The organism is Deltaproteobacteria bacterium, assembly GCA_020845895.1.
Classification (GTDB): Bacteria; Lernaellota; Lernaellaia; order JACKCT01; family JACKCT01; genus JADLEX01.
The window spans coordinates 1-57671 of sequence record JADLEX010000122.1; the positions used below are offsets into that span (position 1 = coordinate 1).

Here is a 57671-nt window from a genome sequence, read left to right on the forward strand (position 1 = left end):
CTCGCGTATGTCGGCGCACTTGCCTTCGACGACCATCTTTTCAACATGGCGATCACGACGTTTGCCGTCGCACTGCTCGTCGCCTCACACGGAATGCGTCGATGGCCGCTTGCGATGGCGGCGGGCGCGGCCTGCGGCATCACGTTCCGCTACGCCTTCGTGCCCTCGAACGGCCTGCTCGCGCTCGGCACGGCGCTCGGCGCGTCGTCCGGTTTCGCACTTCAGACGCTCGCCGAGCATCAATGGCGACCTCTTCACGCGTGGCGGCGCGTCCGTTTGCGCTGGACGACGCCCGAGGCCGTCGCGACGCGGCGGGGCGCGGTCGCGTGGCTCGCGGCACTTGGCGCGAGCGCGTTTGCCTTCACGCGCTACAACTTCGTCGATCTCCACTATTACACGTCGGAAATCGAGCACGGACCGGCGGCGACGCTCTCCGACTGGTTCACGCAGATTCCGGCCTACGCCGCGATCCTCGTCGCGCATTTGCTCGGACCCGTAGTGGCGCTCGCCGTCGCGCTCGGGTTTTGGCGGCTCTTTCGCGACCGCCACGATTCGCGCTGGGTGATGGCGGCATGGTTCGCCGTTCCGCTCGTCGTGCTCTCGCTCGTCGTGAAGAAAAACGCGTACTACATTTATTATGCGGCGGTCGCGGCTGTTCCCGTGGCGGGTTACGGCCTCGCGCGGTTCGGAAACGGGCGCTGGGCATCGGGAGCGCGCGCGGCGGTCGCGTTGCTGCTCGTCGCGTCGATCGGGCGTGCGTTACTGGCCGACGCGCCCCGGCCCGGCGAGGGGATCTGGGCGAACGTGTTTCAGGAGGCGAGCGCGCACGTGCTGCAAAGCCCCAGATCATTCGATGCCCGCGAGTCGCACCTGCCCGTGCCGGGACTCGTGCGGGCGATGCGCCGCGCTCACCCCGAACTTTCGCATCCCACGTTGCTCGTCCTGGGTTCGGCCGATCTGATGGAGCGGATGCGTTACGGGATCCTCGCCGAAGACCCGCGCGTGGCCGTGCGCAATCCGATGCTCACGCCCGAGCCGGTGGAACTCGCTTCGGTGGCCGCGATCATGACGCCGTGCGGACTCGGTGAACTCGGCAGTCTCGCGTCGGCGCTCGCGGCGCTTCCCCGCGAGAACGATCTGGCGTCCATCGATGAAACGCGCGGCGCGGCTTATCGCGCGATGGTCGACGGGCTGCGCCCTTTCGCCGACCGATTCGCACCGTTCGCCCGCTCGGGCTACGGGTGTTTTCATGTCCGAACGCCCGACTGAGCCCGCCGGCGAATCGCGTCGCGCCCACATGATCGCGGCGGCGGTCACGATCGCGTCCATCTTCGTCGCAGCCGGGGGCGTGACGTGGTGGAACGCGCAAACGCAGCCCGTCTTCGCCGCGCGCCCGCACTCGGTGCTCGGTTTCGTCGCGCAAAACGCGACGTGGCCCGACTACGCCACGCAGCAACACGCGCCGCGCAACGCGCCCATCATGCGCGCAGCCGCGCGTGGCGCTCGCGCGTTCGGCGGTTCGTATGCGGCGCAGATGCTGCCGCAGACCGCGCTGCTCGCGGTCCTCATCGCCGTTTGCGCATGGATCGCGGCCCGCGTCGCAGGGCCATTTGCGGCAGGCCTCGCCGCGATCGTCTGCGCCGTCACGCCCGCCAATCTGCTCGCCGCGCTCGCGTTCGACGACCAGCTCTTCAACATGACGGCGACGGCGATCGTCGTCGCGCTCCTCGTCGAGGCGACGCGCACCGGTCGCGCGTGGATCGCACTGGTCGCCGGCGGCATCGGCGCGATCGTGTGGCGATTCGCGTTCGTGCCGTCGAACGGCGTGCTCGCGCTGGGGTGCGTCGCGTGCGCGTGCACGGGGATGTTCGCGGATCTCGCGGTCGCGCGGCGCGCGGGCGCGGCGTCGGCTTCGACGAAGGCGCGGCTGGCGCGTCCGTGGGTCGTCGCGATGGCCGCGTTTGTCGCCGCGCTCGCGGGCGGGATCGCGCTCGGCGAATTCGCGCGCGAATTGCCGCTCGACTACTACTCGCGCGAAGCGATCAACGTGCCCGCCGCGGCGAGCGGAGCGGCGGATACGGCGCGGGGTCTTGCGCTCTACGCCGCGCGGATGTGGCGCACCGATCTCGGCCCCGTGCTTTGCGCGGCGCTCGTGCTCGGCGCGATCGGTCTCGCGCGCTCCGGATCGCCGCACCGATTCGGATTGCTGGCATGGCTCGTCGTGCCGCTGGTCGTGCTCTCCGCGATTCCAAAAAAGAATGCGTACTACATTCTACCCGCGCTGGCGGCGGTCCCGATCGTCATCGGCGCGGGAATCGCGGCCTGGCCACGTGTGCTTCGCATCCTCGCGGGTGCGGCGTGCGTGCTGGGCGCGGGCGCGCTTTCCGTCGCGTGGTTCACGGGACTCGTCGCGAACGAGCCGCTTTCGGGCGAGTGGACGCGGCACTTTCAGGAAGCGCCGAATTTTTCGCCCGGGCCGCCGCAGATCGGCGCCGCTCCCGAGGCGAAGACGGCGCGCGCGCTGGTGGACGACATCCGCCGCGCTCGGCCCGACGACTGCCCGCGCCTCGTGATCGTCGCGCCCGGCAATCAGACGCGGCATTTCATGAACGCACTCACCTGGTTCGTGCTCGATGCCGATCCGCGCATCGCGCTCGCGGAGATCGGGCACGTGCGCCGCGTGCCGTTCGAGGACGGCGCGCCGCTCCTCGTCGCCTTCGGTCGCGACGAGATGACGGTTCCGCCGATCGGGGAATTGAACGAGTACGCGCTCGATCAGTCGCGCGGCGAATCGCCCTTCGGACGCAGCGGCGCGGCGCAGTATCTGACGGGGGTGCTTTCGTCCGGCGCGCCGCGCGAGGTCGCGCGAACGGAGCGCTACACGCTGTGGTCGCTCGGCGCGGCGGCAGTCGCGACCTGCCCGAGCGTGGTTCCGTGACGCACGCACACGATCCCTTGCGTGCGGCGCGAAACGATCGGCAAGATGCCGCCATGAATTTCCACGGCGCAAACGCACCCCGGCCCGAGCCGAGGCGCGCCCTCGCGGCGCTCGCCGTAGTGTTCTTTGCCGCGGGTTGCGCGGCATCGGTCGCGGTGTGGAACGCGCGCACGCAGCCGGTCTTCGCGCACCGCCCGCACCCCGTCACGGCGCAGGCGGTGATGTTTGCGAATCCCGGCGCGGACGACGACCTGCTCGCGGCGATTCCCGCCGCGTGCCCGCTTTTCGTGATCAGCAAACTCGCGCTCGCGGGGAGCGAGGTGACGTATCCCCGCGTCGCGGCGGGTCAACCGGTGCTGCTGGCGTTGCTCGTGATCGTGCTCGCGGGAGTCGCGTGGCGCATCGGCGGTGCGCGCGCGGCGGTCGCGGCGGCGGCGATCGCGGCGGCGACACCCGTCGTCTTTCTCGCGGCCATCGGATTCGACGACCACCTCACGCTCATGTTGGCGGCGGCGACCGGGCTGCTCTTCCTCGCGGGTGACCGCCCCTTCGCGCGACTCTGGCCCGCCATCGGCGCGGGGTTCGCGATCTGCGCGGCGCTGCGTTTTGCGTTCGTATCCAGCAGCGGACTCGTCGCCGCGTCGGTCGTCGGCGCGTGCGCGGGAGCGCGATTCGTTCACGAGGTGTTTGCAACGCCGTCGGCACGGCGTGGGGCGACGCTGACGCACGCGGTCGTCGGCGTTGCCCTCATGGCGGCGGTCGTCTTCGTGGTCGCGCGTCGCGACGGCGGATTCGCGTATCTCGCGCCGTCGTATCTCGGCGCCGAAGCCGGGCACGCGCCGCCGGGGCTCGCACGCAACCTGCTCGCCTATCCGTACTTGATGGGGCGATACCACCTGGGACCGATCGTCACCGCACTCGCTCTGGTAGGCATGTGGCGGGCTGTGGATCTGTGGCGGGCTGCGCGCGAGCGCGACGCCCGGGCGATCGCCGTGGCCGTCGCATGTCTCGCGCCGCTCGCGGTGCTCGTCGCGATCCCGAAGAAAAACCCCTACTACCTCTTCGCGCTGCTCACCGCGGCGCCGGTGCTGGGCGGATTCGCGTGGTCGCGGATGGCGAATTCGCTCGCGCGCACGGTCGCAGGCGTCTTCATCGCCCTCGGCATCGGGCTCGTGCAATGGGGTCTGTGGCGCGGCGATCCCGAGGCGCGACCCGCGCCGGGATTCGAGGACTACATCCACGAGCCCTCGTCGTTCGCGCTGCATCGACCCGACGACCGCGAACACCCGGACCGCGCCGAGGCGCTGCGCATCACCGAGGCGTTCGCCGCGATCGGCGTGAAGCCACCGGCGACGATCCTCGTCCCCGGCAGCGTCGCCGTGTTCGACGAGCTTCGATATTTCCTGCTTGCCGTCGATCCGCGCTGGCGCCTTTACGTGGCGCTGCCCGCGGCGAGCCCGCCGATGCGCGAACCCGTCGCCGTTCTGCGCGAGGCGGGTGAGCGCGCCGACGCCCCGGTCGGCGATGCGATCGAAGCCACCGCGCGGATGATCGAGGAAGACGAACGCGTCGGCACGGACCACGGCGGCCGACCCGCGTTTCTTCGGCGGCTCGCGCATGACGTTCCCGAATGGCGGCGCATCCACCGCTCGGAGCGGTACGTCGTGGATGTGCCCGAGTTCGTGGCGGCAGCGGCCGCGACGGCGGGACCATGACGGCGACGACGTCGTCCCCGGAATCCGGCGTGCGCAGCAAGCGCATCGCGACGTTCGCCGCACTGGCCGTCTTTGTGCTCGCGCTCGCGGCGGCGCTTGCGTGGATCGAGCGCTGGAACGCGTGGACGAATCCGATCTTCGCCGCGCGCCCGCACCCCGCGCTGCCGCACGCGTTGCTGCACCATCACATGCAGCCCGAGTCCGATCTGCTCTACGCGCTCCCCTGGGAGTCGCCGCTCTTCGCCGTCACCGACGCGGTGATCGATCGCTTCGGCCGCACGTATTCGGCGATCATGCGTGCGCAATATCTGTTCTACGCGCTCGCCGCGCTCGGTCTCGCCGCGGCGGCCTGGGCGCGTGCCGGTGCGCGCATGGGCGCGTTCGCGGGGCTGCTCGCGCTCGCCGCGCCGGTGCCGATCGCCGCCGCGCTCGGCATGGACGACCACGCCCTCATCCTTGCATTGGCGGCCTGGAGCCTGTGCGCGATGGTCGTCTCCGAACGGATGACACGACCCGCTCCCGCCCTCGTCGCCGGTCTGCTCGCCGGGCTCGCGATGCGCTGGGCATTTGTGCCGAGCAGCGGTTTGCTCGCGGTCGCGACGATCGCCTGCGCGGCGGGGTGCGACGCGCTCGCCGGTGCGGTGGATCGCTACGGAGGCGTGCGCGCGTGGTGGCGGATGCGAAGGCGGCCCGAGGCGTGGCGAGCGGTCATCGGCCTCGGCGCGATGATGGCGGCATTCGCCGTCGCCGCGTGGTGGCGCTCGCCCAACCCCCCGCTGCAACTCGGTTACTACTCCGCCGAGGCGGGCGAATCGGCCGCCTTCGGCGCGGGTGCGTGGCTTGCCGGCGTCCCCGCGTACGCGCTGCTCGCCGCGCGGTTCCAGCTCGGCCCCGTGCTCGCGGCCACGACGTGCGTCGCGCTGGTCGTGCTGTGGCGAACGCGCCACGACGACCGCGCGCTCGTGACGGGGTGGATCCTCGTGCCGATCCTCGCGCTCTCGCTCGTTCCCAAGCGAAACGCGTACTACGGCTGGTGCGCGCTCCTGGCCGCGCCGTTCGCGATTTCGCTGCTGGTCGCGACGATCGAAAAAACATGGGCGCGGGTCGGTCTCGCGGTGGCAATCGCCCTTGGCGCGATGTCATGGTCCGTCGCGCGGATGCTCGCGCCCGAGCCGAACGTGCCCGGATCGGCGACATTCCGCCACTTCGAACAAAGCTCCATGTACGTGCTCACGCGGCCCGACTTCACCATCGAGGGCGCGCGCGCCCCCGAGCGCGCCATGCTCGATGCGCTGCGCGAACGCCTCGGCGCGGACGAGCGCGTGCTCGTCGTGCTCCTCGGCACGCAGGAGCCTTTCGAGCAACTGCGCTATCATCTGCTGATGCGGGATGCCGACGCGCAGCTCCACATCCTCGCGCTTGCGGGGCGCAATCCACCGGACGACGCGCGGCCGTTTTTCGCCGAGGTCGCGCCGTCGCGCGGCGTTGCGCGGCCCTTCGCGGATGTCGTGAGTGACGCGATGGAGCGCCTGCGTCGCCAGTTCGGTTCCGAAACGCCGATCTCGCACCCGACGATGGGGTACCTGCAACGGCTGGCGGAGCACGCGGGCGAGGTTGAACCGGCGTACATCGGCGAGCGAATCGTGGTGTACGACCGGGCCGGGGGCGCGCCGTGACGGACGAAACGCGGGAGCGCCCAATGCGCGAGGCGGCGCTATGCGCCGTCGCGGTTGCGGTCGTCATCGTCGTCGCGCTCGTGACGTACGACGCGTGGAATCGTCGCACGCAGCCGATCTTCGCCGTGCGTCCGCACCCCATGCTCCCCGCCGCCATGCAGGAATTCATCCGGCCCGGTTACGGCGAATATTCGGCGGTGGTGCCGCGCGACAAGGCGTTGCTCGTATGGACGTCGTTCGCCCTGCGGCATTTCGGCGGCGACTACGTCGCGCTCATGCGGGCGCAACTTGCGGTGCTTGCGCTGCTCATCGCCCTCGCGGCCGTCGCCGCGTGGCCGGGCGGCGGGGCCGCCGCCGCGATCGCCGCCGGAGCGTTCGTCGCGTTCGCACCGCTCACCGCCGAACTCACCCTCGCCTTCGACGATCACCTCTTCAATGCGGCGGGCGTCTTCGTCGCGCTCGCGCTGCTCGCGTGGTCCGACGGCGGCCGGCGCCGGCTGGTCATGCTGGCGGCGGGGCTCGCGGCCGGGGCGGTGCTGCGCGGCGCGTTCATCCCGTCGAACGGCCTGATCGCGCTCGCGACGGTTGTCTTCGGCGCACTGGGTCTCGCGGCCGAGCACCTCGTGCGCGAACGAAAGTCCATCACTCACGTGGTCGCAACGCGCCACGCCGATTCGATGCGCGACCTCATCGCGCGACCCGCCCTCGGCGCGCTCGCGATGCCGGCGGGCTTCGCGCTCGTCGCCGCGTCGATCTGGGCGTCGGGCCGCATTCAGCCGGGCTACTACGCGGGCGAATGGTCCCGCGCGTTTCTGCCCGACGAACTCATCCCGCACACGCCCGGCGCGGTCTGGGCGTATCCATGGCTCGTGTTCCACGAGCAACTCGGACCGGTCGGCACGGCGTTCGTGCTGACGGGGCTCGCAGCGGTCGTCGCGTTTCGCCCGCGCGGAATGGGCCTGTGGATCGGCGCGTCGCTTGTCCCGTTCGCGCTCGTCGTCGCCATCGCGAAGAAGAATCCGTACTACGACGTGTATGCCGTGCTCGCGATGTTGGGGCTGGGCGGGCTCGGCCTCGCGGCGATCCCCCGTCGCGCGGTGCGCGCGGTCCTGATCATCGTCTTCGTCCTCGCGGGCGCGGCGTTCACCGGGCACCGGCTCTTCACGGGGCGGACGATCGAGGGCACGCCGCTCGTGATGTATCACTTTCAGGAGCAACCGGGTTTCTGGCTGAACACGCCGCGCACCGAGCCCTGGCCCGAGGACGACGCGGCAACGCGCATCGCCGCCGCGATTCGCGAGATCCGGCCGGCCGGCGACGCGCTCGTCCTCGTCGTGGATGAGACCGTGGTCATCGAACGCGTCGAGCGTCTGCGGTATTTTCTCGCGACGCGCGATGCGCACCTCACGCTCCTCGTCACGCAGACCGCGCAGGCGCTCCCGTGGCGCGACCCCGCGCCGCTCGTGCTGCACATCCGCGTCGGAGACGCCGACGCACCGACGCCGCGAGCGTTGCTCACGAAGGGCGCCGATTATCACCGCAATCCGCGCAGTGCGTTCGCCGACGCGGGCGGGCTCGCGTATCTCGACGATCTCGCACTCCGGGCCGACGTGATGACGACGCTCGACGAAGGGGACTTCTGGGTACTGTACGGATTCGCGCCATGACGGAAGCGCGCGCGGATCGCACGCCCGCCTCCGGCCCGCCGATGTGGGCCGTGCTCGTCATCGTCGCGGCCATCGTCGCCGCCGCCGCCCTGTTCGCATCCTGGTGGAACGCGGCTACGCAACCCGTGTTCGCGGCGCGCGCGCACCCCGTTCTGCACCGCGCGCTGCTGCACGAAAATTCGGCCGCGCCTTACGAGCTGTCGAGCATGGTGCCGGACAATCGCCCACCGGTCCTGGAACTCGCGCGCGTCATGACGTCGCGATTCGGACGCTCGTACCGCGCGATCATGGCCGCGCAAACGACGTGGCTGGCGCTGTGGATCATGCTCGCCGCCGCGCTCGGTTTCGTGCTCGCCGGGCGCGGGGCGGCGATCGTCGCGTCGGCGCTCGCGGCGGCGACGCCGATGGCCTGGGTGTGCGCGCTGGGCTTCGACGATCACCTCTTCAACCTCGTGCTCACCATGGCCGCCGTGCTCGCGCTCGCGCTTTCCGATCGGCTGACACGCCCCGTCGCGGCGCTCGCCGCCGGAGCGCTCGCCGGCCTCGCGATCCGTTACGCGTTCATCGCGTCGAACGGGATTCTGACGGCGGGCGCGGTGCTGTGCGCGGCGGGCGGATTGGTCGCGGAGGATCTCGCCGCGCGTCGCCGCCATCTCGCGGCGAGCCTGCGCGGAGGCGTCGGACGAATTCCCCGCGAACTCCGGCCGCAACTCGTGGGCACGGCGTTCCTGCTGGTCGGCCTCGTCGCGGGGCTGTGGCGCGCGGATCTCGCGTCGCAGGCGGCATTCGGCTACTACGCGGGCGAGGTCGGCAACTCACCCGCGCGCGGCGCGCTCGACTGGCTCATCGCCCTGCCGATCTATCTCGACATCAGCGCGCGGCATCTGCTCGGCCCCGCGATGTTCATCGCGACCGTCGTCGGTCTCGTCGCGCTCGTGCGATCCGCCGCGCCGGGGCGCGGGCTGCTCGTGGCGTGGTTCGCCGTGCCGGTTGTCGCGCTCTCAGTCTTTCCAAAGAAGAATCCGTATTACATCTACGCCGCGCTCGCCGCCGCACCGGTCATCGTCGCGGCGGTGCTCGCGCGCGTTCGGCCCGATGCCCGTCGGCGCGTCGTCACCGCGGTAGTGATCGCCGCGTGCTCCGCGTGGACGGCGTGGCATGCGACGCGCGGCGGCGATGCCGAAATGCCGAAACTCTTTGCGGCGTACACCTTTGAGCAGGGCGCATACGTGCTTCGCGCGCCGGTCACGAAACCGAGCCTGGAGCGGGCCGAGGCGGATGCGATCCATTCCGCCGCGCGGGCGCGCCGTGCGCCGGGCGATGCGCTGCTCTTCATCGTGCCCGGCGCGGTGGGGCCGATGGAGGAGCTTCGCTACTTTTTGCAGGAGCACGACGCGGCGGCGCGCGTGTTCGCCATCGCCCTCGCCGAGATCACGCCGCCGACGGACGTGTCGCCGTTCCTGCTCGTGCCGCGCGGCGCGTGGGACGCGGCGGGCGAGCGCGGCGCGGCGGGCGTGATCGACGACTCGGTCGCGTACGTCCTGCGCAAGGTGGAGAAGACGCACGACGCGATGGGGCAGATCGAGACCGCGGGGGATCCCGTCGCGCGGGCCGAGTATCTGCGCGCGCTCGCGGGCGCAGCTTGGGCGGTCGTGTACGAGTCGGATCGCTACGTGCTGCTCGATGGAGGCGTTTCGTGACCGCGCCGCTCTCCCGACGTAAGCGCGAACGCGTATTTGCGTGGCTCGGCGCGGCGCTCGCGCTCGCGGCGGCGATTGCGGCGATGCACGCGTTCAATTTGCGCACGCAGCCGGTTTTTGCGCAGCGCGCGCATCCCATCCTGCATCAGGCGGCGCTCCACGCGCATCCCGAAATCCCGCGCGAGCTTTCGAGCATGGTGCCGGACAACGAGCCGCCGCTCTTTCGCCTCTCGAACCTCACGTCCGCGTGGCTCGGCGACAACTACGCCGCGTATATGGCGGCGCAGCTCGTTCTCTTCGCCGCGTTCGTCGGCGCGTGCGCGGCGATCGGATTTCGCGTGCGCGGCCGTCGCGGCGCGGCGTGGACGGCCGCATTCGCCGCGTGGCTGCCGGCGGCGCACTTCGCGGCGCTCGGCTACGACGACCACCTGTTCAACATGACGCTCACAGCCCTCGCCGTCGCGTGCGTGATCGGTGCGCGGGGAGCGCGGCTCGTCGCGGGTGCGTTTCTCGCGGGCGCGTTCGCGGGGATCGCCCTGCGTTACGCTTTCATCGGCTCCAACGGTCTGCTGGTCGCGGCGGCAGTGGCGAGCGCGATCGTCGGCGCTGCGGTCGATGCGTTCGGCACGCAGGACGCGGCGCCCGAACCCCGCGCGCGCACGCTGGCATTCGGCACGGGAGCGCTTGCGGTGTTCGGCATCGCGGCGGCGATCTTCGCGGCGCGCGGCGGATCGCTCGAATACCTGAGTCCCGGCTATTACGGCGGCGAGGTCGGCAACGCACCCTTCTCGGGATTCGTCCCGTGGCTGCGGTCGCTCGCCGCGTATCCGCTGTTGCTCATGCGCTTTCACTGGGGGGTGCCGCTCACGGCGTGTGTGCTCGTGGCTCTGTGGACGCACTTCGAGCGACGGCTGCCGGGTCGATTCGCGCTCGCGGCATGGCTCCTGATGGAAATCGTCGCGCTCTCGGCGATTCCCAAAAAGCATCAGTGGTACATCGACTACGCGCTCATCGCCGCCGCGCCCATCGCGGGAGTCGCGTCGGCGTATTGGCGGGAATTGGGACGCGAGTCGCGCGCCGGGCGCGTCGCCGTGCCCACGCTGCTGGCGGCTTGCGTGGCGTGGGCGGCGTGGGGGCTTGCGCGGCCGAGCCCCGCGTGGATGCAGGCCGCGTTCATGGACATCGTGATGGACGAGCGGGGTCGATCTCTGATGATGCCGATCACCGTGACGAGCGATGCGGCGGACGAGGCGGGTGCGCTTTCGGCGCTCACGCGCTCGCGACGCGGAGCCGACGAGCCGCGCGTGCTGGTCGTGCTCGACTGGGTCGGCCCGCTGGAGGAATTCCGCTACGAGTTCGCGCTGCGCGACCGTGCGCTGCGACTCTACGTCGTCGGCGCGGCCGTCTTGCCGCCGCCCTCCGGAAAGCCGTTTCTCGTGTATCCGCGCCGCCACGGCGAAGACGCGCCGCCGCCGCTGCCGGAACTCGTCGAGCGCACCATAGGCTACGTCGAGGCGCGTATCGCCGAGGGCGCGGCGCCCGTCGATCGTCTACCGCACCTGTACGACCTGCGTGCGAGGGCCGGCGAGTTCCGCGTCGTCCACGAGGGACCCGACCTCGTCGTGTACGACACGCCGTGACCGCTCCGCACGAGAAAAAACGCCCGACGCGTTGCCGTCGGGACGACAGACGCACGAGAAAAAACGCCCGACGCGTTGCCGTCGGGCGTCAAGGAGGGAGGGATCGTTGCGTGGCGGGTCTTGGGGCTTCGGGATAGGCAACCGGCCCCGCCTGCCGGTCTGGACTCGGTTTCGCCTTGGGGCTACGCCGCGCCGGCCAGCGACTGGAGCGCGGCCACGTCGATCACCATCGACTTGCGCGGGAACTGCCGGATCAGACCGTCCGTCTTGAATTTCGAGATCGTGCGGATGCAGGTCTCGACGGTGACGCCGGCCATGTCGGCGATCTCCTGTCGCGTGAGGCCGATGGGGATCTGCCCCGGCGTCTCGCCCGGCCAGCGCTCGGCCAGCGACACGAGCAGCGACGCGATGCGCTCCTGCGCGCGCCCCACCGACAGATGCTCGACGCTCCCCAGCACGCCCGCGAAGGTGTGGCCGAGGTCCTCGCCCACCGCGAACGCGAGCGCCGGGTGGCGCATGGCCAGTTCGCGCAGAGCGCGGAACGGGATCTTGGCCGTGACGACCTTGCCGCGGGCGACGGCGGTCACGAGATAGGGCGAGCCGGTCAGCACCTCGGCCGCGCCGATGGTGTCGCCCTCGCCGAAGATTCCGATCACGCGATCGCGGCCCGACGGGTCCTGCTTCACCAGGCGCACGCTGCCCTTTTTCACGACGTGAATGGAGCGGGACTCGTCGCCCTCGGAAAACAGCACTTCGCTCCGGCGGTACACGCGCGAACGCACGATGCCGAGGTAAACCTCGTGTCCGATCGCCATCAGGGTCTTGAGGATTTTCGATTCGGGCTGCGTCGATGTCTTCATGGTTGTCTCCCGTGTTGGGCGGTTCGACTGACCGGAAATACGCGGGATTCTCCAGTCCCGTTACACCAATATAATCATTTCCGACCGGTTGGTACGATTAAACGGCGCGATGATGATCTGGATCAGGAAAAACGGGACTAATTTCGTCCGAATTCACTCGCGGCGGTAGTTTTTCGTGAGATGACTAACCAAACAAGAACCGCCGAAGGGACCAACACCGCGCCGTGCTGAATCGTCAGATGCCAGAATCCCTGATCGGCGCAGTGGTAGTGCAACGCGATCACGGCGGTTCCGGCGACCAGTGCGCTCGTCAGCCAGAGCGCGGCGGGGCTTTGCCTCAGGTAGTCGCGCACGATCCACAAAAAGCCGGTCATGGCGACGGCATGGACGAAGCCGCCCTCGAAACACGCCCATCCTCCGCGCGGCATTTCGGCCAGCGGCTGCGGGGAAGATGTGGCGACGAGGAAAGCGACGATCGCGGCGAGATCGACGGCGGCCATGACCGCGAGGGTGCCGCGACGCACGAGCGGCGCGCCGAAAACGAGGGCGGTTGTCGCCGCCAGCGCGAGCGCCAGCACGACGCCGAGCGCAACGAGAAACGCGGCCGACCAGGAGTCGGGCCATCCGCGCCGCGCAAGCCCCGACCACAGCGGCGCGTGCGCGGCGACGAGGGCGAATGCGGCGGTGGCGATCGCTCCGACGCGCCGGCCGCGACGCTCGTGACGCAGTCGCTCCACAATGATCGAGCGCGCGTCGACATACGACTTCGCGTCGCGCTGGGCCGTCGCCGTCATGTCATCGGCCCTCCATCAGCGCGCCGAGCTTTTCGCGCAGCGACGCCCACGCGCGATGTTTGCGCACGCGCACGGTCGTGGGTTCGAGGCCCAGTCGCTCGGCCACCTCGTGCAGGTCGAGTCCCTCGAAGACGTGCATCACGACGACAACGCGCTGGTACTCGGGCAGCGTCTCGATGGCGGCGCGCACCGCTTCGGAGAGAAAGGGATCGACGTGCGCATCCCACGCGCCGGGATCGGGGAGTTCGTCGGAGGGCCGCGCGGGATCGCGCCCGCGTTTGCGAAAGGCATCGATGAGCAGCCGGTCGGCGATGGTGAAGACCCAGGGCAGAACGGCGGTGCCGGTGCGATAATTCGCGCGGTGCGCGTGGAGCTTCAGAAACGTCGCCTGCACGATGTCCTCGGCCAATTCGACGCCGGCCTTGCGCATCAGGCGGCCGGCGATCACGGGCCGCAGCTCGGCGTAGAGCGCCGCGAAGGCCGCCTCGTCGCCGTCGGCGTAGCGCTCCATCAGCTCTTCGAGCCGGGAATCGAATTTCGAGGCGCCGTCCCGGGGCGTCATCACAATCAGCACGATGAGCATCGGGGTTGCCGTTCGCGAGCCCGGGATCGTCGCCGGGCGGATGGAATTGGGAAGGCATAAGTGTGTGGGGAGGGTGATCGAAAATCAAGACGCTCGTCTCCGCGGACGTCTTCCATACGCCGAGGGTGCCCCGGGCGTTCCCCGCGCGGCGCGAGCCCGATCATTCTTGTCATCAATCGCGAAATCGGGTAAGCGCTAGCCCTCGATAAACGCCTCCCGATGCCGGGACGAGTCCGCCGGCCGGAGTGATCATGAAGAGTTGGTTGTGCAAGGTGTGCGGCTACCTGTACGAGCCGGAGAAGGGCGACCCCGAGGGCGGTATCGCACCGGGCACGCCGTTCGCGGACATTCCCGACGACTGGGCCTGCCCGCTGTGCGGCGTCGGCAAGGAAATGTTCGAGGAGTACGACGACTGATCGCGCCACGCGAACGTGCGCATCGCTGACTCCCGCCGACCGGTCCTTGCCGTCATTCCCGATATTCGAACCTCGCCACAGCTGCCGCGTCCCGCGCAAGGTCGCCGTGTGCGCATGCACATTTTTTGATCGAGGACAAGGGGGTACGCGCGTGGACACGCTCGATTTCGGCGGGAATATTTTTGGTCGATCTTCGTTGACAACGCGAAAATCGGTCGATTAAATGACCCCTTGGGGATGCCGTCGCGCTTCGTGACGAGCACATCAACAACGCGTTTTGATGAACATGAGCAAGGGCAATTCCACGAATCGAACGGCGGCCATTTCGGTCGAGCAGTCTCAAGCGCTTCTCGCGGAGCTCGAGGAAGTCGCCGTGCGTCGCGGCGTGACGGTCCGCTACGAAAAGCTCGCGCACGGTCCCGTCCGCGTCACGCACGGAACCTGCCGGGTGCACGAGCAGGACCTGATCATCATCGACTCGCGCATGGGGCCCGCGGAGCGCGTTTCGGTGCTGTCGCGCGAGCTGCGCCGTTTCGATCTGGAAAACGTTTTCGTGCCGCCGGCAGTGCGTTCGCTGCTCGACGCGGCGCCGCGAGATGAGGGGGGCGTGACATGATTTCAAAGGACGAGATCGAACAGATCCGCGAAAGACTGCTCGCGGATCGGGTACGACTGCTCGAGAGCGCGAAGGGGACGCTGAGCACGATGAACGAGCCCAACCCCGACGACCTCAACGACGAGGTCGACCACGCGACGCTCGAGCAGCACGAAACGGTGGACCTGCGCCTGCGCGACCGCGAGGCGGGCCTGCTCACGAAGATCGACGAAACGCTCCGGCGCATCGACGCGGATTCGGACGAGTTCGGATTCTGCGGAAACTGCGGCGGAGAAATCGGCTTCAAGCGCCTGCTCGCGCGGCCGGTCGCCACGCTGTGCATCCGATGCAAGGAAGAGCAGGAGGGCCTGGAGCGCGGTTACGCCGACGCGTGACGTCGCGCCCGAATCATGAATCCCGCCGAAGCCAGGCCCCGCCCGCTCCTTCATCTCATCCTGTTTGTCCTCACGATCGCGTCCGTGTACGCGTCCACGCGTCCCGGCAATCCGCTCGCCGTCTTCATCCACCCCAGCGCCCTCGACAGTTTCGTCTTCGCCCTCGCCGTCATGGCGATCCTGCTCGCGCACGAGCTCGGCCACTACTTCGCGGGACTCGCGCACCGCGTGGCGCTGACGCTGCCGTATTTCATTCCCGCCCCGTTCGCCTTCGGTACGATGGGCGCGATCATTCGCTCGAAACGCATCGCGCGGCGCGCGCACCTGCTCGACATGGGCGTGGGCGGCCCGCTGGCCGGCGCGGCGCTGGCGGTGCCGTTCGCGGTGATCGGCATTTCCCTGTCGCACGTCGAAGCCCTTCCCGCGGACGGCTTCGCGATTCTGCTCGGCGACAGCCTGCTCTTTCGCGCGATCGTCTTTTGGACGCACGGCCCCATCGCCCCCGGCGCGGACATCTACCTGCACCCGCTCGCGCTGGCGGCGTGGTTCGGCCTGCTGGTCACGGCGCTCAACCTGATGCCCGCGGGCCAGCTCGACGGCGGACACATCGTCAAGGCGCTCGCCGGGCGCGCGCACGCCACCGTGTCGCGGCTCGTGTTTCTCGGGCTGTGTTTTTGGGGAGCTTTCGGCGACGCACTGGTCGTCGATCCGCGTCTCGGCGTCTCCGGCGCGATCTACGCCGCGGCTTGCACCTACGTCGCGTTGACAAAAACGCCTCCGCCCCACGCGCGAAAAATCCTGCTCGCGCTGTTTCTCGCGCACATGACGGTCGTCTCGTGGATCGAGGTCGAGGCCGTCAGCGCACCCTGGCTCGTGTGGACGCTCATGCTCTACGTGTTTCGGCTCGACCACCCCGACGTGGAAGACCCGGCCGCGCCGCTCGATTCGGCCCGCATCGCCGCGGGTTGGCTGAGCCTCGCGCTGTTCGTCGTGACCTTCGTGCCGGTGCCCATCCGGGTGCTGGCCGGTTCGTGAGCGCCCGAGATATTTTCGAGAGGAGGAGGCCGACATGCCCGGAGCGAAACGCGACATCGTCATCAACGCGAACGCGCGGAAGTGCTACGAGGTCATCGCCGACTTCGAGCGCTATCCCGACTTCGTCGAGGAGATGAAGAAGGTGCGGGTGCTCTCGCACACCGGGGATCGCTGGCGCGTCGAGTACACCATCCACATCGTCAAGGACATCGTCTACACGCTCGATCTCACCGGCGTGCCGGGCAAGAGCCTGACGTGGACGCTGCACTCGGGCTGGTTCAAGCGCAACGACGGCGGGTGGACCCTCGAGGAACTCGGACCGGGCAAAACGCGCGCCACCTACACGGTCGATATCGACGTGGGTCCGCTCGTCCCCAAGAAGATCCTCGACATGGCGGTGGGGCAGAATTTCCCGGCGATGCTCGAGCGCTTCAAGAAGCGCATCGAGACGGGCGTCTAGCGTCACTTCACGATCGTGTCGGGCCCTTTGCCGGCGGTCTTCTTGTACGTGCCGTCGCGCTCGCGCTTGTACTGCGTGAAGCCGTGTTTCGCGATGTTGTCCGCCGAGAGCACCGCCGAGTCCGGGCGCGTGTTGATCGCGGGCGCGCTGACGAGGCGGCGGCACGCCTGTCCGCAGCGCGGGCAGTGCGTGAGCTTGTCGTCCGAGAGTTTCTGAAACACCTCGAATCGGCCTTTGCACTCGGCGCACTCGCCCGAAACCGGCGCGTATTCGTAAACGGGCATCGCGTTCTCCACGGTCCGAACAACGCCCAATGTAGGCGCGCCCGCGCATGGCGTAAACCGACCCCGATTGTGCGACGTCCGGGCGGCGCGCAGGCAACGATTTCGTGGACGGCGCAAGCGGCTTGACGAAGCGCACCGCGCGGCGCGAAGAGGGGCCGACCCCTCCGCGAGGTGCCCCATGTCCCGCATCACCCGGCCGCTCGTCATCGCGCTTCTTCTCGCCGCCGCATCGTTCGCCGTCGCGGACCAGCTTCCGCGCGGTCGAACGGGCCAGGGCGTCATCCGCCCAGAAAATGCGAAGCCCGTGGACGAAACGCAGCTCGTGCTCGTCGCGGAGCCCGAGGTGGAGGTTGACGGGCTGAAGGCAAACATCCGCTTTCGCACCGCCGCTCCCGCGCCCGCCGCGACGGTGTACTTCGGCACCTTCGAGCCCGACCAGCAATGGACCATCCCGCGATACCGCCGCGCGGCAAAGGAAATTCGCGCCGACATGGGGACGGAGCACGTCGTCGAGCTGAAGCTGGGTTCGCTGATGGCGCCGGAGGTCGATCTCGTCGGCGCGGCGAAGGCGGGCGGCGCGGTGGTGCCGTATCGAATCGAAGTGTACGACGCGAAATCGGCGCGCACGGTGTTTTTCGACCGCGTCTTCGCGTTTCAGGATGGGAAACGCGCGCCCACGATCGCCGAAGGTCCATTCGTCGATCTGGTGGACGCGAGTTCCGCCGTAATCTCGTGGGAAACCGACCTGCCCACGCGCGGCGAGGTGATCGCGGCCGGGAAGCGGTTTTCCGCTCCGGGCACATCGACGCACTTCGAGATCCCGATCACGGGGCTCAAATCGGGCGCGCAAACGCCGTATCGCGTGCGGATCGAATCGGGCGACTTCGCGTTCGAGAGCCGGGAGTTCGCGTTCAAGACCGACGACCCGTCGTCCGGCGAACTGGTCTTCGCGTCGTTCGGCGACAGCCGCGAGGGCGTGGGCGGCGGCGAATCGCAGTTCGGCGGCACGAACTACCGCACGCTCGCCCGGTTTTTCACGGCGGCGGCCGAGTCGGGCGCGGAGTTCATCATCCACTCGGGCGACCTGGTGAACGGCTACACGACGAGCAGCACCGACTTTGCGATGCAGCTCGCGGCCTTCAAACGCGCGTCGGGCATCGTGGGCCACTCGGTGCCGGTTTACGAGGCGATGGGCAACCACGAGATCGTGATGGACAGCTTCGACGTGGACGGCGTCGGCGTCGTGTCGTTCGACAAAACGGGCGAGGACTCGAGCGAGGCGGCGTTCGCGCGGGCGTTCGTCAATCCGCGCAACGGACCGAAAGCCGACGCGCCCGGCGCGCCGACGTACGACGAAAACGTTTACACCTTCGATCGCGGGCGTTGCCGCTTCGTCGTCTTCAACAACAACTATTGGTGGTCGAGCCACGCCGAGACGTATGGCGGCAACCTCGAAGGCTACGTGATGGACGACCAGTTCGCGTGGATGGTGCGCGTGTTCAACGAGGCGAAGAACGACTCGCGCATCGATCACGTCTTTCTCGTTGCGCAGGAAGCGATGTACCCCAACGGCGGCCATGTCGCGGATGCGATGTGGTACCACGGCGGCGACCCGGCGAAAAACGACGGCGTCGACCGTCGCTACGTAGTGGCGCGGCGCGACGAGATCTGGCGCGCGTTCGTCGGCACGGGCAAGGCGGCGGCCGCGATCTTCGGCGATGAACACAACTACAACCGCACATGGATCGGCGACGAGCTCGATCCGTCCTACGGCGGCGGCGCGTGGCAGATCATCTCGGGTGGAGCCGGCGCGCCCTACTACGCGCGCGAAACGAACGTGCCCTGGGCGAAGTTCGTGAAGACATTCAGCGCGCGCGAAAACTGGGCGCTCTTTCGCGTGAAGGGTTCGCGCGTCGAGATCGAGGTTCGGTCGTTCGCCGGCGAACTCATCGACCGAGCGGTTCTGAAAGACTAACGCCCGTCAGGCGCGGCCAAACCGAAACGAGGCGAAACGAAGTCGTAGCGCGGCGTCGTGTCGATCGTGATCCACCCCGCGCCGGGAGCATTGATGCGCGTGCCGGTCGGCGTCGCGATCGCGCTGACGCCGCCGCCGGAGCCCGTCACCGTGCCGCCGCGATTCCACGTAAGCGCGCCACCCGCGTCGCCGAATCGGAACGTCCAGCGCGCGCCGTTCCACTCGGCGAAGACGCGCCCGCCATCGGTCGTGAACTGGTGCGCGCCCAGCGTCATCACCGTTTTCGCGTCGATGTAAACCCCGCCGCTTTTCGCACCCGGCGCGACCTGCATAAACGCGAAGCGCCCGTTCGTGGCGAGCGCGAGCGATCCCGTCTGCGTCTTGGTGAACGAGCGCTGAACCGAGCCGGGCTGCGCGAGGGCAAAGACCGCCGTGTCGCCGGTCACGCGCACCGCCGCCGCGCCGTCCACGGGAATCTGCGTGAAGCCGCGTGGGTCCTCGACGCCGGGAACGTAGGGCAGTCCCGCGCTGACGAAGGCCGCGACGTTGGCGGCGTAAGGCGCGCGCACGTCGAGGGTGCGGTGCGTTTGCGTCTGGCTCCACGTCCAGCCGTGTTCGTTTTCGCGGTCCGTCACGACGAGCGATCCCTTGTCGCCCGCCACGCGCACCTCGACCCCCGCGTCGTCCGGCTCCCATTGCGCGCCGTTCGCGAGCAGGGTGTAGGCGTCGCCCGTGTCGCCGCCGCCCACGCCGTTCCACAGTACGCCGAAGGTGCGCGGCAGGTGGTGGCGCATGTGGTCGAGCACGATCACGTAATCGTCCTCGGCGAAGAACGTCATGCGCTCGAACTGCGCGCCGTACCACGAGCTGGCGCCGCGAGCGAACGCGACCGCGCCGTCCGTCTGCGCGTCGGTGATGAAGGCGTCGGTGCCGCCGAGGATCATCCAGATCGGCGACGGCGGGCCCTCGGCGTTCACCGTCGGGACGTTGTGGTGATTGCCCTTGGCCACGCCCCACCGGCTGCTCCACTCGATGTAGCCGGGATCGATGAGCAGGTAACGCCCGCGGTTGTAGAGCGTGACTGACAGGTTGTCGCCCTGCTCGTGGCCGAGGCCGCCGAGGCGCGCGCCGCCATGTTCGGCGAGCATCATCGCCCACGCGTCGCCCGCGTCCCAGCCCGTGCGAAACACCGCGTATCCGCGCTCCGGTTCCACCACGTGCGTGAAGTCGGGCGGCGTGGGGTCGAGCGCGTCGTCGAAGAACGCGATGAACTCCGGCGAAAGTTCGTTGATGTAGTTGGAATAAAGCGGGAAGCGGTCATTTTCGAGCCAGTCCCACGCGAGCACGCCGTCGCCCAGCGCCGCGGCAACCAGACCGTTGAAGTAGCCGTACTGGTTCGCGTCGTCCACCGGGGCGTACGCGCCGTCGGGCATGCGGATGTCGACATACCAGCGGCTCATCTCGTGCAGCAGCGGGTTGTCGAGCGGGTTGGCGACCTCGACCTCGCTCCACGTGCAGTCGGGCCCGAGCAGGCACCAATCACGCTGAAAGACCGTCTCGGTTTCGCCGACGAGGCGGTCGTATGCGAGGATGAAGGGCAGGTGCTGCAATGCGCTGTAGGTGCCGTATCCCGGGCCCTCGCCGTACGCGCCGTCGCCCGCGAGCATCACGTCGTAGAGCCGGTGCATGCCCTCGGTCACCGCGAAACTGACCCACTTCAGGGAATCGTCGCGCTCGTTGAGCACCATGCCCGCCATGCCGAGCGCGCCGTCGATCTTGATGTGGTGATTGGAGAGCGAAAACTCGCCCCACCATGCGAGCTGGTCGCAGTAATCCGCGTAGAGGTTCGCCACCATCGTGCCGAGCCGCGCGGCAATGGCGTCGAGACGTGTGTCGTCGATATAGCCGGACCCCGCGAGGAAATCGAACGCCGCGACGTAGCCGTGCATCGCCTCGGCAATGTGGATGTCGTCGTCGATCAGCTCGTAGCTCCACGCGCCGAAATCCGTCGCCAGCACTTCGAGAATGTCCGCGGCCTTGTCGGCCATCGCGGCGTTTTCGTCGATGATCGCGGTGAACGCGGCGCATTTCGCCACGTCGCCGTTGGCGTTTTCGCGATTCACGTCGTAGGTGTCGGGGACCGTCGGGCTCCAGCCGCCCGCGGCCCGGGAACGCACCCGATTCATGAGCGTCGTGTAAGGCTCGCGGTCCACGCGATCGCGCAGGTCGTCCACGTCGCCGGGCTCGAAGAACAGGCGTGGGTACTCACTGATCTCGGAGTGCCACGGGCCCGTCGGCTCGGGCAAGGCGTGCGAGACGTTCGCGAGCGAGAGGAGCGCGAGGACAGACAGGGCGACAACGCTTCGACGCGACATATCCGACTCCAGGCGAATTCAAACCGAATGCGAACGCCCGGAAATCATAACGCAGGCTCCGTCAATTGTCGCGCGGGACTTCGCCGCACGAGCCGAATTGATGCCCGCGCCTCGGTGTGCCATTTTGCACGCATGTCGGCATCCGCCTGGTCCCCGCGCATCGATGTTCGGATTTTCGCCGCGCCCGCGATCGTCGCGCTCGCGTGGGCGGCGGGGCTCGCGGCGTCCGTGCTGGTCGTCCCGGCCGACGTGCGGGGCTTCGTCGCATCGGCACTCCGGGACGCCGTGCCCGCGACGACGATCCTCCTCGCCGCCCTGTGGCACGCGGCCCTCCTCGTGCTCGCACGCCCGCTCGAACTTCCGCGCACGTCGGCGCATGTGTCCGCCGCTTATGTGTATGTGGTCGCCGCGGCGTGGGGCGACGGCGTCGCCATGGCGGTCGCCGCCGCCATCGGTCTCGCCGATCTCGTCCTCGCGTCGAAGCGGGCGCGTCGCATTTCGCCATGGCTTTTCGGCGGGTTGGCGGTCGCGCTTTTCCTGCCGCTCGCGATCGTCACCATGCGGGCGGGCATCCCTCCGGCGAATGCGTTCGGTTCGGCGCTGGTCGTCGCGCTGGTCGCGGTCGCGGTGCGTCGCGAGCCGCTCGGCGAGATCCTTCGCGATGAACTCGCCGTGCTCGCGGCGTCGGCGCTCGCGGGGTTTGCGGCGCTCGCGGCGATGCAGTTTGCGGTACACGACTTCGTCTTCGCGCCCGTCGCGGCGCTCGTCGCGTGGGGCGCTCATCACGCGCGCGGCCTGCAGCGGCGGCAAACGAATGTGCGCGCCTTTCACGCGGCGATGATCTTCACGGTGATGGCGGGCTTCGCGTCGGTCGATCTCGCGCTCGCGCCAATGAAGATCCTGCTGCCCGAGGCGGTGCCCAACCCCGCCGCGCGCGTGGCGGACCGCCCCGAGGGCGAGCGCGTGGTGCCGCCCGGATTCTTCAACAACGACGGCGACCCCGCCGGATGGTGGATCCAGACCGGCTTTTTCCGTTCCGGACCGCCGAGTCCGGACAAAGAGCTTGGCACGATCCGCGTCGTCGTGCAGGGTTCGTCCACCACCGCGTGCATGAACCTCGACCATATCGAGGAGGTCTGGACGCACGTGATGGAACGGAGCCTCAATGCGACGAATCCGGGGCGGCCTGTCGAGGTCGTCAACGCGGGGATTCCGGGCACCACGACGCTCGCAATGCTTCTCAACCTGCGCGCGGCGATCCTGCCGCTCGGCCCTGATTTCATCGTGCTCTACGCGGGCGCGAACGACGCGGCTTACGGCCACGGCCCGCTCACGCAGCGCCAGATCTACGACCTCGCCCGCGCGGGAGCATTCGAGCGCGACGCCCAGGAGGACGTGCGCGTTTTCGGACGGGCGGATGATGCGCCCTCCGCAATGCGTGTCGCCGTCGCACGGCATCTGATGCGCTCGACGCTCTACCGGCTTCTCGCCGCGCGAATCTTCGCCGTGCGCGCGGCACAGCCTGCGCTCGCATCGCTCGTCCCCGCCGTGCCGGCCGTGCCGCTGGCCGACTTCGCGCGCAACCTGAACGAGTTCGCCGACGAATGCGCGCGCGCGGGCGTTCGGCTCATCTTCGTCGGCGAAGGGGTGCGCATCGACATCGACGATTACAAGGCGGTGATGAAAGACCTGGCCGCCGCGCGCGGCATCCCATACATCGACGCGCAGCCGATCTTCTCCGCATGCCCCGGCCCGCTGGAAACCTTGATCTTCGACACGGTCCACCTCACTCCGGAAGGCTCGCGCTGCCTCGGCGAGGGGCTCGCCGTTGAATTGCGGACACGCGGACTGCTCGCGGGGGACACACCGTGAAACTGTTCGGCCCCTGCCCGCGCGGATTGTTGGTGGCCGCCGCCTGCGGATTCGCGCTCGCCGCCATCACGGCGCTTCGCGCGAGCCCGGCCTTCGCACCGACCTCGCGGCTCGTCTCCATGTGCGCGCAAATGGGCGGAGAGGACCGCGACGCCTGCCTGATTCACGCGTATCGCCGTTCCGGCGACGCGGACCTGCGCGAGACGCGCACCCTGTGGCCGCTCGCCGTCGGGGCGTTGCTGCGTCAGGGACGCCCGGACGACGCCCTGCGTATCGCGGGCGAACGGCTCGGTACCTCGCCGGAGCCGGCCACCATTGCCGCATACGCCGCGACGTGGGTGGATGACGCGATGCGCGCCGATCGCGAAGACGCCGCGCGCGCCGTAGCCGCATGGGTGCGCGATCGCGGCTTGAACGCGCAGGCGCTCGCTCGGCTGGACGAATCGGTCGCGTGGATCGCTCACCGGCTCGCGCTGGCGCGCGCGCTCGACCGGCGTGAATACGCGGTGCGTTATCACGAGGACGCCGACGCGCCGTTACGGGAGGTGATCGATCTCCTGCGGCGCCCGCCCGCCGTTTCGGAAGACGTGCTCCGCGATTTGACGATCCGCTTCCGCGACGTGGACGACCGTGTGTTCACCGATCTGCTCGAACTCACCCGCGAGCGACCGGGGTTTCTGGGCGAGGCGGGCGCGGAACTCGCGTCGTTCGTCGCGCGGCGCATGGAACGCAAGGCGGCGCTCGACCTGCGTCAAACGGTCGATGCGATCGGAAACGATGCGACGCGGACGGACGAGGTGCGGGACTTCCGCGCGCGCGCCCGGCTCGAAAAGGTGCCCGACAATGACGGAGTAACCGCCGGTGGAAATGGCTCGCCGGTCGTGATAGACGAGGCGGATTCAAATGCGATTGGGATAGTGCCATGACCGCAAAACGCAGCCTGTACCAGAACGTCGTCGATCAATTCGACCGCACCGCCGACCTGATCCGCCTCGACCCCGACATCCGAAAAATCCTGCGCTGCACGACGAACGAAATCGTCGTGAACTTTCCCGTGAAAATGGACGACGGGCACGTGGAGATGTTCACGGGTTATCGCGTGCAGCACAACAACGCGCTGGGCCCGTACAAGGGGGGACTGCGTTACCACCCCTCGGTGTCGATCGACGAGGTTCGCGCGCTGGCGGCGTGGATGACGTGGAAGTCGGCGATCGCCAACATCCCGTTCGGCGGGGCCAAGGGCGGTATCCAGTTCGATCCGTCCGGCTTTTCCCGCCGCGAGATCGAGCACATCACGCGCCGTTTCGCGTTTTCGCTCGGCAACGACATCGGTCCCGATTACGACATCCCCGCGCCCGACATGAACACCAATGCGCAGATCATGGCGTGGATCATGGATACGTATCTGTCGTCGCTGCCGCCGCACGAGCGCCAGCGTTCGATCCACGTGGTGACGGGCAAACCGATCCGCTCGGGCGGGAGCCTGGGGCGCGACAAGGCGACGGGGCAGGGCGTGGTGTACGTGCTCGAGGCGTGGGCAAAGGACCACGGCGTCGATCTGTCGAAGTCGACGTTTTTCGTTCAGGGCTTCGGCAATGTGGGGTCGTGGGCGTCGCGGATTCTGTGCGCGCTCGGGGCGACGCTCGTCGGCGTCGAGGACGCGACGGGCGCGATCTGGCGGCGCGAGGGGCTCGATCCCGAGGCGCTCGCCGTTTACGTGGCCGAGCGGCGCGGGGTCGCCGGGTTTCCGGGCTCGACGCCGCTGGGTCACGACGATTTTCTCGCGATCGACGCCGAAATCTTCATCCCCGCCGCGATGGAGAATCAGGTCACCGCGGACAACGCCGACGCGCTGCGCGCGCGCATCGTGATCGAGGGCGCGAACGGTCCCATCGATCCCGACGCTGACCGCATGCTCGCCGCGCGCGGGGTGACCGTGATCCCGGACGTGCTCGCCAACGCGGGCGGCGTCACCGTGAGCTACTTCGAGTGGCTTCAGAATAAGCGTCTCGAGTTTTGGGATCTCGAGGAGGTCGATCACAAGCTGCACAAGATCGTCACGTCGTCGTACGCGCGCGTGTTCGCGCGGCGGCGAGAATACGACTGTGATTGGCGCACGGCCTCCTACGTCGAGGCGCTCACGCACCTCGAAACCGTTTACAAGGAACGCGGCATCTTTCCGTAAATCCAGCGGTGGTCATGTGGCACAGCCGCCCCCGGCTGTGCACTCTTCCCGCACAGCCGGGGGCGGCTGTGCCACACGTCCCATTTTTTCCCTACGCGTTCACAAACGGCGGCAGCGGGCACGCCAGCGACGACGCGACGACGCGCAGCAGATCGGACTCGTTGACCGTGACGTGCCGGTCGGCGAACGCGGTGTGCGCGGCGGCGTCGATGAACGCACCGCGAATCTCGAACGACGCCTGTGCCAGCCGGTCGAGCGCGCGCCCCACGCGGTCCCACGCGGGACGCTCGGCATGCTCGTATTTCGGTTTCGTCGCGGCGAGTTCGGCGATGCGCGCCACACCGGCCTCGAAGGCGGTTCGCGCATCATTCGCATCCGCCGGGTTGCCCGCCCGGGCGATCTGCGCGAGCAGCGCCGCCATGTCGGGGATGAGCGGTTTGACGGATTCGAACGCGACGCGCGTCGCGCGTCCCGTCTGGCGGCGGGCGCGTTTCGCGATCAACCATTGCAGGCACCACTCGAAGAGCGTGACCTGGCCGTCCGCGGCGACGAGCGCCTCGATGGTCGGACCGAGCGCGGCGATCCGCTCGGGCGCAAGCGTGCGCAGGGCCGGCGCGGCGAGGTCGACGAGCGGCAGCCGCGCGCGCGGGTCGAGACCCTGAACCGGCTCGAAGAGCCGGGCCGCATTGGCGGCGACGGCGTCGTCGAAGCGGCGGGCAAGCGTGATCTGCTCGGCCCGCATCGAGGGTTCCACCGCGAACAACAGAGCGAAGACGACCGCGCACGCGCCGTCGCCGGTCCGGGCCGCGTCGCGCAGTTCCTCGGGAATCGAGCGATGGATCGCCTCGCCGACGCCCGCGCTCGCCGCGTCGAGCGAGCCCACGCGCGTGACGATGGTTCCCGGATCCTCCGAGACAATTTCGGCCACGGGCAGCGTGAACGCCGATCCCGCGAGCCCCGAGACGAGTCCCGATCCGCCGTGCGCCGCTTCTGCGACGTCGAACGCGCCGGGCAACTCGGGATTGAACGAGGGATCGACGCGCTGAATTCGCTCGACGATCGGCGGATGCGTCGAAAGCAGACCCGACAGCATCGAAAACCGGATGCCCTGCCCGAAAAACAGGTGGCTCGCCTCTTCGGCCTTGGGCGAGGCGATGAGCGAACCGCCCTCGAGGCCTGCGATTTTCTTGAGCGCGCCGGCGAGACCGTACGGATTGCGCGTGAACTGCACGGCGGACGCATCGGCCAGATATTCGCGCTGGCGCGACACCGCGGACTTGATGATGCGCCCGATGAACGCGCCGAGATACCCGATGATGAGCAGGGCGAGCCCGGCGAGGAGAAACACGGGTGTGCCCTTGCTGCGCGACGAGCGCCCGCCCGATCCGGCGCGAATGAGAATACGGCCGATCACGGTGAGCGCGAGGATGCCGAACAGCACCCCCATGAGCCGGATGTTGATGCGCATATCGCCGTTCAGGATGTGCGAGAACTCGTGCGCCATCACGCCTTGGAGTTCGTCGCGGGACAGCCGTTCCAGCGTGCCGCGCGTGACGGCGATCGCCGCGTTGTCGGGTGCGTATCCCGCGGCGAAGGCGTTGATCGCGCTCTCGTCGTCCATCACGAAGACGTCGGGCATGGGGACACCGGACGCGATGGCCATTTCCTCGATCACGTTCATGAGACGGCGTTCGTTGGGGTCGCGCGTCGCGGGGTCGATGCTGCGTCCGCCGAGCATGGCGGCGATCGACGAGCCGCCGCCGCGCAATTGCACCACGCGGATCAGGCTGGCGAGACCGATCAGGAGCACGAGCCCCGCGAAAACGGCGCCGAAGATCACGGGGTCGAACAGCAGTTCATCGAGCGACGGCAGGCGCGCGTTCTTGGAAGCGGTTTCCGCCTGCACTGAATACACCACGCCGACCACCACCGCGTGAACGGCGACCGCCATGCCCAGCACCGCCACGACAAACAGCAGGATCAGGCGACCGGTTTTTTTCCGGGCCCGATCCTGATGCTCGAAAAAGTTCATCACGCGCGCGTCAGCCATCATTCGCCTCCGGGTATTTCAACAGGCCCTTTGCGAACATTTCGAGCAACGGTCGCTGCTCCCGAGGGTATTTCCGCAAATTGCTCATCGACTCGTCGGTCGCAATTTCGACCACCCGTTCGACGACGAGCTTCACCCACGGCACCTTTGTCCGATTCGCGACATCTCGCAAACCGGCCGCGACGGCACTGTGCAAGTGGGTTCGATTTCGTCCGAACTGAAGGATGTGAAAAATCCGAATGAGTTCGATTTGGGTTTTGCCTCCGCACGAACCGGACGGAATCAGCTGGTCGATAAATGGACGAAAATCGGCGGAACCGGAAATCCTGTATCGGGCTTCCAATTCCTGAAACGTTTTGTACGTGCTCAGGAATTTTACGAAGAGGGTGATGGGCTTGCCAAGATTCGCCTTGATCTCGAAGCAGATGCGAAACAAAGGCTCCGTGAGGTCGTAGAGCGACTCGCGTCCGACTTTCTCGGAGCGGACGATGCGCTTGTTCGCGAGAAGGCCGAGTTGTTTTGAAACGGTCTGCTCAGTCTGAAAACAGTTGCGCGCAATCTCTTTGACCGGGACTGACGCGCCGCCGCATTTGCACAGGTACTCGACGATGCCCTGCTGCGAGCCCGTGAGCGACCCCATGCGCTCCTGATAATAGGCCGTGAGTTCCTCGACCATGGTGAGGAAAACCCGCTCGATGTCGCCGATCGTGTCGAGGTCGATGACCTGATAGAACGTCACCATGAGGCGCGGGTTGCCCTCGGTGTACGCGTGGATGGCCCGGACGCGGCCGATGCCTTCCGGTGTTCCGAGCTCTTCGCAAAGCTGAGTGCGTCCGTCCCACGCCGCGAGCGCGCGGACGAGGCCGAGCGACTCGTCTTCGGTGAGCGGATCGAGGTGGCGCGTCCGGAAAAATCCGTAGAACGGGGCTTTCTCGATCGACACGGCGGGGAAGAGTTCCTGCGTCGTCGCCACGACGAGCCAGTTTTGCGTCCGCTGAATCAAATCGCGAAACTTTTTTTGGCCCTCTGCTCCCAGCCCGGAAAAGACGTCGTCGAGATTTTCCGTGAGCAGGACGAGCATGCGCCCGCCGACGTATTCGACGAGCATCCGCTCGGCTGCGCTTTCCGCGTCGTCCAGACGCATGGTCGTGAGTTCGTCGATCTTCGCGGCGAGCGTTTGCCCGTCGGATTCGCGTCGCTCGAAGGCGCGCAGGATCTGAACGATCCAGACGAGGTACGACGAAACCCCGCGCTCTTCCTCCTTCATGTAGGCGATCGCCAGCCTCCGACGTAGAGCGCTTTTCGCGATGACCCGGTTGTAGATGACGGCCATAAGATGCGATTTTCCGCTGCCGCGCGGCCCGACGAGAAGCCATTGGTGCCCCGATCGGTTTTTCGCGCCGTCGGCGATGTCGCGCTGAATCTGATCGACCAGTTTGCCGTGCTTGACGAGCACGCGTTCCAGCAACTCGGGATCGGAGTTGCCCGGCGTGAAGCGGCTCAGAAATGGAAGTCGGTTCGTCGCCATGTCAGCCCCGATTCACGCGCCACCACCGGCGGATCAAGCCGTACTTGAACGCATAGCGGCGCGGCGAGTCTTCGGCGAGCACGAGGTAGTGATCCGTAACCAGCATCTCGACGCACTTTCGGAACTCGGCCTCGGTTCCGGGGCGCACGCGCGCCGAAACGTCGTCGTGGAGATCGCCCTCGGAGACCGGCTTTTCGGCACGGGCGACCGTGTTCAGAATCTCCGTCGCGACGACCGACGCGTCGGGATGGAACGTGTAGCACTGCTCGATCCGATCCGAGTAGTGCCGGAACGAGACGTTGTCGTCCGCGTCGCGGATCAGACGGTCGACCGCGCCGCGCGCATCGCCCACCCGGACGGCGCCCTCGATGTCGCAGAGCTTCACCGCCGCATGGCTCATGTAAAACGGCAGGCCGTCGGCTTCGTCCGCCAGCGCGCCCGCGACCTCGTCGATGGGGTCGCCGAGTTTGATGTCTTTTCCGTCGACCAGTCCTTCCAGATCCAGTCGCGCGTGGCGGATCGCGTCGTCGCGGTCGAGTCCGCCGAGCGAAAACGCGTACATGTCGTTTTGCGACGGATTTTTGTGGCCCTTCGCGCGAAGCGCCGCTTCGACGAGGTGCAGGCCGATCGAGCCGGTGAAGAGCATCCGCACGCGCCCCTTGGGGTCCTCGTGGCGGAAGTCGCGCAGCAGGTCGAGAAGTTGCATCGCCTTCGGCGCGCCGTGGTCCGCGGCGATGTTCTCGACCATGATCGGAAACTCGTCCCAGATCAGAAGCAGGCGTTCGGCGGAGTTGTCGCGCAGATCCCGCAGGAGCGTCATGAGCAGGTTCTGCCAGTGGTCGCGGAATTCCGGCAACTGGAAATTCAGAACGGACTTCCCGCCAAGCCGGCCATGGAGATCTTTCAGATTGGCGAAAATGTATTCCTTGACCGACGCGAGCGCGGACAATTCGGCGACGAGCCGGGACGCGAACTCGGCGGGTGAGCGGACACCCTCGATGACGAAATAGACAGGATGCCAACCGTCGCGCGGTGCCGCTTCCATTTTCCGGACCACGCACGTTTTACCGATGCGGCGCTCGGCCACCAGGATCGCGCTTTGGCTCTCCAGCGTGTTCCACATCCGCCGGATGATGTCGTCGCGTCCGATGATCCGGCCGGGCGGAACGGCTCCTCCGGTGATGGGTCGCGGCATGGGTCCTCCAGACACGCGTCGAATTCGACGTACGTCAAAATCAACGTACGTCAAATTCTTCGTATGTCAAACCGGCCCGCGCGTCAAGCCCCTCGCGGGTCGGCGGGCGATCAGGAGAACGATACCTTCGGCGCCTGGCGCTCCTGCGGCGACTCGATCGACTCCAGCAGATCGGCCTGCGAGAAATTGAACATGCCCGCCACGATGTTCGCCGGGAATTTTTCGCGGGCGATATTGTACGAGGCGACCGCATCGTTGAACGCCTGGCGCGAGAACGCGATCTTGTTCTCGGTCGAGGTCAGTTCCTCGGTCAGTTGCATCATGTTCTGATTGGCCTTGAGGTCGGGGTACGACTCGGCCAGCGCGAACATCTTGCCGAGCGCGCCCGTGAGCACGCCCTCGGCCTGCATCAATCCGGCCATGGCGGACGGGTCGCCCGGGTTCGCCGCCGCGGCCTTGCCCGCACTCACTGCGCCGCTGCGCGCGGCGATGACGGCCTCGAGCGTCTCGCGTTCGTGCTTCAGGTAACCCTTCGCCGTCTCGACGAGATTCGGGATCAGGTCGTAACGACGCTTGAGCTGCACGTCGATCTGGGCGAACGCGTTTTTGAACAGGTTCTTTTTCGTGACGAGGCCGTTGTAGATGCCGACAAAGAAAATCACCACCACGGCGATAATGCCGAGGAGCACGAGCATCGGGATCATGGGAACCTCCCTCTATCGGCACGAAAGGGAGCCGATCGCGCCGCGTTGTTCTGTCCGATTGACGCGCTCATCATACGAACGCCTCGTGGGGCGAACAAGCATCAATGCGCCTCTCGTTTATGCACCCGCGCGCCGCGTTCGTTTCCGCCAATTGCGCCAATGATCGGCGATGACGCGCACGGCCCGCGCGGAAAGCTCCGGCGGCCAGCCCGCGATTTCGCGCTGCTCGCGCTCCGGGCGACGCGCGATGTCGGCGGTCGCGCGCGGGATGTGGAGAAAGCCGAACGGAATTCTTCGATCAGCACGGGCCAGATGGTGCGCCGCGGCGTACATCACCGCGTTGCACACGAAGGTCCCCGCCGAAACGGACAGCACGGCGGGGAGATTCGCGGCGTGCAATCGGTCGAGCAAATTGCGATCGCCGCGAAACGCGCTCCAATATGCCGCCGGTCCCCCGCGCACGATTTCCACGCCGTTCGCCACGCGCCCCGCGTTGTCGGGCCGCCCGGGCGCGTCGATCCAGTTGATCGCGATCTGCTCCAGACGCACGCACGGCGTGGGTGCGACACCCAGGCAGAGGGCCATGTCCGGTCGCGCGTTTCGCAACAGCGCCGCGATGCGCTTCGTGGCCGAGGCGTACTGCGTCGGCAGAATCTCGGTGTGGAGATCGAATTGCCCGTCCGCGAACAACCCGGGCAATAACCGCACGACCTCGGCGGAGGCATTGGGCGAAACATCGCCGAAGTCGTCGAATCCGGTGACCAGGAGCCGCGGCGCTGTCATCGTTTCCCTCCGATCGAGGCAAAGACCTTTACGAGCGTGCGCCCGGAACCCTACAATGCGCCTTCAGCCGAATGCCGGGGCGTGCGTGGCCTTCATCAATTACAAGACGCGGGATCTGAACGCCAAGGTGGTGTACGTCGGGCCGCCGGGGTCCGGCAAGTCCACCAATCTGCGGTGCATCGGCGAGCGGACGGCCAAACAGCACGTCGGCGACCTCGTCAGCCTGAACCGCGACGCCGAGCGAACGGCTTATTTCGATTTCCTTCCGCTGTTTCTCGGGCGCATCCATGGGTTCCGTTCGCGGCTGCACCTCTACACCCTGCCCGGGCACATCCCGTTCGAGTCGTCCAAGCGGATGATCCTGTCCGGCATCGACGCCATGGTCTTCGTGGCCGACTCCGGTCCGGACCGCGTTCAGGACAATCTGGACAGTTGGAAGCAGATCCGAGCCACGCTCGGCGACTACGGCATCGACTGGAAGGCCCTGCCCCGGGCCGTGCAGTTCAACAAGCGGGATATCGACGGCGCGCTGGCCGAGGACGAACTGCGTCGGCTGCTGGACGTCGAGGGGGCCGGGGTTTTCGGGTGCGTCGCCCTCACCGGCCAGGGCGTCTTCGACACGCTCAAGTACGTCAGCCGCGAGATTCTTCGCCGCATGCTGCAATCGGGACGGGCCTGAGCGGACTCCCCGGCGCGGACTCGACGCGGACCCGACCAGGATGTGTACGGGCGGTTCCGACGGCCCGCGGGGGATTCGACCGGCGGTCAGTTTTCGCTTGCGAAAAGCGCCCCCAGTGGTCCGACGCAAAAAGGTCTTCCGTTTGCGTCGATTTTGTGGCATATGGACGGCAATGAAGAGGGACGGCGATCGAAGTTCGAGACGATCGCGGCCCCATAACCCCTTGGAACCCGGACTTTATGGGAGGGTGACATATGACCAAACTTCTCGGCAATCGGTTCTTCCTGGTGGCGCTCGTGCTGAGCATGGTGTTCGGCATGACCGCGTTCATGGCCTGCGCCAGCGGTGACGACGACGACGACGATGACGACGATGCGGCGGACGACGACATCTTCAACGATGACGACGCCACCGACGACGACAGCGCCGATGACGACGCGGCCGACGACGACGCGACTGACGACGACGCGACCGACGACGACACCGGCGACGATGACGGCTCCGGCATCCCGCCCGTCCTTGGCGGCGGCATTTGGGATCCGGATCCGGCGGCGGACGACGGCACCGGCGCGATCGTCAGCACGCTCATCTGGACTGTGTGCGACGAAGACGACGACTTGGCCGGCGGACAGATTTTCGTGTGGCTGACCGGCACCCAGACCCCGGCCCTCGATGGCGACATCTTCTGGGATGACTTCTCCAGCGGCGCGCCCAGCGCTCCGGATTGCGGCGAGCCCATGGACGTGGGTATCGGCGTCGACTTCTCCCTCGCCGTTCCTTACGGCGCCGACCTTTGCGTCGATGTCGAGGCGACGGACGGCGAAGGCAACCTGAGCAACCTGCTCGAAAACATCTGCGTGTTCGTGCCCTGACGCACTGAATCGTGGAATCGCAAACCCCGGAGTCTTCGGACTCCGGGGTTTGTTTTTTGGGTCGGCCGCATTCGCGGCGCGCCTTGACGGTCGTTCGACACGGGTGCTAGCGTTCCCCATGGTTTTTTCTCCGGAGGGAACGTGATGAGGCTCGCAGCTTTCTGGTTGATGGCCCTGCTCGCACTCGGCTCAATCGCTTTGGCGTGCGCGGGCGACGATGACGACGATTCGGCGGACGACGATGACGACGATGACGATTCCGACGACGATGACGACGCCGACGACGACATGGACGACGATCTGGCGGACGATGACGTCGCCGACGACGACGCGGCCGACGATGATACCGGTGATGACGACACCGACGCCTGCCCGCCGCAGGAAGACGACGGGTCGTTCACGCACTACTACGAAAACATGACCGGCCAGACGCTGGTGGCGCTCGGCACCGTCGAGGGCTTCGATCTGCTCGCGGTTCAGACCATTCTCGCCCTGTCCGGCGGCAAGGTCGATTCGGCACAGTGGCAGTCCCCGGCCGACATCGCGGTCGGCGAATACGTTTGGGATGTGCCCGAAGGCGATGACCTGGGCGAGCAGGAGACTGCGGCGATCCTTGTCTACGGACTCAACCTCATCACGCAGGACTACGACAGCGCCTACGCCGCCGTGCGCGGATGCGCGTCGATCGACGCGACCGGCGGGGTCGGGGACCTGTACGAAGGTCAGATCACCAACACCGAACTGCGTCCCGTCAACATCGACACCCTCGAAGTCGACTGGGACAGCGGCGACAAGGCTTACATCGGCAACTGGATGGTGAGTTCGACGATCATCGCGCTGCCGTCCAAGTAGCGGGATCCCGAGCGTTGCGAGGCGCCCCGGCATCGCTGCCGGGGCGTTTTTTCGCGGAGCGCATCGCAACGCCCGCGTCTCCCCCAATTCCGCGAATAACTTTTCAAATCGAGCGACAATCCGGCGAATTTGCTATAGGAGTTCCGCATTTCGTCGAAAAACCCAACGATAGGCCGAATTGGCGGAGGTGGGTGAGATTTGACGATCCGCGCGAAGACCGCGGTGGCCGTGCTGTCCGCACTGTTGTGCTCGGCGCTGGTCGCATTTTTCATTTCGGGGATGGTCGTCTCCCGCGCGGCCGAGGAGGTCGCCCGACGCGACGCCGAGGACGCGGGTCGCCTGTTGATCCGCATCCTGAATCACGACCAGGCGGAACTGACCCGGATCGGCGAGGACTGGGCTCAATGGGATGACATGTTTGAGTATATCGCCACTCGAAATCCCGAATACATCGACAAGAATCTCGACGACGAAACACTGGCGCGAAACCGGTTCGACCTGTTCGCCCTCGTCGATCCCGACCGCCATCTCGTTTTTTCCCTCGGCTTTTCGCGTCGCGATCGCAAGCGGATCGACCTTCCGGTGGACCTCTCCCGGCTCGCAATGACGATTCCCGCTTCCATTTTCGAGTCCGTCGAAGGGGGATTCACGGGTTTTTGGACCGCCGGTGACAACCGGTATCTGATCGGTGTCGAGCCCGTCACACCCAGCCTGTACGACAAAGCGCCCAATGGCGCGCTCATCATCGGTAGGGAGGTCGACGACCAACTTCTACACGAATGGGAGCATCTGACCGGCCTCTCGATGCGGGCGGCGAACGCGTCCGAATTCTCGTCGCCCCAATTGCCCGAGTTCGATCGACCGCGGGTCGAGGCTGTGGAATCGGCGGAAGGCATTGTCGGAATGACCGTCATCCCGGGGGTCCTGAATACCGGACCTGTCGGATTCGCCGTCGGGTCCGGAAAAGCTTCGTCCTCCCGGTCCCGCCTCGACGTGTTGATGGTCCTCGGTCTTCTCGTGGGATCGGGGCTGCTCATCTCGCTCGTGGCCACGACCTCGATCGGGCGAATCCTCGTCCACCGGTTGGAAAACCTGCATCGATTCATCGCCGAAGTCCGAAGGACCGGCAGCTTCGATCGGCGGATCGCCCTGTCCGGCGAGGACGAGATCTCCGAGCTGGCCGCGGCGTTCAACGCGTTTCTCGACCGTATCGGCGCCGACCTGCTGCGCGTTCAGTCCGGGGCGGACGCGCTGCGCGACAGCCTGAGGATGATCGACGACATCATCCAAAACATGCCGGTCGGCATCATCCAGTTTCGACATCCTCGCGAAACCGGGCTTCTGGCGCTCATCGACGCGAACCCCGTGGCCGAGAAATTGATCGGACTGCGTGCGAACGAGCGGGCCGGCGACGAGTTCGACGGCCTGTTCCCCGCGGCGGCGTCCGTCGGGGTGAAGGACATGTTCCTCGATGTGATGCGCGGAGGCGCACCCATCGACGTCGACGAATTTTCGTTTCCCGACTGCCCCGACGACCGCGTCTTTCACATCTACGCCTTCGCGCTGCCGCAGGACCGCCTGTGCGTGGCGATCGAGGACATCACGCACCGCCGCGACACCGAGCACGAGCGCGCAAAGCTGGAAGAGCAGCTGCGTCAGTCTCAGAAGATGGAAGCGGTCGGGCGGCTGGCCGGCGGTATCGCGCACGACTTCAACAACATCCTGACGACGATCCGCGGATATTCGGAACTCCTGCTGGAATCGACGGAAGAGAAGAACCCGGCCCGCGAAGACCTGATGGAAATCCGAACGGCGGCGGATCGGGCCGCCCAGCTCATCGCCCAGCTTCTGGCGTTTTCGCGGCGGCAGATCTATTCGCCGCGCGACGTCGAGATCAACGATCTGTTGCTGCGTTCGTCGAAGATGCTCAGACGACTCATCGGAGAGGATATCGAGCTGTTCACGCAGGTCGCGGGAACCGATCTTCACCTGCGCGCCGATCCCACACAGATCGAGCAGATTCTGGTGAACCTCGCGGTCAACGCCCGCGACGCCATTTCGACCACCGGAAAAATCCGGATTCGGGTCGAAGCCCGGCGCGTGGACGAAGAATTCGCGGGAAAACATGCCGACGCGAAGGACGGCGACTACGTCATGATTTCCGTTTCGGACAACGGAACGGGCATGACCGCCGACGTGCAGGCGCAGATCTTCGAGCCCTTTTTCACCACCAAGGAGCGAGGCAAGGGCACCGGCCTCGGCCTGTCCACCGTGTACGGCATCGTGCGGCAGAACGGCGGATTCCTGGTTGTCACCTCGGCAGCCGGCGAAGGCTCGACGTTCGACGTCTTTCTCCCCCGGATCGTGGACCCACAATAGAAAACGGAGCGGGACGAAGCCGACGATTGAGCATGGCGGCAACGTTCTGCTAACCTGAACCTCATACCTCGTCGGCGACGACAGCCGGCGCGCGTCGGGGCCATCTTGGAAAAAGTCGAATCGACCAAATCGGCGGGAAAGCGCGAACGCCTGCGCGTGCTCGTCGCCGACGATGATGAGCTCGTCATCAGCGAGGCCCTCGGGGCGCTCACGGCGCCGGTTCCGCCCGGCGAGGCGCGCGGTGCGCGGGGAGAGACGCGGTCGGAGCCGGGCGTCGATTTCGACGTCGCCATCTGCCGTCGCGGCGAGGAAGCGATCCGCACGATCCGCGACGCCGCCGGGGGCAACGATCCCTTCGCGGTGGCCTTTCTCGATTATCACATGCCTCCGGGCATCAGCGGACTGACCGCGGCGGAGGAGATCCGCGTTCACGATGCCGACGTGGAATTCGTCATCGTCGGCGCGCCCGAGGATCTTTCCACAAAGGACCTGGGGCGCACCGCGGGACCTCTGCATCGAATTCTCTTCGTCCCCGCGCCGACCCGCGCGCTGGAATGGCGGCAAACGGCGCTCGTGCTCGGCCACAAGTGGCGGGCGCAGCGCGCGCATCAGACGCAGGCGCGCAAGTGGAACACGATGCTGCGCGAGCGGGAAACCGAGCTGCGGGCCTATCGCTCGGGCCTGACCGCCGAGATCGCGAAGCACGCGCGCACCAATCTCGAACTGCGCGACACGCAGGAGCACTACAATCGCCTGACGCAGGTCACGCGCGAGGGCGTGATCGTCTATCACCAGGGCAAGATCGTGGACGCCAACGCCGTGGCCGAATCCCTGTACGGTTTTCGAAGCGGCGAGATGATCGGACGCGAATTTTTCGACCTGTGGCCGCTCGACGCCCACTCGCCGATTCAACAACGGATGGAGTCGGAAAACACCGCCGCGCATCCCGAGATCGGCGTGCGCAAGGACGGCTCGCGCTTCAACGCCGAGCTCGTCATCACCGCGTTCATGTACCGAAACCGATCGATGTATCTGGCGGTCGTCCAGGACGTGACCGAACGCGAAACCGCGCAGCAGGCGGTGCGCGAGACCGAGGAACGCTATCAGGGCGTGTTCGAGGCCGCCGGCGAAGGCATCGGCATTCTCGACCTCAAGGGGATTCTGCAGGACGCCAACGCGGCCTACGCCGAGATGCTCGGGTTTGCCCGGGCCGACCTCGTCGGCAAACCCATGTCGGCCTTCGTGCGCCCGGGCGACGAACCGTTCACTCCGGCGTTTCTGGCCGAAATCCGCACGTCGAAAACGCGCACCCCGGTCCGGCTCGAGGCCGTGTTCATGCGCAAAAACGGCGACCCGGTCGACGTCGAGGTCGCCCTCATGCCCCTGACGTTCGCGAAGCGCTCCGCGCTGATCGGCATCTTCCGCGACGTGACCGAACGCAAGAATGCCGAGCGCGCGCTGCGCGAAAGCGAAATGCGTTACCGCATGCTCGCCGACAACGCGACCGACATCATCTGGACGATGGACATGGAGCTGCGTTTCACGCACGTGAGCCCGGCGGTCACGCGCGTGTTCGGGTACTCGGTCGCCGAGGCGCTCGATCTGCCGATGGCGAACCTGATGCGCCCCGAGGACGTGGAGAATGCGCGCAGCATTCTGCGCAATGCGGTGCAGACATCGCAGGACGGCGTCCCGACGTCGGCGCCCGCGATTCTGGAACTGCGCAACATCCACAAGGACGGGCACACGATCTGGACCGAGACGACGATCGACTACATCCGCGACGAGGCGGGCAACCCGACCGGCATCATCGGCGCGACGCGCGACATCACCCGGCGCAAGGAGGCCGACGCCGAAAAAGAAACGCTGCAGGCGCAGCTCCGCCAGGCGCTCAAGATGGAGGCGATCGGGCGGCTCGCCGGCGGCGTGGCGCACGACTTCAACAACATGCTGACGGGCATCCTCGTCAACGCGCAGATCATGATCGGCGCGCTCGACGTGGGGCACCCGCTGCGCCTGGAGGCGCAGGAGATCAAGCGCGCGGCCGAGCGCGCGGCCGACCTGACGAAGCAGCTCCTCGCCTTCGGCCGAAAGCAGATCATCTCGCCCAAGGCGCTCAACCTCAACGAGATCGTCCAGATGTCGCAGAAGATGATCGGTCGCATCATCGGCGAGGACATCGAGCGCATCTACGACCTGGGCGAGTCGCTCTGGTCCATTCACGCCGATCCGGTGCAGATGGATCAGATTCTGGTCAATCTCTCGGTCAACGCGCGCGACGCCATGCCGCAGGGCGGCACGCTGCGTTTCGTGACGCGCAACTGCCATCTCGACCGAATGTTCTGCCGGGCGCACCCCGGCTGCACCCCGGGCGAATACGTGCTGTTGCAAGTGTCCGACAACGGCCACGGCATGGACGAGGAGACGCAGAAGCTCATCTTCGAGCCGTTTTTCACGACGAAGGAAAAAGGCCAGGGAACGGGCCTCGGCCTCGCGACCGTCTTCGGCGTCGTGAAGCAAAACGAAGGATTTATTTACGTCGACTCCACGCCGGGCCAGGGCGCGACGTTCCGTATCTATTTTCCGCGCCTCGCGGCCGCCGCGGAAACGGCCGCCGCCGCGGAATCCGCCCCCATCCGGGGCGGGCGCGAGCGCGTGCTGGTGGTGGACGACGACGAGATGATCCGCGACGTCACCGCGCGCGTGCTGCGGACGAGCGGTTACGCGGTCGAGTCGGCGACGAGCGGCGCGGCGGCGATCCGGCTGTGCCGCGAGGGCGACGGCGTGCCGGAACTGCTCATCACGGACATCGTGATGCCGGGAATGAGCGGGCGGGAACTCTACGACCGGCTGCGGGAGATTGTGCCCTCGCTGCGCGTTCTGTTCATTTCGGGATATCCCGAAGACGCCATCGCGGGACGCGGCCTGCTCGATATCCGCACGAACTACCTTCAGAAACCGTTTTCGATCGAGCGCCTCTCGCAGCTCGTCCGCGAGATCCTCGACGCGCCCGCCGCCCCGGCGCCGCCCGGCTGATTCGCGAAAAAACTCAGTGCGCGGCGGCGAGTCGCCCGATCACGTCCGTCGCGATCGCCTTCGCGTCGCGGTCCGCGTCGATCCACGTCACACGGCCGGGCGTCGCGGGATGATTGGCCGGCGCGGCGACGAACAGCGGCACATCGCCCAGATCGAATGCGTCGAGCGCCGCGCGCACCGCCGCGATCCCGTCCGCGTCCCACGCCGAATCGGGCCAGACGACGAGGGCGTCGGCGTCTTCCTGCAACGCCGCCCCCGCGATCCCCTCCGGCGCGCGACTCTCGCCCAGGTGAATGATTTCCGCGCCCGCGTCCCGCAACGCCCTCGCCACGGCCCTGTGCGCGCCGTCCGCCGACGGCGCGAGCGCGATCAGAATCCGAATCCGCCTGTCCATGTCGTCCCCGAGACTTCGCCGTCGCGAGTTGTTCGCGTCGCCGCGTTTTACCGCGATGCGGCGCGCTTTCGAACCGTCGGCGACGCGCCGATCGCGAGTTCGCCGGCTTGGACAATTCCCCGGCGCGGTGGTAAAGCACGCGCACGAACGTCACGCGACCGGTGAAACATGGGGACAAGACGATGACCGAAGCCGCCGAGGACCCGGCGCCGGAACTCATGGGCGAGGACGGCTGGACGGCGCTGCCGATGCCGAAAAGAATCGGACGCGGGCGTTCGTTCGTATCCGGCGACATCGACGGCGACCGGTTGCGCGTTCGGTATTTCCGGCGCGAGTCCGACGGCGCGATGGTGGGGCGCGTGTGGTTCGGACCGGGCGCCGAAGGCCCGCCGTTGCACGTCCACGGCGGCAGCATGGCCGCGGTGCTCGACGAGGTCATGGGCGGCGCGGCGTGGATGGCCGGGCACACGGTGGTCGCGGCGCAGATCACCGTCAAATTCCGCCGCATGATTCCGCTTCTGCGCGTGATGACCCTGGAGGCGTGGGTGACGAAAATAGAAGGCCGGCGCGTAGCCACCGCCGGGCGCCTGATGGGAGACGACGGCGAGGTCTACACCGAGAGCGAGGGGCTCTTCATCGAACTCGCCGCCGACCAGTTCGCCGACCTGGCCGATCGGGCGCGCAAGGCGTGGGTCACGGCGCAGACCGTGCACCCCGCCTCCGACGAGGCGACCGGCTGATTCCGCCGAATTTCCCGCAATTTCGCGCGCCTGGCGTTTGTTGACAGTCCTTTTCCCGCCTCCCTATACTCCGGCGTCTTTTTCGGGGAGTGCGTTGAACTTCTGTCGGAAATTTCCGCTCGCGGCCTTGGCCGCCTGTGTCGCGGCGTTCGCGGCGGCGTGCGGTTCACCGCCCGCGGAGTTCTCCGGCCAGGGCGGCGTCTTCGACTCCCCCGTCGGCGTGACGGTGAACGGCGACTACGCCTACATCATGAACGCCAACTTCGATCTCTCCGACGAAAAAGAAGGCGCGATCACCGTCGTCGATATTCCGAAAAGCCTCGTCAATCGCAAGGACGGCATCGTCACCCGCGTCGTGACACCCCCCTTCATCGGCCAGATGGTCCTTTCCGCGGACCGTTCGACGGGTTATCTCGCCAACCGGCGTAAGAACTCGGTGATGCTGGTCGATCTGACCGACCCCGCGCTGCCGAAGATTCTCGATCTCGATCCCGACCGCGACGGCGATCAGGGCATCAAGGTCGGTCGCGAGCCCTACGCGCTGACGCTTTCCCCCGACGACGAGACGCTCTACGTGGCCAACCTCGGGTCGGGCGACCTGTCGATCGTCGATATCCCGAGCCAAAAACTCGTGAAGAACGAGCAGCTCCAGTGGGGCATCAACGAGATTCGCATTCCGCCGGGCGGGCGCTACGCTTACATCACCAACCGCGGACTGCAATCGGTCGTGCTCTTCGACACGGTGACGAACCGCATCAATACGGCGCTCGAAACCGGCAGCCGACGCACCGGCATCGGCGTCGATACGCGCGGCATCGACTTCACGCCCGACGGGCGCTGGGCGTTCATCGCCGCGCGCCAGCCCGAGGCGCTGCTCGTCGTCGAGACCGCAAAGCTGCCCACGCACCCCGAGGACGCCATCGTCGATCTACTGCCCCTCGACCTGAAACCCACGGCCGTGCGCGTCACGCCCGACGGCGGCGAGGTGTGGGTCAGCAACTTCAGCGCGAACAACATCTACATTTTCGATACGCGCTCGCGCGCGATCCTCGACGTCATCACCGTCGGCGGCGGCCCGTCGGATATCGCGTTCACCGAAGAGAACCCGCGCGACCCGGGCCACTACTACGCGCTCGTGACGAACTTCTACACGCACAACGTCAGCCTGATCGACGCCCGCAGCAAGGAGTACATATGGGTCATTCCGTAAAGGGAATGACGCTCCGGCTGTGCGTGGCGGTGCTGGCCGCGGCGACCGCGTGGCTGGCGGCGTGCGGCGGCGGCGGGCGCGGCGTCGTCGACGAGCAGAACCGGTTCGCCGGGCCGACGACCATGGCCGTCGCGCCGAATTTTCTCGATCCCTACGGGCATTACCTGTTCGTCGCCAACAGCCAGGGCGGCACGATCAGCGTCATCAACGCGCACAGCTATCAGGTGCTCTCGGCGCACACCGACGACGTGAACGATTACGACGTGATCCGCGTGGGGCGCGCCCCGCACCGCATCGCGCTCACCCCCGCGGGCGATCGGCTCTTCGTCACCGACGCGTGGGAAGACACCGTGCGCATCGTCTCGGGCTGGGCCGGGCGGCGGCCGGATATCTTCGACGTGAAGGTGGTCTTCGACGAGGTCGGGAACAAGTTTCTGCGTTACGAGATCGCGGTGACGGAGCTGGACACCGTCGTGCGCGCGGGCGAAATCGCCATGCCGAGCTTCCCCGATTCGGCCGGGTCCATCGTGCCGGTATTCGTCACCGACCCGGACAACGATCGCGTCGTCGTGCTCGACTCCGAAACCGGCGCGGCGATCGACGAGATCCCCCTGCCCGAAAGCCCCACGAACATCGCCGTCACCCCCACGGGCAACCTCGTATTCGTCACCGGCGACGAAGGGCGGCTCTACATCATCGACGGCGACGACTTCACCCTGCTCGTCGACCTGACACTCGATCTGGGCGGCACGCTCGGGCGCATCGTGACGAGCGACGACGGCGACGAGCTCTACGTGCTCAACAACGATCCCCCGCGATTGCAGGTGATCGGCCTGAATCCCGTCCGCCTCATCACGGACGACGTGCGTCTACAGGCGTCCACGAACGGCATCGCGCGGTCCGGGCGCGGCGACTGGATCTACATCGCCGGCGACGACGGCTACGTCTACGTCTTCGATCCCACCACGCGGCGCATCTGCAATTCGTGGGGCGGTCGGGTGTTTCTCGACGACGAGTGGCCGACCTCGAACACGCGGCTCGAACGCATCGACGTCAAGGACTGCCGCGTGCTGACCGAGCAGTGGGAAGTGGTCTTCCAGCAGTTCGAGGGCGACTGGACGGTGCGGGGTTCGCGCTCGGGATTGCAGATCGGGCGGGCGCAAAGCAACCAGTACTACGTCACCGACGACGGCGCGCTCGGATTTTTCATCCGCGACGACGATCAGCGCGCCTCGGACGAGGACACGTTCTATTTCGAGACCAATGTCGGCATCGAGCCGATCCGCGTGGGCCTCGTGCCCGACGACATCATCGCCACGCCCTACTTCCTCGATCCCGAATTCGACGTCGTGTACGTGTCGAACGCGGGCACCGACAACCTGTCGATCTTCTTCAACGAGGAAAATCAGCGCCTCGGCGCGGTCAACTGACGGCGAAACGGCCCGGCGTCGTTTCCAATTCATTCATCAATTTCGACTCCGAAGCGCGTGTCGCCTGATTCGGTTTCATCCCTGATTCCGACTCCAAAAACGTCCCAAGCTGTCGAATGTCATTTTCGCGATAACTTTATTCAGATACGGCTATAAGCGGGACAATGACACAAGAGTGAGATTTTATCGCGCACGTTCGACGGCGAAACCTGTAGCCTAGGGAGCAATGACGTTGCGGACGACGTTGTTTGACGCGAAACCGCCAATGGTCCAGCTGCTCGGTCTGTTCGAGGAACCCGCCGTCGCTTCCGACGCCACCGGGCGCATTCTGGCCTGGAACGACCCATTCGTCCGCGCCTTCGAAGATCAAGCCGTCTTTGCGCGGATGGAACACCGGTTCACGACCCGCGAACCCGATTCGACCTGGGACGCCGTCTGGCGGGCCATCGTCGACAAGGGTGAATGGTCCGGCGCGTTATGCCGGATTCCGCCCAGGCTCAACGGGAGTTGGAAGGCGCATGCGAGACTGATCGCGGGCGAGCGCCCGGACGTCGCCGTCGTTCTCTGGCGGATACACCGACTCCGCGACGACGCTCACGGGCATTACCGCGAAGCGTTCGCGTCGAGCCCAACCGCGATCCTGTTCGCCGATCTCGACGGGCGCGTGATCGAGGTCAACCGGGCGTTTTGCGGCTTGTGGCGGATCTCCGAGGCGCACCCGCGTCTGGCCGATTTGTCGTCCGACCTGTGGGACAACGCACCGAGCGTGGGCGAGATCGCCAAATGCGCTGCGCAGGGCAAAAGCTGGTCGGGCGAGGTCCGCGGGCGTCGCGCGGATGGCAGCGGTTTCCCCGCCCATGTCTTCGCGGCCGCGGTTCCCGGCGCCGCCGGCGAGCCCTCGATGGTCACGATGACGGTCTTCGATCTCACGCAGTCCCGCGCAACGACCGACGAACTGCGCGCAAGCCGCGAACGCCTGCAACTGGTGGTCAATGCCGCCCCCGTGGTCCTTTGGGCCATCGATCGGGACGGCGTGTTCACGCTCTCCGAAGGACGGGAACTGAGTTCGATCGGACTCGCGCCGGGTCAGGTCGTCGGAAGTTCCCTCTTCGAGTTGTACGCCGACGTCCCGGACACGATTCGCGAAGCGCGGTGCTGCCTGGCGGGGGAGTCGTTCTCCTCGGTGGGAACGTACGGCCCATACGCCTACGAGAGCCGTCACGAGCCGCTGCGCGATGCCGAAGGCCACGTGATCGGCGCGATGGGCGTGGCGGTCAATATCACCGAGCGTAAACGCGCCGAGGCGGCGCTCGCCCGCGTGAAGGAAAGCCTCGACAACGCGCAGCGCATCGCGAAGCTCGGAAACTGGGATTGGAATCCCGATTCGGATCTCGTCTGGTGGTCTGACGAGATCTATCGCCTGCTCGACCTGGACATCGGCGCCGTCACGCCGGGCCTGCGGCCCTTCATGCGCTTCGTGCCCGACGAGGATCGCGAATCGCTGAAAAAAATGATCGGCGTGGCGCTCGCCTCGGAAAAGTCGTGGCACATGGAACATCGCCTCGTCACGGCGACGGGCCGCGACATCGTCGTCCGCCATTGGACCGAGGTCGTTCGCGACGAACGCGGCAAACCGCTGCGCCTTCGCGGCGTCATCCAGGACATCACCGAAATCCGAAAGCTGGAGCAGGAGCAGGGAGAACTGCGCGCCCTGTATGCCCAGTCCCAGAAACTCGACTCCGTCGGACGTCTCGCGGGCGGCGTCGCGCACGACTTCAACAACCTCATCACCACGGTCCGCGGTTACACCGACCTGTTGTTGCGCGACGACGGCCTGTCCGACGACGTGCGGACCTACGTGGATGAGATTCGGCGAACGGCGGACCGGGCGGCCTCGCTGTCGCGACGGCTTCTCACGTTCAGCCGGCGCGAAGAGGCGAATCCCCGCGTGGTCGAGATCGACACCGCCATCGAGGACGCATCGCGGATGGTGCGCCGGCTCATCGGCGAGAACATTCAGCTCGAGCTCGGCCTTGGCGCGGGTGACTCGGGGGTCCTCATCGATCCCGTGCATCTGGATCAGATCGTCATCAATCTCGCGGTGAACGCCCGCGACGCCATGTCGCGCGGCGGCCAGATCCGTTTCGAGACCGGACGGGTGCGCCTCGACGCACCGGTCGGCGTCGTGATGCCCCATTTCGTTCCGGGCGATTATGTCCGGCTTCGCGTGGCCGACTCCGGCTCCGGCATCGCGCCCGAGCACCTCGACAAAATCTTCGAACCGTTTTTCACGACCAAGGTCGCGGGTGAAGGCACGGGGCTCGGGCTCGCGACGGTGTACGGACTGGTGACGCAGAGCCGGGGCATGATCGACGTGACCTCTCGCGTCGGTGTGGGCACCACCTTCGTGATCCATTGGCCCGTCGCGACGCATCGGGAGATCGCGGAACCCGAACCCGTCGCGGAAGCGATCCGCCCCGGCGGACGAATCCTGCTCGTCGAGGACGAGGACGGCGTCCGCCGATTGACCTCGCTGATGCTCAAGTCGCTGGGATTCTCGGTGACGGAGGCGGCGTCGGGCGTCGAGGTCCTCCATCTCGGGCCGGGCGACCTGCGGACCATCGACCTGCTGATGACGGACATCGTGTTGCCGTACATGAACGGGCGGGAGCTCTACGAGAAGCTGCGCCCCGCCCTGCCGGATCTTCGCGTGATGTACGTGTCGGGGTATCCGCTCGAAGTGGTGACGAAGTACGGCATCGTTCCGGGCGCCGACGTCTTCATCAGCAAACCGTTCACGATGGAATCGCTGCAAAACGCCCTGTCGCGGTTTTTCCGGCCGGAGTCTCGTGTCGCCCGCGGATCGTAATCACAGCAGATCGTTCACGACCGCGTCGCGATAGATCCCCTCGACCTCCCAGCCCACGCAGTAAGTCTCCTCGTAGAAATCGGGGTGGTCGAACTCGTGCCTGTCGGCGAAGGGCACGATGTAGCCCAGCTCGTCGTTGCACAGCCCCGCGTGCATCGGGATCGTGTCGTCCAGGTGTTCCTCGTAGCCGGTCATCGCCTCGAATGAAAACACGCCCCAGTCCGGGCCGTAATCGAAGCTCGATTCCTCGCGGCCCAACAGCGTTTCGGGAAAGGTCTCGCCCGGCGCGGTGACGATCGTGAGGGGCCCGACGCGGATGCGTCCGATCACCTCGGGGATGCAGCCCACGATCCCGCACTCCCAGTAATGATCGCGGTCCAGGTTCGTCGGGCGATCGACGAGCCCCGCCAGAAACGCCGCCATGTGCAACGGATTGCGCACGGGGATGCGGATCGTCGCGGCCGCGACGTCGAGCGCCGGGGTCGTGCGCACGGGCTCGCCGTCCAGCGCCAGCGCGGCCCAGTCGGCCACCGCGAATCCGAGCGACCACGATTTCTGCCAGCTCTGATCGTTGAGCCAGATGGGATCGCCGCCCCCGTCGGTCAGCCGGACCCCGGACTCGTCGTAGGCCGGTACGTCCACGCCGAGCGGCGTGCCGAGCCCACCCACCGCGCCCGAGAGATAGACCGACGTCCCGCCGAAGAGCGTCTCCATCCGCTGCCGCGTCCATTGCGGGAAGTCGGCGGAGAACTCCATCGCGCTCATCGTGACCTCGGGGTGGTTGTGCCAGTTCACCAGCGTGGCCACGGTCGAATCGTCATCGGCGACAAAACGCGCCGCGGCAACATCGGGGTACGCCAGATACGGCCGCCGCGAGTCACGAATCAGGCCGGGGTGGTTCGAGCCGGGTTCGTTGATCGTCGCGCGTCCCGCCTGCACCGATACGGGCGCGAGGTCGTCCCACGTGTCGATGACAAGTTGCGTGATCGTGTCGGTCAGGAACTGCGAATAGGTCTCGTCGCGACCGCTCGTGAGTGGGTCGGGGCCCCAGATGCCGAGCGTATCCGGCGCTTCGTGCGTGTGCGTGGCGGAGATGAAGATGTGGTCCGGCGCGAGACCGCGGACGGCGAGGGCGTCCTTGACAACCTGCGTGCGCGGCGACGGAAACCCGACAAGATCGACGCTCACGAGCACGGCATGCTCGTCGCCCTTCGCGAAGACGAGCGCCGAGGCCGTCAGGTCGTCGTGGACGCCCGTCGCGATGCGGATGCTCGACCCGCCCACGTACCAGGGGCTCGGATGGTTTTCGAGGGTCGGCGAGACGATGGCGCGACCCGCCGCGACGTAGAGTCGACCGTCGTCGGGCGGCATGGGCAGATCGTCCGAGGTGTCGTCGTCGCCGGTGTCGTCGTCGCCGGTGTCGTCATCGGATGCGTCGTCGTCGGTGTCGTCGTCCGCGTCGTCATCCGACGTATCGTCATCGGCGTCGTCATCGGGCAGCGGCGGCCACGTGTCGTCGTCCGCCGAATCGTCATCGTCGGCGTCGTCATCATAGGAATCGTCGTCGGTGTCGTCGTCCGAAGCATCATCGTCCGCGACGAGACCTCCCGGCGAACCGTCCGAATCCGACCCATCATCGCCGCCGCCGCACGCGGCGGCAAAAATCATCAGTGCGATCGGCCAGCCCATCCGCACGCCGATCGCCAAGAATGTTCTCATCATCGTTCCCGTCCTGACGGAATCGAATCCGATCAAAGAACGGCCCGGCTGTCAATCGGCGCCGAATCGAAGAGCCGGCGCGAGGCCGGCCCTTCGGTAATTCGCTCGGAATTTCGGATCAGAAGCGCACGAAGAACACGATCGACGCCTCGTTGCCCGGCGCGGGGAACGCGATCTTCGCGAGACCTTTTTGCAGGATGTCGGCCACGTCGGAATCGCCGGTTTCGTTCTTCATGACCTCGACCTTGGTGACTTTGCCCTGGGCATCGATGGTGATCTTCACCATCGCGCTTTTGCCGCCGTGCGACTTCTGGAAGTCGGAGAGTTTCTTCGCGACCTCGTGCGTGAAGCCCTTGGTGAGCGCGTCGCGGTATGGCCCTTCGCTCGCGATGCCGAGGAATGCCACCGGATCCACGAAGGGACCGCCGGATTCGCCGCCTTCGGCTTCGTCCGCCGCCACCATGTTCGCCGACGAGCGACTCATCGCCTTGCCCTGCGCGCTGACGGACGGCATCGGTTTGCCCGGCGACATCATCTTCATCGCGGGCGGAGGTGCGGCGACGCCGCCGGACATCGAACCCGAGCCGCCGCCCATGCCGTGACCGGAGCCCGTCGCCATGGTTGCGTCGACTTCCTCTTTGTCCTTGCCGAACACGCCCTCGTACGACACGCCCTCGGGCATCTCGACCGGCACCTGCACGGTGACCTGCTTGCCGCCCTCGTTGCGCACCTTCTCTTCGACGGCGACGAACGACGTGTATTCGGTGACCAGCCGGTAATCGAGGCCGAGTTTCGTGATCTCCTCGACGAGCTGGTTGGTGTGGCCTTTGTTCGTCATCTCCGCGGACAGCTCGCCGATCTTCGCCCGCGCCCACATCGTTCCGAGCGCGCTGTAGCCGCCGTTTTCGGCCGGGAATTTCACGGGGACCGCCATCGTCGTCAGCCCCCTCGCCGTCTTGCCGGCAATTTGCACCGTCGCCTCGCCGGGTTTCGTGAATTTCCCGTGGACGACGAGCGGCTGCCCGGCGAAAAGATCCGGCACCTTCGCCGGAATCTGCCCCGCCACCTGCAAACCGCCCCAGTCGATCTGGATGTCGGTCAGCACCGGCGCGTCGATGCGCTTGTGGAATTTTTCAACCACTTCATTCGTCGGTTCGTCCTGACGCACGAACTGCGCGAAGCCCTTGCCCTCTTCGGACATGCGATCGATGAGGTAGCGATTGACGGACGAGCCGCAGCCGAGCGTGAACAGGCGCGCATCGCCGAGGTTGCGGTGGATCTCGCCGATGATTTCGGTCTCGTTGCCGATGTAGCCGTCGGTCGTCATGAAGACGATGCGCAGGCGCTTGGGGTCCGCCGGCCAGTTGAGCGCGGTCTGGATGACCGGCAGCATTCGCGTGCCGCCTGTCGCCTGAATCTGGTCGATGAACTTCGCCGCGTCGCGCACGTTTTCGGAGGTGGCGGGCACGGGGCCCGGGGCCATCGAGGTCACGATGTCGTTGAAGTTGAAGACCTGGAACGTGTCATCGGCGCGCAGTCCGCGCAGCGCGCGCTTGACCGCTTCCTTCGATTTCGTCAGCGGGTCACCCTGCTGGCTGCCCGACGAATCGACGACGAAGAGTATCTCGCGCGATCGGATTTCCTTGTCCTCGTAATTCGCCTTGGGCGCGAGCACGAGCAGGAAATGCCCCTCGCCGTCTTTGGTCCACGTCAGCACGCCCGACTGGGGCGCGTCGCCCAGCACCTTGTAGCGCACGATCAGATCCTTGTTGGGGATCGTGTCGCGTTCATCCAGACGCACCTCGGCCGCCGCGTCGCCCTTCTTGTCGACCTTGATCATGTGCGATGTGGAGCGCAGCTCGTGAAACGGCACACCCGCGTTGAGGTGCACGGTGACGTCGATGTCATGGCCCGAGCGCTCGCCGGGTTTGAGCACCGGCGGCGTGATGCGCGACGCGTCGGGCACGCGGTTGGTGTCGGGCGCCCATCCGCCGCCCTTTTTGCCGAGGACGAATTCGCCCGGGATGTAACGCGGGCCGACGACCATGGGGAACACGAATTCGTATTCGCCCTCTTCGTACCTGAGCGACTCAACGTAGCTGATCTCGATCTTGATGTCGTCGCCGGGCATGATGTTGGCGACGGACTGCGTGAAGATGTTGGGCCGCTCCTGGTCGAGCAGCGACGCGGTCTTGCCCGCGGCCTTGGCCGCCTCGTAGATCTGCCGCGCCTCCTCGCGCTTTTTGATGACGCCTTTCACGACGCGCTTGCCGATCGTCATGGTCATGTCGTCCACCGCGGCCTCGTGGGGCAGCGGGAAGACATACACGGCCTCGATCGGATCCTTGGACTTGTTCACGAATGTCTGCGTGACGTTCACACGCGCGACGAAGCCGCCGACGAAGGCTTCGACGCTCGTGTGCGCGAGCGGGATTTCGACCTTCTTCTGATCCTTGGTGAGGACCAGCAACTGACCCGTGCCGATCTCGTCGTCCTCCTCGGCTTCCGCGATCTGCGGCATGGCCATGGCCAGCATCCCGAGGATCAATCCCGTTCCCCAACCGATTCGACTCATCCTTCATCCTCCGAAATCCGGCGGGCGCAAGTCGGCGCTCGCGACGATGAGATATCGTCGGACACACCGCATGTCCGTGCCGCTGTGATGATGCGTCAGACAACGGGCCGTGGCGAGGGGTTCCAGGGGGACCCTCACCCCGCCTCGCGATGCTCAGCACCCCTCTCCCGCCCGGCGGGAGAGGGGACGGGGGTGAGAGCCTTGCCCGCGCCTCACGGCCCCTTTTCCGCTATAATTCGTCGCGCAACGCGCACCCCGGATGTCCGATTTGACCGCGCCCCTTTCGCCCTCCCGACGCACCGTCCGCATCGCGTGCGCCGCCGCGTTTGCACTGTCGGTGTTTTACGCGCTGTCGATCTCCGGCGCGGCGGGCGAGGCGTTCTCGCTGCGTTACCTCGCGCAAAGCCTGTGGGACGATCACCGGCTTTCGGTCAACGAATTCGCCGCGAAGGGCTGGCTCGACGATCATTCCCGCAACCGCGACGACGTCTTCGTCCACTGGCCGCCGGGACCGGCGATTGTCGGTCTGCCGTTTTACGTTGTCGGCCGCTATGCCGACGGCGCGCCCGCGTCGGATCTGCCCACGTTGATCGGCGGCGAGGCGTCGCGAACGATGGCGCTGTTTTTCAGCGTGTGCGCGGGCGGGTGCGTGGTGCTGCTGTTCTTCGTGATGGGCCGGTTTTGCGCGAGCCCGTGGATTCGCCTTGTCCTGTGCGCGAACTTCGCCCTCGCGTTTTCTACGTGGCCGCTCGCGTCGATCTACAGCCGCCACGTGCCCACGGCCCTTCTGGTCCTGATCGGTTGTTGGGGCGCGTTGCGCGTGCGCGAAAACGCTCGTGACGGATCGGCTCTCGCGCTGTGCGCGCTCGCATCGGGTCTATTGCCGCTCTTCGATTACTCCGCCGCGATCATCGCGCCGTTTCCGTTGGTGCTCGCGTGGCCGGGATGGCGCGCCGCGCGGGCGAATCGCGCGCTCGCGTGGCCGCTGGCGCTGCTCGTCGTCGGTCCCATGCTGCTCGGCGCCTACAACACCGCGTGTTTCGGCGCGCCGTGGGTGACGAGCTACGCGCGCTCCGTGCAGCACGAATGGGCGCGCACTTTTGCCGGGACGTTTTCGGGCTCGGTCGTCGAGGGGCTGCGCTTCCTGCTCTTCAACCACGGGCCGATTCCCGACGGCATCGCGGCGCGCACCGGCTTCCCGCCCGCGTTCCTCGCGCACTACCGCGCGGCGGAGTTCACCGGGTTGCTCTTCGTCGCGCCGATTCTTCTCCTTTCGATTCCCGGCCTCGCCTTTGGCGTGAAGGAGCGCAGAACACGCGCGGTCTTCGCCACGCTGACCGCCGTCGTCGTGCCGACCCTGCTCCTCATGAGCACGCACCGCACGCTCTTCGGCGGCGAGAGTTTCACGCCGCGATACATCTATCACGTGACGCCCATCCTTTTCGCCGCGTCGGCGTACGCGCTCGGGCGCATCGAGGCGTCGCCGCGCGTCCGCCCTATTGTCTTTCGGTTCGCTCTGGTCGCCGTGGTGGGGATCGGCGGCATCGACGACATTCGCCTGGGCGCGACCGCCATCGCCAAGACCGCCGCGCGGACGGCGCGCATCGCGGGCGGGGACGCGACGAGCCCCGCGTCGCTCGTCGCGGCCAACGCGGGGCACATGGCGATCGCGCTCGTCCTGCTCGCCGTGACGTGGGCGTGCGTGTACGCCGTGGCGATTCGGATGTTCGGTCCCGCGAATCCGGCGAGCGATTCGAACGCGACAAGGGCTTGATTTGACGGGGGCTTCGACTATGATCCGCCGTCTTTCGGGGGCGAAACTCCGCGACTCGCGCGGATGACAGGAGCGACGCGATGCCGGCGATTTCGGCCATTCAGGTCCGCAAGGGAAATATTCTCGTCTACAACAAGGAGCTCTACCGCGTGATGGTCATGCACCATCACACGCCGGGCAACCTGCGCGCCATCGTGCGAATCACGATGAAGGGCCTGAACTCGGGCACGAAGATCGAGGAGCGGTTCCGCCCGAGCGACATGCTCGAAAAGGCGACGCTCGACGTCGCGAATCTCCAGTACCTCTACCACCAGGGCGACCACTACGTCTTCATGAACACCGAGACGTACGAGCAGCTCGAGCTCGACGAGGAAACCGTGGGCGAGGCCATGCTGTACATCGTCGAAAATGCGACGGTGAACGCGCTCATGCACGGCATGAACGTGGTGGGTATCGATCTGCCGCCCAAGGTCGACCTGCGCGTCGTCGAAACCACGCCGTATATGAAGGGCGCGACGGTTTCGAACGCGCCCAAGCCGGCCAAGCTCGAAACCGGCCTGGCGATCCAGATCCCCAGCTTCATCGAACAGGGTGAACTGGTTCGCATCGACACCGAGACCGGCAACTACATCGAGCGCGCGAAGTAAACGCGACAAACACCGTTCACGCCACCAGACGCAGGCTCCACAAGAACGCCGGCGCGCTGCGCAGCCGGAAGTGCGTGATCGACTTCGAGACGAGCTTGCCGGTCGCGACCTCGGTCAGGCGCCCGTAGCAGGTCGTGTGCGTGACGTGCAGATTCCAGGGGCGAAGGTTGATCTTCTCCCCGACGAAATGGTAGCGCGCGCCCGCCGCGTCGAACTCGAACTCGTAGCGGATCTTCTGCTCCGAGAAGTACATCAGCGTCAGAGTGCCCTGAACGCCGACGTTCTCGCACAATCCATTGATCGTGACGGTGCCCTTGAGTGGTGAACGCATGAAGTCCGCGGCCTTGGGATTCGCCCAGCGCGACACGTCGTCCGTTCCCCACGTGACGCGAAACTCCATGAAGCGCCGTCCCGCCGGGCCGAAGCCCGGCTCGAACTCGTGTTCGCCGGTCATGACCTCGTCGATCTCGAAGCCGACGCGTTTTTCCTTCCACGCGCTCTTCACGCGTCCCATCAGATCCGACATGGCGATCCCTCCCCGGTCGGGTTTGTCCTTACGCGGCCGCGCCGGCTTTCGCACTCTTGTCCGCGCTCTTGTCCGCGCTCTTGTCCGCGCTTTTGGCCAGCAGCCACGTGGCGATGCGCGTGATCGCGCCCGGCGCGAGCGGCAGCGCGCGCACGTGCAGCATCACGCGATTGAGCACGCTGACCATCTCCACGCGCTTGCCGCGCGTCACGGCCTTGAAGATCATGCGCGCCACGGTCTCGGGCTTGTGCGAGTACCAGGGCACGAGCTTCATCGACAGGCGCTGCATCATCGTCTCGGTCTTCACGTCGCTGTAAAAGCCCGTGTTGACCATGAAGGGATACACGGTGGTGACGCCCACGCCGTACTTGGCGACCTCGTACGAAAGCAGTTCCGAAACCGCGCCGAGCGCAAGCTTGATCGCCGCGTACGCGCCCCAGGTCGGCAGCCGGAAGAACGCCTGACCGCTCGACACGTTGACGATGCGGCCCGCGCCGCGTTCGCGCATGTGCGGCAGGAACGCCTCGATGTGGTGGATCGGCCCCCAGAAGTTGATGGCGAGCAGCCGCTCCCACTGCGCGTGATCGGTCTCGGCGATCTCGCCCGAATAGCCGACCCCCGCGTTGTTGATGAGCACGTCGAGCCCGCCGAGATCGGCGATCACCCACGTCGCGAGATCCTGAACCGCCGCGCGATCGGAGACGTCCATCGCGCGGATCTCGACGCGCGCGCCCGTGCCCCGCAGTTCCCGTGCCGCCGCCTCGAGCGCCGCGGAGTTGATGTCGGTGAGGACGAGATCGTACCCGGCCCGCGCGAATTCGCGCGCAGTGCACAGGCCGATTCCGGCAGCGCCGCCGGTGATGAGAACGCGGCCCTTCGATGTCTTGTCCGTCATGTTCGCCGTCCTTTTCCGCTCGGGGGTTTGCCCACCAGGCCGTAAAACGCGAAGTCGACCATCTCGCGGATCATGTCCGCGAGCGGAATGTCGCCCGGCGTTCGCGATCCCCACAGTTCGATGGTGCGCAGTCCCATGCCGACGATCGCCTGCGCCACCACGGCGCTGTCGCAGGGCCGCGCGAAGCCGCTCGCGATGGCGTGGTCGAGATAGTGCCGCGCGAGCGACGCGAACTGCGCGAGCCCGGCGTCGATCACCATCGCCATGTCGGCGTCAATCGTCGGTCCCTCGCGTAAAAAGACGAGAATCAGCTCGCGGTGCGCCTCGGCCATGGCGGCGATGCGCTGGATCGCCGAGAGCGACGCGTCGCGGTACTCGCGGGCATTCGCCGGCAGGCGGGCGCTCATGTCGGCGAACTGCGCCGCGCTGGCCTCGAAAACGTCCGTCATGATCGTCTCGAAGATCTCGCGCTTGCTGTCGAAGAAACGGTAGAAGGTGCCTTGGCCGACGCCCGCCTCGGCGACGATGTCGGAGATGAGCGCGCGGTGATAGCCCTTGGCCACGAAGACGCGCCCCGCCGCCTCGAGCAGCGTCTGGCGCGTGCGGTCCTTGCGCTCCTGGTCGCTGAGGATTCGTTTCGAAGTGGGCATTGGTAACCCCGGTGACATTCCAGACGGACTCGTCCGTCCGTTTCGATTCGACCCTATCCGCTGCGGAAGGTCGTGTCAACATCGAAACGCGCGGTTTGGCCGATGCGCGCCGCGCCCCTCGTGATCCGGTCCGCCGGGCGCTATCATGCCCGCGCATGAAAACATCGCCTGCGCGTACTTGCCGAACGATCCTCGCGTCGGTCCTTCTGGCGCTCTTGCCGGTCGTGTCCGCGCCCGCCGATCCGCCCGCCGCGTGCTGGTCGGCCGAGGCGCTGTCGGCGAAACCCGGCGAGGAACGGGCACGCCGGGTGACCGAATGGATCGAGCCGGAGATCGTCGCCTTCGCACCCGCGACGCCGCCCGCGCCGCTCGGCCCGGCACCGAGCGCGACGCGCGGCGTGGTGCGTCGGGTGTGTTTGCCGGACGGCGATCGGCGGATCGCGCTCACGTTCGACCTGTGCGAGACGTCGCGCGAAATCGCGGGGTACGACGGACGCATCGTCGATCTTCTGCGCGCCGAGGACGTGCGGGCGACGTTTTTCGCCGGCGGCCATTGGATGCGCACGCACCCCGAGCGCGCCGCGCAACTGCTCGCCGATCCGCTCTTCGAACTCGGCCAACACGGCTGGAGCCACCGCAATCTCGCCGTGCTCACGGGCGACGACCTGCGTCGCGAGATCGACGCCGCCACGGTCGAGGCCGCGCGCGTGCGATCGGATCTGCTCGCGCGGCCCTGCATGGCGGGCGTGGCCGTTCCCGCGCTGAGATATTTCCGCTACCCCTTTGGCGAGTGCGACGACGACGCGCAGGCGGCGTTGAGCGACGCGGGGCTCACGGCGATCCAGTGGGATGTCGCCCCGGGCGACCCCGCGCCGGGCATCGGAGCGAAGTCGATCGCCCGCGCGATGACCGACGGCGTGCGCCCCGGCTCGATCGTCGTGCTGCACGCCAACGGACGCGGCCGACGCACCGCCGACGCGCTCGCCATTGCCATCCCGGAACTTCGCGCGCGCGGGTATGCGTTCGCGACAATTAGTGAGCTGCTCGCGGCGGGAGAGCCCGAAATCGAGACGCGTTGCTTCGTGAGCCGCCCCGGCGATACCCTGCGTTATCGGCGCGCGAGATGAGGGGCAAGCGAGATCACGGCATGACGAAACCGGTGCGCGACATGCGAAAGAACCTTCGCCTGCTGGCGCGGGAGGCGGACGACGGCGGCGTGCCGTTTCGCATCGCGCGTTTCGCGCCGCTGCGTCACGCGGATGCCATCGCCGCGATCGAGCCGATCGAGCCGTGGGCGAGCCTCGGGTATCCGGCCGGTTGGCTCGAAACCTATCTGACCCGGCGCGACACCGCGCTCTATCGATTCACGTTGTTGCGCGAAAACGAATCGGGCGACGTCGCGCCCGCGGGGTATATGGCGGTGCGTTTCCCGTGGCTCGTGGGACCATTTCTGGAGCTGCTCGCGATCGCGCCCGAGCATCAGGGTTCGGGGCTCGGTGCGTTCGCCGTCGCGCGATTGCAGCAGGCCGCGCACCGCGCCGAGCGCCAGCTCTGGACCTCGGTGGCGTTGCACAATCCCCGCGCGGCCCGGTTTTACGAAAGACTGGGATTTGTGCCCACCGCCGACGTGCCCGATCTGCTCCGGCCCGGTTTTACCGAACGGCTGCTGCGTTACGATGCGCGCCCGTAGATCCATCGCGACGCTCGCAATCGCCGCGCTGCTGGCGCTCGCCGCGCTTTCGGCTCGGGCGGACGACGCATATCCCTTCGCCATCGCGGCGGGCGCGGGACCCGTGTGGGACGACGCGAACGACTGGGGCTGGAGCCTGCGGCTCGCGGGGTTCGGGCACCCGGGCGGCCTGACGTGGCTTCAGGTCGGGATGGCGGTGGAAATGTTCGGTCGTCCCGAAGCGATCTTGCGCGACGAAACCGAAGCGACGACGCTCGGCGACACGCGTGTGCGCGAGTGGCGCACGGACGCGGGTTCGCTGATCGGCGCACAGGTGCATTTCCCGTTCGGGTTCGGATCGCTCGAAAGCAAACCGATGTCCCGCGACGATCTGGTACGCGGCGGTCGTCGCGAATGGGAGTTCGCACCCACGCTCGCCGGCGGGATGTATCTCGACTCGTCCACCACGTCGAGCCGCCGCGACACCGACGGCACGCGCGTGAAATCGGTGCGCGAGGGAGACGAGGGAACGACGCACAGCGCGGGCGCTTATGGCGAGATCGGCGCGCGGGGACGCTGGCGCGTGCTGGAACTCGCGCTCGCGGCGCAAACGATCACGGACCGGCCGGTGCAAGCCGCGGCGTGGCTCGGCTTCAACGTGCCGTGGTGAACGACCGCATCGCGCGGCGGCGGCTTACTGGATGTACCCCAGCGACTTGAGGCGTTCGAGCAACGCGGCCTGATCGAAGAGTTGCTGCGGAACCGCCGCGTCCCAGATCGCGGCCGTCACGACCAGCTCCATCGAGGCGACGGTTTCAGGCGGTACCGCCACCGACAATCGCTGCCCGGCCTCGCGGTTGGTGAGATCGGCCAGCGCCCGCGAGGGCTCCATGCTGCCGGACCCGGCCACGACGATTTCGCGATCGTTCACTTTGCGTCCATCCACCTCGAGCGCGATGGACATCGCCTTGTTAGCGTCCGAGATCGGCAGCCGGATCTCCATCGGCTTGTCCGGCGTGGTGGAAAACTCGACGGTGCCCGACTGGTGGACTTCGTCTTCCTTCCACACGAGTTCCGTCGCGTGCGCCGAGATGAAGACCGGTTCGCATCGCCGGTCGGCGCGGTAGATCATCTTCCACTTGTGCGGCGCGCGACCCATGAAACGCAGCCGCGCGACGCGCTCGCGTGCGTCGCCCTTGAGCCCGCCGTAAAACGTCGCGTGCATCTGCCGCGCTTTCGCGAGCGAACCGTTGTCGGCGGCGAGATTTTGCTTTTCCGCGGGATCGGACCGGGGATCGAAGATCTCCTCCGCTCCGTCGCCGAGCGGGAA

Annotated in this window: 47 protein-coding genes (1 of these 47 running past the window's edge); 30 read left to right on the forward strand and 17 right to left on the reverse strand. The window is 66.9% G+C overall.

Annotated elements, in window-relative coordinates:
- The 7 genes from IT350_16595 to IT350_16625 all read left to right on the forward strand — a co-directional run.
- The coding region (locus tag IT350_16595) for a hypothetical protein (protein MCC6159673.1) at positions 1-1269 on the forward strand (1269 nt) is incomplete at its 5' end.
- Positions 1250-2938, forward strand: a complete 1689-nt coding sequence (locus tag IT350_16600) for a hypothetical protein (protein ID MCC6159674.1) — start codon at positions 1250-1252, stop codon at positions 2936-2938. The genes IT350_16595 and IT350_16600, both read left to right, overlap by 20 nt.
- 53 nt (positions 2939-2991) lie before the next feature.
- Positions 2992-4653 carry a hypothetical protein gene (locus tag IT350_16605; GenBank protein ID MCC6159675.1) on the forward strand — a complete coding sequence of 554 codons (1662 nt, stop codon included), beginning with the start codon at positions 2992-2994 and terminating at the stop codon, positions 4651-4653.
- Entirely contained in the window at positions 4650-6329 is a 1680-nt protein-coding gene (locus IT350_16610) for a hypothetical protein (GenBank protein MCC6159676.1), read from the forward strand. Before IT350_16605 ends, IT350_16610 begins: the two co-directional genes overlap by 4 nt.
- Positions 6326-7996 carry a hypothetical protein gene (locus IT350_16615; protein MCC6159677.1) on the forward strand — a complete coding sequence of 557 codons (1671 nt, stop codon included), beginning with the start codon at positions 6326-6328 and terminating at the stop codon, positions 7994-7996. Before IT350_16610 ends, IT350_16615 begins: the two co-directional genes overlap by 4 nt.
- The gene (locus IT350_16620) at positions 7993-9696 is read left to right on the forward strand and encodes a hypothetical protein (protein ID MCC6159678.1); all 1704 of its coding nucleotides are present in this window, start codon (positions 7993-7995) and stop codon (positions 9694-9696) included. Before IT350_16615 ends, IT350_16620 begins: the two co-directional genes overlap by 4 nt.
- Positions 9693-11336: a hypothetical protein gene (locus IT350_16625; GenBank protein MCC6159679.1), complete on the forward strand. Its 1644-nt coding sequence runs from the start codon at positions 9693-9695 to the stop codon at positions 11334-11336. The genes IT350_16620 and IT350_16625 overlap by 4 nt, the downstream gene beginning before the upstream one ends.
- 182 nt (positions 11337-11518) lie before the next feature.
- Here IT350_16625 and IT350_16630 read toward each other — a convergent pair whose 3' ends face one another.
- From IT350_16630 to IT350_16640, 3 genes are all read right to left on the reverse strand, one after another.
- Entirely contained in the window at positions 11519-12196 is a 678-nt protein-coding gene (locus IT350_16630) for a Crp/Fnr family transcriptional regulator (protein ID MCC6159680.1), read from the reverse strand.
- Positions 12197-12333: 137 nt separating this feature from the next.
- A complete protein-coding gene (locus IT350_16635) occupies positions 12334-12990 on the reverse strand; it encodes a hypothetical protein (protein MCC6159681.1) in 657 nt (218 codons plus the stop codon).
- A gap of 1 nt (position 12991) precedes the next feature.
- On the reverse strand, positions 12992-13573 hold the full coding sequence (locus IT350_16640; GenBank protein MCC6159682.1) for an RNA polymerase sigma factor: 582 nt from the start codon (positions 13571-13573) through the stop codon (positions 12992-12994).
- A gap of 251 nt (positions 13574-13824) precedes the next feature.
- Between IT350_16640 and IT350_16645 the strand changes: the two genes are divergently transcribed.
- The 5 genes from IT350_16645 (at position 13825) to IT350_16665 (ending at position 16474) form a co-directional block, all read left to right on the forward strand.
- A complete protein-coding gene (locus tag IT350_16645; protein ID MCC6159683.1) occupies positions 13825-13989 on the forward strand; it encodes a rubredoxin in 165 nt (54 codons plus the stop codon).
- A gap of 280 nt (positions 13990-14269) precedes the next feature.
- Complete coding sequence (locus IT350_16650; GenBank protein MCC6159684.1) at positions 14270-14605, forward strand: hypothetical protein; 336 nt, start codon at positions 14270-14272, stop codon at positions 14603-14605.
- Positions 14602-14979, forward strand: coding sequence for a TraR/DksA C4-type zinc finger protein (locus IT350_16655; protein ID MCC6159685.1), 378 nt, complete (start codon positions 14602-14604; stop codon positions 14977-14979). The genes IT350_16650 and IT350_16655 overlap by 4 nt, the downstream gene beginning before the upstream one ends.
- 15 nt (positions 14980-14994) lie before the next feature.
- Positions 14995-16014 (forward strand): site-2 protease family protein, encoded by a 1020-nt coding sequence (locus IT350_16660; GenBank protein ID MCC6159686.1) that lies wholly within the window; start codon positions 14995-14997, stop codon positions 16012-16014.
- A 34-nt stretch (positions 16015-16048) separates the two neighbouring features.
- Positions 16049-16474 carry an SRPBCC family protein gene (locus IT350_16665; protein ID MCC6159687.1) on the forward strand — a complete coding sequence of 142 codons (426 nt, stop codon included), beginning with the start codon at positions 16049-16051 and terminating at the stop codon, positions 16472-16474.
- A 2-nt stretch (positions 16475-16476) separates the two neighbouring features.
- On the opposite strand, the gene IT350_16670 is transcribed toward IT350_16665, so the two are convergent.
- The gene (locus IT350_16670) at positions 16477-16758 is read right to left on the reverse strand and encodes a zinc ribbon domain-containing protein (protein ID MCC6159688.1); all 282 of its coding nucleotides are present in this window, start codon (positions 16756-16758) and stop codon (positions 16477-16479) included.
- A 178-nt stretch (positions 16759-16936) separates the two neighbouring features.
- On the opposite strand from IT350_16670, the gene IT350_16675 reads away from it, so the two are divergent.
- Entirely contained in the window at positions 16937-18733 is a 1797-nt protein-coding gene (locus tag IT350_16675; protein ID MCC6159689.1) for a metallophosphoesterase, read from the forward strand.
- Here the strand turns inward: IT350_16675 and IT350_16680 are convergent.
- Positions 18730-21108 (reverse strand): heparinase II/III family protein, encoded by a 2379-nt coding sequence (locus IT350_16680; protein MCC6159690.1) that lies wholly within the window; start codon positions 21106-21108, stop codon positions 18730-18732. The two genes, IT350_16675 and IT350_16680, sit on opposite strands and share 4 nt — an antisense overlap.
- A 132-nt stretch (positions 21109-21240) precedes the next feature.
- Here IT350_16680 and IT350_16685 point away from each other — a divergent pair, with 132 nt between their 5' ends.
- Genes IT350_16685 through IT350_16695 form a run of 3 tightly spaced genes read left to right on the forward strand, consistent with a single transcriptional unit; the run spans position 21241 to position 25165 of the window.
- Positions 21241-22980 carry an SGNH/GDSL hydrolase family protein gene (locus IT350_16685; GenBank protein ID MCC6159691.1) on the forward strand — a complete coding sequence of 580 codons (1740 nt, stop codon included), beginning with the start codon at positions 21241-21243 and terminating at the stop codon, positions 22978-22980.
- Complete coding sequence (locus tag IT350_16690; protein MCC6159692.1) at positions 22977-23906, forward strand: hypothetical protein; 930 nt, start codon at positions 22977-22979, stop codon at positions 23904-23906. Before IT350_16685 ends, IT350_16690 begins: the two co-directional genes overlap by 4 nt.
- Entirely contained in the window at positions 23903-25165 is a 1263-nt protein-coding gene (locus tag IT350_16695) for a Glu/Leu/Phe/Val dehydrogenase (GenBank protein MCC6159693.1), read from the forward strand. Before IT350_16690 ends, IT350_16695 begins: the two co-directional genes overlap by 4 nt.
- 91 nt (positions 25166-25256) lie before the next feature.
- On the opposite strand, the gene IT350_16700 is transcribed toward IT350_16695, so the two are convergent.
- The 5 genes from IT350_16700 to IT350_16720 all read right to left on the reverse strand — a co-directional run bounded on the left by IT350_16700 (position 25257) and on the right by IT350_16720 (position 31425).
- A complete protein-coding gene (locus tag IT350_16700) occupies positions 25257-27215 on the reverse strand; it encodes a M48 family metalloprotease (protein ID MCC6159694.1) in 1959 nt (652 codons plus the stop codon).
- Positions 27208-28743: a hypothetical protein gene (locus IT350_16705; protein MCC6159695.1), complete on the reverse strand. Its 1536-nt coding sequence runs from the start codon at positions 28741-28743 to the stop codon at positions 27208-27210. The genes IT350_16700 and IT350_16705 overlap by 8 nt, the downstream gene beginning before the upstream one ends.
- Position 28744: 1 nt before the next feature.
- A complete protein-coding gene (locus IT350_16710) occupies positions 28745-29938 on the reverse strand; it encodes a hypothetical protein (GenBank protein ID MCC6159696.1) in 1194 nt (397 codons plus the stop codon).
- Between the two features lie 110 nt (positions 29939-30048).
- A complete protein-coding gene (locus IT350_16715; protein ID MCC6159697.1) occupies positions 30049-30642 on the reverse strand; it encodes a LemA family protein in 594 nt (197 codons plus the stop codon).
- 117 nt (positions 30643-30759) lie between these two features.
- Complete coding sequence (locus tag IT350_16720) at positions 30760-31425, reverse strand: pyroglutamyl-peptidase I (protein ID MCC6159698.1); 666 nt, start codon at positions 31423-31425, stop codon at positions 30760-30762.
- A gap of 55 nt (positions 31426-31480) precedes the next feature.
- Here IT350_16720 and IT350_16725 point away from each other — a divergent pair, with 55 nt between their 5' ends.
- The 5 genes from IT350_16725 to IT350_16745 all read left to right on the forward strand — a co-directional run bounded on the left by IT350_16725 (position 31481) and on the right by IT350_16745 (position 39243).
- A complete protein-coding gene (locus IT350_16725) occupies positions 31481-32104 on the forward strand; it encodes a GTPase domain-containing protein (GenBank protein ID MCC6159699.1) in 624 nt (207 codons plus the stop codon).
- Positions 32105-32358: 254 nt separating this feature from the next.
- Positions 32359-32976: a hypothetical protein gene (locus IT350_16730; GenBank protein MCC6159700.1), complete on the forward strand. Its 618-nt coding sequence runs from the start codon at positions 32359-32361 to the stop codon at positions 32974-32976.
- Between the two features lie 144 nt (positions 32977-33120).
- Positions 33121-33828, forward strand: coding sequence for a hypothetical protein (locus IT350_16735; GenBank protein MCC6159701.1), 708 nt, complete (start codon positions 33121-33123; stop codon positions 33826-33828).
- Between the two features lie 198 nt (positions 33829-34026).
- Positions 34027-36207 (forward strand): HAMP domain-containing protein, encoded by a 2181-nt coding sequence (locus IT350_16740; GenBank protein ID MCC6159702.1) that lies wholly within the window; start codon positions 34027-34029, stop codon positions 36205-36207.
- 105 nt (positions 36208-36312) lie between these two features.
- Positions 36313-39243: a PAS domain S-box protein gene (locus tag IT350_16745; GenBank protein ID MCC6159703.1), complete on the forward strand. Its 2931-nt coding sequence runs from the start codon at positions 36313-36315 to the stop codon at positions 39241-39243.
- Between the two features lie 13 nt (positions 39244-39256).
- On the opposite strand, the gene IT350_16750 is transcribed toward IT350_16745, so the two are convergent.
- A complete protein-coding gene (locus tag IT350_16750) occupies positions 39257-39637 on the reverse strand; it encodes a hypothetical protein (protein ID MCC6159704.1) in 381 nt (126 codons plus the stop codon).
- Between the two features lie 182 nt (positions 39638-39819).
- Here IT350_16750 and IT350_16755 point away from each other — a divergent pair, with 182 nt between their 5' ends.
- The 4 genes from IT350_16755 to IT350_16770 all read left to right on the forward strand — a co-directional run bounded on the left by IT350_16755 (position 39820) and on the right by IT350_16770 (position 45886).
- Complete coding sequence (locus IT350_16755) at positions 39820-40377, forward strand: PaaI family thioesterase (protein ID MCC6159705.1); 558 nt, start codon at positions 39820-39822, stop codon at positions 40375-40377.
- A 127-nt stretch (positions 40378-40504) separates the two neighbouring features.
- A complete protein-coding gene (locus IT350_16760; GenBank protein ID MCC6159706.1) occupies positions 40505-41587 on the forward strand; it encodes a YncE family protein in 1083 nt (360 codons plus the stop codon).
- Positions 41572-43017 (forward strand): YncE family protein, encoded by a 1446-nt coding sequence (locus IT350_16765; GenBank protein ID MCC6159707.1) that lies wholly within the window; start codon positions 41572-41574, stop codon positions 43015-43017. Before IT350_16760 ends, IT350_16765 begins: the two co-directional genes overlap by 16 nt.
- 265 nt (positions 43018-43282) lie before the next feature.
- Positions 43283-45886, forward strand: a complete 2604-nt coding sequence (locus tag IT350_16770; protein ID MCC6159708.1) for a PAS domain S-box protein — start codon at positions 43283-43285, stop codon at positions 45884-45886.
- Here IT350_16770 and IT350_16775 read toward each other — a convergent pair whose 3' ends face one another.
- Complete coding sequence (locus IT350_16775) at positions 45887-47605, reverse strand: hypothetical protein (GenBank protein ID MCC6159709.1); 1719 nt, start codon at positions 47603-47605, stop codon at positions 45887-45889.
- A gap of 118 nt (positions 47606-47723) precedes the next feature.
- Positions 47724-50180 (reverse strand): VWA domain-containing protein, encoded by a 2457-nt coding sequence (locus IT350_16780; GenBank protein ID MCC6159710.1) that lies wholly within the window; start codon positions 50178-50180, stop codon positions 47724-47726.
- Between the two features lie 268 nt (positions 50181-50448).
- On the opposite strand from IT350_16780, the gene IT350_16785 reads away from it, so the two are divergent.
- Positions 50449-51954 carry a hypothetical protein gene (locus IT350_16785; protein MCC6159711.1) on the forward strand — a complete coding sequence of 502 codons (1506 nt, stop codon included), beginning with the start codon at positions 50449-50451 and terminating at the stop codon, positions 51952-51954.
- 80 nt (positions 51955-52034) lie between these two features.
- On the forward strand, positions 52035-52601 hold the full coding sequence (gene efp, locus IT350_16790) for an elongation factor P (GenBank protein MCC6159712.1): 567 nt from the start codon (positions 52035-52037) through the stop codon (positions 52599-52601).
- 16 nt (positions 52602-52617) lie between these two features.
- Here the strand turns inward: efp and IT350_16795 are convergent, their stop codons facing one another.
- From IT350_16795 to IT350_16805, 3 genes are read right to left on the reverse strand one after another with little or no spacing between them, the layout of a single operon-like run.
- The gene (locus IT350_16795) at positions 52618-53127 is read right to left on the reverse strand and encodes a hypothetical protein (GenBank protein MCC6159713.1); all 510 of its coding nucleotides are present in this window, start codon (positions 53125-53127) and stop codon (positions 52618-52620) included.
- 28 nt (positions 53128-53155) lie between these two features.
- On the reverse strand, positions 53156-54022 hold the full coding sequence (locus IT350_16800; protein MCC6159714.1) for an SDR family NAD(P)-dependent oxidoreductase: 867 nt from the start codon (positions 54020-54022) through the stop codon (positions 53156-53158).
- Positions 54019-54672, reverse strand: a complete 654-nt coding sequence (locus IT350_16805) for a TetR/AcrR family transcriptional regulator (GenBank protein MCC6159715.1) — start codon at positions 54670-54672, stop codon at positions 54019-54021. The genes IT350_16800 and IT350_16805 overlap by 4 nt, the downstream gene beginning before the upstream one ends.
- Before the next feature lie 155 nt (positions 54673-54827).
- On the opposite strand from IT350_16805, the gene IT350_16810 reads away from it, so the two are divergent.
- From IT350_16810 to IT350_16820, 3 genes are read left to right on the forward strand one after another with little or no spacing between them, the layout of a single operon-like run.
- A complete protein-coding gene (locus IT350_16810) occupies positions 54828-55799 on the forward strand; it encodes a polysaccharide deacetylase family protein (GenBank protein MCC6159716.1) in 972 nt (323 codons plus the stop codon).
- 20 nt (positions 55800-55819) lie between these two features.
- Entirely contained in the window at positions 55820-56362 is a 543-nt protein-coding gene (locus IT350_16815) for a GNAT family N-acetyltransferase (protein MCC6159717.1), read from the forward strand.
- Positions 56349-57011 (forward strand): hypothetical protein, encoded by a 663-nt coding sequence (locus IT350_16820; protein ID MCC6159718.1) that lies wholly within the window; start codon positions 56349-56351, stop codon positions 57009-57011. The genes IT350_16815 and IT350_16820 overlap by 14 nt, the downstream gene beginning before the upstream one ends.
- A gap of 24 nt (positions 57012-57035) precedes the next feature.
- Here the strand turns inward: IT350_16820 and IT350_16825 are convergent, their stop codons facing one another.
- A protein-coding gene (locus tag IT350_16825; protein MCC6159719.1) for a sulfatase crosses the window boundary here: on the reverse strand, positions 57036-57671 show its 3' end. 1611 nt of this gene lie beyond the right edge of the window; the window shows 636 of its 2247 coding nt (coding positions 1612-2247); the start codon falls outside the window, past its right edge; it ends in the stop codon at positions 57036-57038.

Coding starts and splice junctions, on each gene's coding strand:
- IT350_16775 (MCC6159709.1), bottom strand. CDS start 47,605: ATGAGAACATTCTTGGCGATCGGCGTGCGGATGGGCTGGCCGATCGCA.
- IT350_16640 (MCC6159682.1), bottom strand. CDS start 13,573: ATGCTCATCGTGCTGATTGTGATGACGCCCCGGGACGGCGCCTCGAAA.
- IT350_16725 (MCC6159699.1), top strand. CDS start 31,481: ATGCGCCTTCAGCCGAATGCCGGGGCGTGCGTGGCCTTCATCAATTAC.
- IT350_16710 (MCC6159696.1), bottom strand. CDS start 29,938: ATGCCGCGACCCATCACCGGAGGAGCCGTTCCGCCCGGCCGGATCATC.
- IT350_16750 (MCC6159704.1), bottom strand. CDS start 39,637: ATGGACAGGCGGATTCGGATTCTGATCGCGCTCGCGCCGTCGGCGGAC.
- IT350_16820 (MCC6159718.1), top strand. CDS start 56,349: ATGCGCGCCCGTAGATCCATCGCGACGCTCGCAATCGCCGCGCTGCTG.
- IT350_16715 (MCC6159697.1), bottom strand. CDS start 30,642: ATGATCCCGATGCTCGTGCTCCTCGGCATTATCGCCGTGGTGGTGATT.
- IT350_16630 (MCC6159680.1), bottom strand. CDS start 12,196: ATGAAGACATCGACGCAGCCCGAATCGAAAATCCTCAAGACCCTGATG.
- IT350_16610 (MCC6159676.1), top strand. CDS start 4,650: ATGACGGCGACGACGTCGTCCCCGGAATCCGGCGTGCGCAGCAAGCGC.
- IT350_16805 (MCC6159715.1), bottom strand. CDS start 54,672: ATGCCCACTTCGAAACGAATCCTCAGCGACCAGGAGCGCAAGGACCGC.
- IT350_16680 (MCC6159690.1), bottom strand. CDS start 21,108: ATGTCGCGTCGAAGCGTTGTCGCCCTGTCTGTCCTCGCGCTCCTCTCG.
- IT350_16670 (MCC6159688.1), bottom strand. CDS start 16,758: ATGCCCGTTTACGAATACGCGCCGGTTTCGGGCGAGTGCGCCGAGTGC.
- IT350_16675 (MCC6159689.1), top strand. CDS start 16,937: ATGTCCCGCATCACCCGGCCGCTCGTCATCGCGCTTCTTCTCGCCGCC.
- IT350_16795 (MCC6159713.1), bottom strand. CDS start 53,127: ATGTCGGATCTGATGGGACGCGTGAAGAGCGCGTGGAAGGAAAAACGC.
- IT350_16730 (MCC6159700.1), top strand. CDS start 32,359: ATGACCAAACTTCTCGGCAATCGGTTCTTCCTGGTGGCGCTCGTGCTG.
- IT350_16800 (MCC6159714.1), bottom strand. CDS start 54,022: ATGACGGACAAGACATCGAAGGGCCGCGTTCTCATCACCGGCGGCGCT.
- IT350_16665 (MCC6159687.1), top strand. CDS start 16,049: ATGCCCGGAGCGAAACGCGACATCGTCATCAACGCGAACGCGCGGAAG.
- IT350_16685 (MCC6159691.1), top strand. CDS start 21,241: ATGTCGGCATCCGCCTGGTCCCCGCGCATCGATGTTCGGATTTTCGCC.
- IT350_16735 (MCC6159701.1), top strand. CDS start 33,121: ATGAGGCTCGCAGCTTTCTGGTTGATGGCCCTGCTCGCACTCGGCTCA.
- efp (MCC6159712.1), top strand. CDS start 52,035: ATGCCGGCGATTTCGGCCATTCAGGTCCGCAAGGGAAATATTCTCGTC.
- IT350_16765 (MCC6159707.1), top strand. CDS start 41,572: ATGGGTCATTCCGTAAAGGGAATGACGCTCCGGCTGTGCGTGGCGGTG.
- IT350_16720 (MCC6159698.1), bottom strand. CDS start 31,425: ATGACAGCGCCGCGGCTCCTGGTCACCGGATTCGACGACTTCGGCGAT.
- IT350_16620 (MCC6159678.1), top strand. CDS start 7,993: ATGACGGAAGCGCGCGCGGATCGCACGCCCGCCTCCGGCCCGCCGATG.
- IT350_16695 (MCC6159693.1), top strand. CDS start 23,903: ATGACCGCAAAACGCAGCCTGTACCAGAACGTCGTCGATCAATTCGAC.
- IT350_16650 (MCC6159684.1), top strand. CDS start 14,270: ATGAACATGAGCAAGGGCAATTCCACGAATCGAACGGCGGCCATTTCG.
- IT350_16605 (MCC6159675.1), top strand. CDS start 2,992: ATGAATTTCCACGGCGCAAACGCACCCCGGCCCGAGCCGAGGCGCGCC.
- IT350_16815 (MCC6159717.1), top strand. CDS start 55,820: ATGACGAAACCGGTGCGCGACATGCGAAAGAACCTTCGCCTGCTGGCG.
- IT350_16600 (MCC6159674.1), top strand. CDS start 1,250: ATGTCCGAACGCCCGACTGAGCCCGCCGGCGAATCGCGTCGCGCCCAC.
- IT350_16660 (MCC6159686.1), top strand. CDS start 14,995: ATGAATCCCGCCGAAGCCAGGCCCCGCCCGCTCCTTCATCTCATCCTG.
- IT350_16705 (MCC6159695.1), bottom strand. CDS start 28,743: ATGGCGACGAACCGACTTCCATTTCTGAGCCGCTTCACGCCGGGCAAC.
- IT350_16770 (MCC6159708.1), top strand. CDS start 43,283: ATGGTCCAGCTGCTCGGTCTGTTCGAGGAACCCGCCGTCGCTTCCGAC.
- IT350_16780 (MCC6159710.1), bottom strand. CDS start 50,180: ATGAGTCGAATCGGTTGGGGAACGGGATTGATCCTCGGGATGCTGGCC.
- IT350_16755 (MCC6159705.1), top strand. CDS start 39,820: ATGACCGAAGCCGCCGAGGACCCGGCGCCGGAACTCATGGGCGAGGAC.
- IT350_16655 (MCC6159685.1), top strand. CDS start 14,602: ATGATTTCAAAGGACGAGATCGAACAGATCCGCGAAAGACTGCTCGCG.
- IT350_16700 (MCC6159694.1), bottom strand. CDS start 27,215: ATGGCTGACGCGCGCGTGATGAACTTTTTCGAGCATCAGGATCGGGCC.
- IT350_16635 (MCC6159681.1), bottom strand. CDS start 12,990: ATGACGGCGACGGCCCAGCGCGACGCGAAGTCGTATGTCGACGCGCGC.
- IT350_16645 (MCC6159683.1), top strand. CDS start 13,825: ATGAAGAGTTGGTTGTGCAAGGTGTGCGGCTACCTGTACGAGCCGGAG.
- IT350_16810 (MCC6159716.1), top strand. CDS start 54,828: ATGAAAACATCGCCTGCGCGTACTTGCCGAACGATCCTCGCGTCGGTC.